61 protein-coding genes and 4 tRNA genes (1 of these 65 running past the window's edge) are annotated in these 55376 nt (G+C 56.9%); 54 read left to right on the forward strand and 11 right to left on the reverse strand.

From position 1 onward, the window contains the following. Window positions 1-223: 223 nt before the first annotated feature. The 49 genes from birA (at window position 224) to bfr (ending at window position 35645) form a co-directional block, all read left to right on the forward strand. The gene (gene birA, locus JFT63_RS23920; protein WP_198708155.1) at window positions 224-1183 is read left to right on the forward strand and encodes a bifunctional biotin--[acetyl-CoA-carboxylase] ligase/biotin operon repressor BirA; all 960 of its coding nucleotides are present in this window, start codon (window positions 224-226) and stop codon (window positions 1181-1183) included. Then, on the forward strand, window positions 1173-1922 hold the full coding sequence (locus JFT63_RS23925) for a pantothenate kinase (RefSeq protein ID WP_057704429.1): 750 nt from the start codon (window positions 1173-1175) through the stop codon (window positions 1920-1922). Before birA ends, JFT63_RS23925 begins: the two co-directional genes overlap by 11 nt. 7 nt (window positions 1923-1929) lie before the next feature. Next, complete coding sequence (locus JFT63_RS23930) at window positions 1930-2376, forward strand: hypothetical protein (RefSeq protein WP_057704430.1); 447 nt, start codon at window positions 1930-1932, stop codon at window positions 2374-2376. A 142-nt stretch (window positions 2377-2518) separates the two neighbouring features. Next, a tRNA-Tyr gene (locus JFT63_RS23935) sits at window positions 2519-2603 on the forward strand. Between the two features lie 24 nt (window positions 2604-2627). Continuing rightward, a tRNA-Gly gene (locus tag JFT63_RS23940) sits at window positions 2628-2701 on the forward strand. A gap of 26 nt (window positions 2702-2727) precedes the next feature. Then, a tRNA-Thr gene (locus JFT63_RS23945) sits at window positions 2728-2803 on the forward strand. 162 nt (window positions 2804-2965) lie between these two features. Further along, window positions 2966-3041, forward strand: a tRNA-Trp gene (locus tag JFT63_RS23950). A 45-nt stretch (window positions 3042-3086) separates the two neighbouring features. After that, a complete protein-coding gene (gene secE, locus JFT63_RS23955; protein WP_003194658.1) occupies window positions 3087-3455 on the forward strand; it encodes a preprotein translocase subunit SecE in 369 nt (122 codons plus the stop codon). A gap of 9 nt (window positions 3456-3464) precedes the next feature. Next, the gene (nusG, locus tag JFT63_RS23960; protein WP_003176436.1) at window positions 3465-3998 is read left to right on the forward strand and encodes a transcription termination/antitermination protein NusG; all 534 of its coding nucleotides are present in this window, start codon (window positions 3465-3467) and stop codon (window positions 3996-3998) included. 117 nt (window positions 3999-4115) lie between these two features. Continuing rightward, on the forward strand, window positions 4116-4547 hold the full coding sequence (gene rplK / locus JFT63_RS23965) for a 50S ribosomal protein L11 (RefSeq protein WP_003176435.1): 432 nt from the start codon (window positions 4116-4118) through the stop codon (window positions 4545-4547). Further along, window positions 4547-5242, forward strand: a complete 696-nt coding sequence (gene rplA, locus JFT63_RS23970) for a 50S ribosomal protein L1 (RefSeq protein WP_003176434.1) — start codon at window positions 4547-4549, stop codon at window positions 5240-5242. Before rplK ends, rplA begins: the two co-directional genes overlap by 1 nt. A 199-nt stretch (window positions 5243-5441) precedes the next feature. Then, the gene (gene rplJ / locus JFT63_RS23975) at window positions 5442-5942 is read left to right on the forward strand and encodes a 50S ribosomal protein L10 (protein ID WP_003232405.1); all 501 of its coding nucleotides are present in this window, start codon (window positions 5442-5444) and stop codon (window positions 5940-5942) included. A gap of 78 nt (window positions 5943-6020) precedes the next feature. Then, window positions 6021-6386, forward strand: coding sequence for a 50S ribosomal protein L7/L12 (rplL, locus tag JFT63_RS23980; protein WP_005791984.1), 366 nt, complete (start codon window positions 6021-6023; stop codon window positions 6384-6386). A gap of 219 nt (window positions 6387-6605) precedes the next feature. Further along, window positions 6606-10679, forward strand: coding sequence for a DNA-directed RNA polymerase subunit beta (gene rpoB / locus JFT63_RS23985; protein WP_019819139.1), 4074 nt, complete (start codon window positions 6606-6608; stop codon window positions 10677-10679). Between the two features lie 64 nt (window positions 10680-10743). Next, window positions 10744-14943 carry a DNA-directed RNA polymerase subunit beta' gene (gene rpoC, locus JFT63_RS23990; protein WP_005791982.1) on the forward strand — a complete coding sequence of 1400 codons (4200 nt, stop codon included), beginning with the start codon at window positions 10744-10746 and terminating at the stop codon, window positions 14941-14943. Between the two features lie 216 nt (window positions 14944-15159). Beyond that, the gene (gene rpsL, locus JFT63_RS23995) at window positions 15160-15531 is read left to right on the forward strand and encodes a 30S ribosomal protein S12 (protein ID WP_002555494.1); all 372 of its coding nucleotides are present in this window, start codon (window positions 15160-15162) and stop codon (window positions 15529-15531) included. A 116-nt stretch (window positions 15532-15647) separates the two neighbouring features. Continuing rightward, window positions 15648-16118, forward strand: a complete 471-nt coding sequence (gene rpsG / locus JFT63_RS24000) for a 30S ribosomal protein S7 (protein ID WP_002555493.1) — start codon at window positions 15648-15650, stop codon at window positions 16116-16118. Between the two features lie 30 nt (window positions 16119-16148). Continuing rightward, window positions 16149-18254, forward strand: a complete 2106-nt coding sequence (fusA, locus tag JFT63_RS24005) for an elongation factor G (RefSeq protein WP_003194651.1) — start codon at window positions 16149-16151, stop codon at window positions 18252-18254. 30 nt (window positions 18255-18284) lie between these two features. After that, the gene (gene tuf / locus JFT63_RS24010) at window positions 18285-19478 is read left to right on the forward strand and encodes an elongation factor Tu (protein ID WP_005791980.1); all 1194 of its coding nucleotides are present in this window, start codon (window positions 18285-18287) and stop codon (window positions 19476-19478) included. Window positions 19479-19636: 158 nt separating this feature from the next. Then, entirely contained in the window at window positions 19637-19948 is a 312-nt protein-coding gene (gene rpsJ / locus JFT63_RS24015; protein WP_003186070.1) for a 30S ribosomal protein S10, read from the forward strand. A gap of 81 nt (window positions 19949-20029) precedes the next feature. Continuing rightward, on the forward strand, window positions 20030-20665 hold the full coding sequence (rplC, locus tag JFT63_RS24020) for a 50S ribosomal protein L3 (protein WP_003194649.1): 636 nt from the start codon (window positions 20030-20032) through the stop codon (window positions 20663-20665). 12 nt (window positions 20666-20677) lie between these two features. Continuing rightward, window positions 20678-21280, forward strand: a complete 603-nt coding sequence (gene rplD, locus JFT63_RS24025) for a 50S ribosomal protein L4 (RefSeq protein ID WP_003176424.1) — start codon at window positions 20678-20680, stop codon at window positions 21278-21280. Next, entirely contained in the window at window positions 21277-21576 is a 300-nt protein-coding gene (gene rplW / locus JFT63_RS24030; RefSeq protein ID WP_002555488.1) for a 50S ribosomal protein L23, read from the forward strand. Before rplD ends, rplW begins: the two co-directional genes overlap by 4 nt. A 14-nt stretch (window positions 21577-21590) precedes the next feature. Beyond that, window positions 21591-22415, forward strand: a complete 825-nt coding sequence (rplB, locus tag JFT63_RS24035; RefSeq protein WP_003186055.1) for a 50S ribosomal protein L2 — start codon at window positions 21591-21593, stop codon at window positions 22413-22415. A 16-nt stretch (window positions 22416-22431) separates the two neighbouring features. Next, complete coding sequence (rpsS, locus tag JFT63_RS24040) at window positions 22432-22707, forward strand: 30S ribosomal protein S19 (RefSeq protein WP_002555486.1); 276 nt, start codon at window positions 22432-22434, stop codon at window positions 22705-22707. Window positions 22708-22718: 11 nt separating this feature from the next. Further along, window positions 22719-23051, forward strand: a complete 333-nt coding sequence (gene rplV / locus JFT63_RS24045) for a 50S ribosomal protein L22 (protein WP_003103908.1) — start codon at window positions 22719-22721, stop codon at window positions 23049-23051. Window positions 23052-23064: 13 nt separating this feature from the next. Continuing rightward, on the forward strand, window positions 23065-23751 hold the full coding sequence (rpsC, locus tag JFT63_RS24050) for a 30S ribosomal protein S3 (protein ID WP_003176422.1): 687 nt from the start codon (window positions 23065-23067) through the stop codon (window positions 23749-23751). Between the two features lie 12 nt (window positions 23752-23763). Then, window positions 23764-24177 (forward strand): 50S ribosomal protein L16, encoded by a 414-nt coding sequence (gene rplP, locus JFT63_RS24055; RefSeq protein WP_003176421.1) that lies wholly within the window; start codon window positions 23764-23766, stop codon window positions 24175-24177. Beyond that, on the forward strand, window positions 24177-24368 hold the full coding sequence (gene rpmC, locus JFT63_RS24060; RefSeq protein WP_002555481.1) for a 50S ribosomal protein L29: 192 nt from the start codon (window positions 24177-24179) through the stop codon (window positions 24366-24368). Before rplP ends, rpmC begins: the two co-directional genes overlap by 1 nt. A gap of 2 nt (window positions 24369-24370) precedes the next feature. Continuing rightward, window positions 24371-24637, forward strand: coding sequence for a 30S ribosomal protein S17 (rpsQ, locus tag JFT63_RS24065; RefSeq protein WP_003194644.1), 267 nt, complete (start codon window positions 24371-24373; stop codon window positions 24635-24637). A gap of 23 nt (window positions 24638-24660) precedes the next feature. Beyond that, the gene (gene rplN, locus JFT63_RS24070) at window positions 24661-25029 is read left to right on the forward strand and encodes a 50S ribosomal protein L14 (protein WP_002555479.1); all 369 of its coding nucleotides are present in this window, start codon (window positions 24661-24663) and stop codon (window positions 25027-25029) included. An 11-nt stretch (window positions 25030-25040) separates the two neighbouring features. Further along, window positions 25041-25355, forward strand: coding sequence for a 50S ribosomal protein L24 (gene rplX, locus JFT63_RS24075; RefSeq protein WP_003176416.1), 315 nt, complete (start codon window positions 25041-25043; stop codon window positions 25353-25355). A gap of 22 nt (window positions 25356-25377) precedes the next feature. Next, window positions 25378-25917 (forward strand): 50S ribosomal protein L5, encoded by a 540-nt coding sequence (gene rplE / locus JFT63_RS24080; protein WP_003194642.1) that lies wholly within the window; start codon window positions 25378-25380, stop codon window positions 25915-25917. Window positions 25918-25930: 13 nt separating this feature from the next. Next, window positions 25931-26236: a 30S ribosomal protein S14 gene (rpsN, locus tag JFT63_RS24085; RefSeq protein ID WP_003176414.1), complete on the forward strand. Its 306-nt coding sequence runs from the start codon at window positions 25931-25933 to the stop codon at window positions 26234-26236. Window positions 26237-26444: 208 nt separating this feature from the next. After that, window positions 26445-26837, forward strand: coding sequence for a 30S ribosomal protein S8 (rpsH, locus tag JFT63_RS24090; RefSeq protein ID WP_003176413.1), 393 nt, complete (start codon window positions 26445-26447; stop codon window positions 26835-26837). Window positions 26838-26849: 12 nt separating this feature from the next. Continuing rightward, the gene (gene rplF, locus JFT63_RS24095; protein WP_003194640.1) at window positions 26850-27383 is read left to right on the forward strand and encodes a 50S ribosomal protein L6; all 534 of its coding nucleotides are present in this window, start codon (window positions 26850-26852) and stop codon (window positions 27381-27383) included. Between the two features lie 10 nt (window positions 27384-27393). Next, window positions 27394-27744 (forward strand): 50S ribosomal protein L18, encoded by a 351-nt coding sequence (gene rplR / locus JFT63_RS24100; protein ID WP_003186037.1) that lies wholly within the window; start codon window positions 27394-27396, stop codon window positions 27742-27744. 3 nt (window positions 27745-27747) lie between these two features. Further along, on the forward strand, window positions 27748-28248 hold the full coding sequence (rpsE, locus tag JFT63_RS24105) for a 30S ribosomal protein S5 (protein WP_003176409.1): 501 nt from the start codon (window positions 27748-27750) through the stop codon (window positions 28246-28248). A 2-nt stretch (window positions 28249-28250) separates the two neighbouring features. Next, window positions 28251-28427 carry a 50S ribosomal protein L30 gene (gene rpmD, locus JFT63_RS24110; RefSeq protein WP_003176408.1) on the forward strand — a complete coding sequence of 59 codons (177 nt, stop codon included), beginning with the start codon at window positions 28251-28253 and terminating at the stop codon, window positions 28425-28427. A 3-nt stretch (window positions 28428-28430) separates the two neighbouring features. Further along, a complete protein-coding gene (rplO, locus tag JFT63_RS24115) occupies window positions 28431-28868 on the forward strand; it encodes a 50S ribosomal protein L15 (RefSeq protein ID WP_003176407.1) in 438 nt (145 codons plus the stop codon). Then, entirely contained in the window at window positions 28869-30197 is a 1329-nt protein-coding gene (gene secY / locus JFT63_RS24120) for a preprotein translocase subunit SecY (protein ID WP_198844917.1), read from the forward strand. Between the two features lie 28 nt (window positions 30198-30225). Next, window positions 30226-30342 carry a 50S ribosomal protein L36 gene (gene rpmJ / locus JFT63_RS24125; RefSeq protein ID WP_002555468.1) on the forward strand — a complete coding sequence of 39 codons (117 nt, stop codon included), beginning with the start codon at window positions 30226-30228 and terminating at the stop codon, window positions 30340-30342. 129 nt (window positions 30343-30471) lie between these two features. Beyond that, complete coding sequence (rpsM, locus tag JFT63_RS24130) at window positions 30472-30828, forward strand: 30S ribosomal protein S13 (protein ID WP_003194635.1); 357 nt, start codon at window positions 30472-30474, stop codon at window positions 30826-30828. Between the two features lie 30 nt (window positions 30829-30858). Beyond that, a complete protein-coding gene (rpsK, locus tag JFT63_RS24135) occupies window positions 30859-31248 on the forward strand; it encodes a 30S ribosomal protein S11 (RefSeq protein ID WP_002555466.1) in 390 nt (129 codons plus the stop codon). Between the two features lie 18 nt (window positions 31249-31266). Continuing rightward, window positions 31267-31887 carry a 30S ribosomal protein S4 gene (rpsD, locus tag JFT63_RS24140; protein ID WP_003176404.1) on the forward strand — a complete coding sequence of 207 codons (621 nt, stop codon included), beginning with the start codon at window positions 31267-31269 and terminating at the stop codon, window positions 31885-31887. 22 nt (window positions 31888-31909) lie between these two features. Continuing rightward, the gene (locus tag JFT63_RS24145; RefSeq protein ID WP_003176403.1) at window positions 31910-32911 is read left to right on the forward strand and encodes a DNA-directed RNA polymerase subunit alpha; all 1002 of its coding nucleotides are present in this window, start codon (window positions 31910-31912) and stop codon (window positions 32909-32911) included. Window positions 32912-32952: 41 nt separating this feature from the next. Beyond that, window positions 32953-33339: a 50S ribosomal protein L17 gene (gene rplQ / locus JFT63_RS24150; protein ID WP_003176402.1), complete on the forward strand. Its 387-nt coding sequence runs from the start codon at window positions 32953-32955 to the stop codon at window positions 33337-33339. 237 nt (window positions 33340-33576) lie between these two features. Further along, window positions 33577-35025, forward strand: coding sequence for a catalase (locus JFT63_RS24155; RefSeq protein ID WP_057704431.1), 1449 nt, complete (start codon window positions 33577-33579; stop codon window positions 35023-35025). A 155-nt stretch (window positions 35026-35180) separates the two neighbouring features. Next, complete coding sequence (gene bfr, locus JFT63_RS24160; RefSeq protein WP_003176400.1) at window positions 35181-35645, forward strand: bacterioferritin; 465 nt, start codon at window positions 35181-35183, stop codon at window positions 35643-35645. Window positions 35646-35711: 66 nt separating this feature from the next. Here bfr and uvrA read toward each other — a convergent pair whose 3' ends face one another. Beyond that, complete coding sequence (gene uvrA / locus JFT63_RS24165; protein ID WP_014720150.1) at window positions 35712-38546, reverse strand: excinuclease ABC subunit UvrA; 2835 nt, start codon at window positions 38544-38546, stop codon at window positions 35712-35714. Window positions 38547-38724: 178 nt separating this feature from the next. On the opposite strand from uvrA, the gene JFT63_RS24170 reads away from it, so the two are divergent. Both JFT63_RS24170 and JFT63_RS24175 read left to right on the forward strand, forming a co-directional pair. Beyond that, on the forward strand, window positions 38725-40119 hold the full coding sequence (locus tag JFT63_RS24170; RefSeq protein ID WP_198844918.1) for an MFS transporter: 1395 nt from the start codon (window positions 38725-38727) through the stop codon (window positions 40117-40119). A 9-nt stretch (window positions 40120-40128) separates the two neighbouring features. Continuing rightward, window positions 40129-40644 (forward strand): single-stranded DNA-binding protein, encoded by a 516-nt coding sequence (locus tag JFT63_RS24175; RefSeq protein WP_057704432.1) that lies wholly within the window; start codon window positions 40129-40131, stop codon window positions 40642-40644. A 108-nt stretch (window positions 40645-40752) separates the two neighbouring features. On the opposite strand, the gene JFT63_RS24180 is transcribed toward JFT63_RS24175, so the two are convergent. From JFT63_RS24180 to JFT63_RS24220, 9 genes are all read right to left on the reverse strand, one after another. Then, a complete protein-coding gene (locus tag JFT63_RS24180; protein WP_057704433.1) occupies window positions 40753-41364 on the reverse strand; it encodes a LysE family translocator in 612 nt (203 codons plus the stop codon). A gap of 87 nt (window positions 41365-41451) precedes the next feature. Continuing rightward, a complete protein-coding gene (locus JFT63_RS24185) occupies window positions 41452-42081 on the reverse strand; it encodes a LysE family translocator (RefSeq protein ID WP_005791901.1) in 630 nt (209 codons plus the stop codon). Window positions 42082-42158: 77 nt separating this feature from the next. Next, the gene (locus tag JFT63_RS24190) at window positions 42159-42767 is read right to left on the reverse strand and encodes a formyltransferase family protein (protein WP_198844919.1); all 609 of its coding nucleotides are present in this window, start codon (window positions 42765-42767) and stop codon (window positions 42159-42161) included. A 60-nt stretch (window positions 42768-42827) separates the two neighbouring features. Further along, on the reverse strand, window positions 42828-44147 hold the full coding sequence (locus JFT63_RS24195; RefSeq protein ID WP_186559381.1) for an aspartate aminotransferase family protein: 1320 nt from the start codon (window positions 44145-44147) through the stop codon (window positions 42828-42830). A gap of 201 nt (window positions 44148-44348) precedes the next feature. Then, the gene (locus JFT63_RS24200; RefSeq protein ID WP_057704435.1) at window positions 44349-46190 is read right to left on the reverse strand and encodes a carbamoyltransferase family protein; all 1842 of its coding nucleotides are present in this window, start codon (window positions 46188-46190) and stop codon (window positions 44349-44351) included. Window positions 46191-46278: 88 nt separating this feature from the next. Continuing rightward, window positions 46279-46902: a LysE family translocator gene (locus JFT63_RS24205; protein ID WP_032881200.1), complete on the reverse strand. Its 624-nt coding sequence runs from the start codon at window positions 46900-46902 to the stop codon at window positions 46279-46281. Between the two features lie 13 nt (window positions 46903-46915). Beyond that, window positions 46916-47959 carry an inosamine-phosphate amidinotransferase 1 gene (locus JFT63_RS24210; RefSeq protein ID WP_057704436.1) on the reverse strand — a complete coding sequence of 348 codons (1044 nt, stop codon included), beginning with the start codon at window positions 47957-47959 and terminating at the stop codon, window positions 46916-46918. A gap of 17 nt (window positions 47960-47976) precedes the next feature. Next, the gene (locus tag JFT63_RS24215; RefSeq protein ID WP_198844920.1) at window positions 47977-50181 is read right to left on the reverse strand and encodes an iron-containing redox enzyme family protein; all 2205 of its coding nucleotides are present in this window, start codon (window positions 50179-50181) and stop codon (window positions 47977-47979) included. Between the two features lie 119 nt (window positions 50182-50300). Beyond that, window positions 50301-51308 (reverse strand): SGNH/GDSL hydrolase family protein, encoded by a 1008-nt coding sequence (locus tag JFT63_RS24220; protein ID WP_186559387.1) that lies wholly within the window; start codon window positions 51306-51308, stop codon window positions 50301-50303. A 310-nt stretch (window positions 51309-51618) separates the two neighbouring features. On the opposite strand from JFT63_RS24220, the gene JFT63_RS24225 reads away from it, so the two are divergent. After that, window positions 51619-53088 (forward strand): aminotransferase-like domain-containing protein, encoded by a 1470-nt coding sequence (locus JFT63_RS24225; RefSeq protein ID WP_198844921.1) that lies wholly within the window; start codon window positions 51619-51621, stop codon window positions 53086-53088. A gap of 86 nt (window positions 53089-53174) precedes the next feature. Continuing rightward, a complete protein-coding gene (gene tam, locus JFT63_RS24230) occupies window positions 53175-53936 on the forward strand; it encodes a trans-aconitate 2-methyltransferase (RefSeq protein ID WP_198844922.1) in 762 nt (253 codons plus the stop codon). Window positions 53937-53957: 21 nt separating this feature from the next. Here tam and JFT63_RS24235 read toward each other — a convergent pair whose 3' ends face one another. After that, window positions 53958-54521, reverse strand: coding sequence for a cysteine hydrolase family protein (locus JFT63_RS24235; RefSeq protein WP_186559390.1), 564 nt, complete (start codon window positions 54519-54521; stop codon window positions 53958-53960). Window positions 54522-54617: 96 nt separating this feature from the next. Here JFT63_RS24235 and JFT63_RS24240 point away from each other — a divergent pair, with 96 nt between their 5' ends. Continuing rightward, window positions 54618-55376: the 5' portion of a GlxA family transcriptional regulator gene (locus tag JFT63_RS24240; RefSeq protein WP_186559391.1), read on the forward strand. 213 nt of this gene lie beyond the right edge of the window; only the first 759 of its 972 coding nucleotides appear in the window; the start codon lies at window positions 54618-54620; its stop codon lies off the right edge, out of view.

Consider the following 55376-nt stretch of genomic DNA (forward strand, 5'->3'; position numbering starts at 1 on the left):
AGTGAAACGATGCATCGCCGATGGTAGTGTGGGGTTTCCCCATGTGAGAGTAGGTCATCGTCAAGATTAAATTCCGAAACCCCTGTTTGCTAACGCAAACAGGGGTTTTGTTTTGGGCGGTCGAAAAACCATCGCTCATGTCCCAAGTGCAAACGCCCCGCGTTTCTATGCAATGACCTTACGCATGGCTATTATGCGTGCCTCATTGTGAGGCGATATTTGCATGCTGATGTTGTTGAAACTACTGAAAGACGGTCGATTCCATTCTGGAGAAGCGCTTGGCGCCGCCCTGGGCGTCAGTCGCAGCGCTGTGTGGAAGCAGCTTCAGCATCTTGAGGCAGAGTTGGGGTTGCCCATTCATAAGGTCCGAGGTCGTGGGTATCAATTGGCTGCGCCATTGGTTTTCTTGAGTTCAGAGCAAATCTCCACGAATGCGGCCTCTTTAACCTGGCCTGTTCATATTTTCGATTCCATCGACTCCACTAACGCAGAAGCTTTACGGCTTGTTGACTCAGGCTGCGAAGCGCCCTTTGTCGTGCTGGCGGAGCAGCAGACTGCTGGCAGGGGAAGACGTGGTCGAAAATGGGTCAGTCCGTTTGCGCAGAATGTCTACTACAGCCTCGTACTGCGCATTGAAGGTGGTCTGCGACAGTTGGAGGGGTTGAGTCTCGTAGTTGGCTTGGCAGTTATGCAGGCGTTGCGTGAGTCCGGTGTACAGGGTGCGGCTTTGAAATGGCCGAACGACGTCTTGGTCGGCCGCAAGAAAATTTCTGGCATTTTGCTTGAGCTGGTGGGAGATCCTGCAGATATCTGTCACGTTGTCCTGGGGATAGGCATCAATGTGAATATGCAGAAAGCCGATGATGTGGATCAGCAGTGGACTTCGATGCAGCTCGAGACTGGTTCTGCTATTGATCGCAACCAGCTGGTGGCGCGTCTGGGGGGGCAATTGCAAAGCTATCTGGACCGACACAAGGCTGAGGGTTTTGCCGGGCTGCAAGATGAGTGGGAGCAGCATCACTTGTGGCAGGGCAAGCCTGTGTCACTCGTTGCGGGTGTCACCCAGATTGATGGGGTGGTGTTGGGTGTGGATCATCAGGGTGCGTTGCGTTTGGATGTCGACGGCATCGAGAAAATATACAGCGGCGGTGAGTTAAGCCTGAGGTTGCGTGATGATTCTTGAGCTCGACTGTGGAAACAGCTTCATCAAGTGGCGTGTGCTTGAGGCGAGTAATGCACGTATTAGCGCAGAAGGCGTGGTGGGCTCGGATGACGCTTTGATTGAAAGTCTAATAGCGCTTCCTGGTCTTCTGCTCACGCGTTGTCGGTTAGTGAGTGTTCGAGCGCTTGAGGAGACCGATAAGCTAGTAGCGGCATTGGTGGAGGCCTTTGGCGTTACCGTATCTTGTGCGGGTTCTGCGAGGGAAATGGCGGGGGTGCGCAATGGCTACGAAGAGTTTGAGCGGCTTGGGCTTGATCGTTGGTTGGCCATGCTGGGTGCATACAAGTTGGCGTCCGGCGCGTGCGTAGTGCTCGATTTCGGTACAGCGGCGACCGCAGACTTTATCGATGTTGATGGTCAGCACTTGGGTGGGTTTATTTGCCCTGGCTTGCCGCTTATGCGCAACCAGTTGCGAACCCATACGCGCAAGATACGTTATGACGACGCAGCGGCTGAGAGAGCCCTGGAGCGTCTCTCTCCTGGGCGGACGACCGTAGAGGCTGTCGAACGTGGTTGTACGCTTATGTTGAGAGGGTTCGTGTTGACCCAGCTTGAATTGGCGCGAGGCTATTGGGGTGAAGAATTCACTGTCTTCTTGACGGGTGGGGATGCCGACCTGGTCAGGGATGCTGCGCCTCAGGCTCGTTTGATCCCGGACCTTGTGTTTGTTGGTTTGGCAATGGCGTGTCCTTTGTCCTGAGGTGATTATGCGCTGGCTGTTTTTGCTTTTACTTGTCCTCAATGCTTTCTACTACGTCTGGCATCAGCAAGAGGCTCCGTTGCGTGCCAAGGACGTTACGCCATTGAGTCTTTATCGTGGGACGCAGCAAGATATTCGGCTCCTGAGTGAGTCTGCAGACACTGTGACCCGGCGTGATCGAGCAAGGGGAGCTGAAGCACAAAGCACCTGTCTGTACATTGGCGGCTTCTCCGATCGTCACCAGGCGCTCACTGTCGAGCAGCGGCTGATGAGCCTGGATATAAGGGTAAAGCTTCAATTGTTGAGCGCGCCTGAGGCCTCGGGTTACTGGTTGCGTGTAGCGCCTGAGAGTCGGCGCTTGGCTGATGATCTGCCGTTCGAAAGCCTTGCTAATGAATTCAATGAGTTAAAACATAAAATAATGCTGTGCGAAGGCATTGCAACTCTCGAATAGTTTGCATAGAATGGCGCCCGCTTCGCAGTGAAGAGCTTTAAAGACTTCAGTGCGAAACGAAGGTCAACGCAGCTAACCTCATATTTTTAATGAGAAAATGCTTGACAGAAGGCCGGCGTGATGTAGAATGCCGGCTCGCTTAGGAGGGGTTCCCGAGCGGCCAAAGGGATCAGACTGTAAATCTGACGTCTACGACTTCGAAGGTTCGAATCCTTCCCCCTCCACCATTTTTAGCGTGAGCTGCAAGCTCCGCGGGTATAGTTTAGTGGTAGAACCTCAGCCTTCCAAGCTGATGATGCGGGTTCGATTCCCGCTACCCGCTCCAAGTTTGCAGGTTGTGCGAGGTGTTTTGCTCTTGTAGCTCAGTTGGTAGAGCACACCCTTGGTAAGGGTGAGGTCAGCGGTTCAAATCCGCTCAAGAGCTCCATATAACAAGGCAGATATGAAAATATCTGCCTTTGTTTTAACAGCTGCCTCGGCTTGTATCGTGTTGTGTCTGGCTGTGATTGTCAGGTGATTTCAAGTCTGTTGGGGTTGGTTGTTGTAAAGTCTTTTTCAGGCCTGCATAATGGTCGGCCTGATTTGTTTTAGGTCAGTAGCTCAATTGGCAGAGCGACGGTCTCCAAAACCGTAGGTTGGGGGTTCGATTCCCTCCTGACCTGCCAGATTCACGTGGTGTGTCTGGCTTTCTTTTCACAGGATCTTCATAGATGACTCCTAAGGCTGAAGCTCAAAGCTCTCGTTTCGATCTGGTCAAGTGGCTCGCTGTAGTCGCCTTGGTGGTCGTAGGCGTTGTTGGCAATCAGTACTATTCTGCTTCGCCGATCCTGTACCGTGTTCTCGCATTGCTGGCCCTTGCTGCTGTAGCTGCCTTTGTAGGCCTGCAGACAGCTAAAGGCAAGTCTTTCGCGGTCCTGGTAAAGGAAGCTCGCACCGAAATTCGTAAAGTCGTTTGGCCGACTCGCCAAGAAACCACGCAGACCACATTGATTGTCGTGGCTGTTGTTCTGGTTATGGCGTTGCTGTTGTGGGGGCTCGATTCCCTGCTCGGCTGGCTTGTTTCCTTGATTGTTGGCTAAGGGTGTCCCGTGGCTAAGCGTTGGTACGTTGTGCATGCTTACTCGGGTTACGAGAAGCATGTTATGCGCTCTTTGCTGGAGCGCGTAAAGCTGGCAGGCATGGAAGATGGCTTCGGCGAAATTCTGGTTCCCACTGAAGAAGTGGTTGAAATGCGGAATGGCCAGAAGCGCAAGAGTGAGCGTAAGTTCTTCCCTGGCTACGTGCTGGTACAGATGGACATGAATGAAGGTACTTGGCACTTGGTCAAGGACACTCCTCGTGTCATGGGTTTCATTGGCGGTACCGCTGATAAGCCTGCTCCGATCACTGACAAAGAGGCGGAAGCAATTCTGCGTCGTGTTGCTGACGGTAGTGACAAGCCCAAGCCGAAGACGTTGTTCGAGCCGGGTGAGGTTGTTCGTGTTACCGATGGTCCTTTCGCTGATTTCAATGGCACCGTCGAAGAAGTTAACTACGAAAAGAGCCGGATCCAAGTGGCAGTGCTCATTTTCGGTCGCTCTACTCCGGTAGAGTTGGAGTTCAGCCAGGTCGAGAAGGTCTAGCTGAAAAAGCATCCCAACCCCACAGCCTTAGGCTGTGGGGTTTTGTCGTCACTGGGATAAACGCGCAAGTAACCGGGGAGCCTTTTTAGGCGTTTGAACCCGTAATTGGAGTGCCTCATGGCCAAGAAGATTACCGCTTACATCAAGCTGCAAGTGAAGGCCGCTCAGGCCAACCCTAGCCCACCCGTCGGTCCAGCTCTGGGTCAGCACGGCGTGAATATCATGGAATTCTGCAAGGCCTTCAACGCCCGTACTCAGGGTCTTGAGCCAGGTCTGCCGACTCCAGTGATCATCACTGTATACAGCGACCGTAGCTTCACTTTCGAAACCAAGTCGACCCCGGCTTCGGTTTTGTTGAAGAAAGCTGCTGGTCTGACTAGCGGTTCCGCTCGTCCGAACACCGTTAAGGTTGGCACCGTAACTCGTGCTCAGCTGGAAGAAATCGCGAAAACCAAAAACGCGGATCTGACTGCAGCTGATATGGATGCAGCCGTGCGTACCATCGCCGGTTCTGCTCGTAGCATGGGCCTTAACGTGGAGGGTGTGTAATGGCTAAGCTGACCAAGCGCCAAAAGGCTATCGCCGGCAAAATTGAAGCAGGCAAGTCTTACAACTTCGTAGACGCTGCTGCCCTGCTGACCGAGCTGTCGACTGTCAAGTTCAGCGAGTCTGTTGACGTTGCTGTGAACCTGGGTGTTGACCCACGTAAATCCGACCAGGTCGTTCGTAGCGCTACTGTGCTGCCACACGGTACTGGCAAGACTGTACGTGTTGCTGTCTTCACCCAAGGCCCGGCAGCTGAAGCTGCTCTGGCTGCCGGCGCTGATCGCGTTGGTATGGATGACCTGGCTGCCGAAATGAAAGGCGGCGACCTGAACTATGACGTCGTTATTGCTTCCCCGGATGCAATGCGCGTTGTAGGTCAGTTGGGTCAGATCCTGGGTCCACGCGGCCTGATGCCTAACCCTAAAGTCGGCACCGTAACGCCAGACGTAGCTACCGCGGTTAAAAACGCAAAGGCTGGTCAGGTTCGTTATCGCACCGACAAAAACGGCATCATTCACACCTCCGTTGGCAAAGTCGGCTTCGACGCCGTCAAGCTGAAGGAAAACGTTGAAGCTCTGATCGCTGATTTGAAGCGTATCAAGCCAGCTTCCTCGAAAGGTATCTACGTCAAGCGCGTTACCCTGAGCACCACTATGGGCCCAGGTCTGGTCATCGACCAAGGCTCGCTGGACGTATAAGACACAAGTTGGCGCAAGCGATTGCGCCAGTTGAAAGATTGGGGTCCCTGCCTGGCGGGGGCTATCCAAGACCGTAGGCGACGCAAGTCTTAAACCAACAAGCCTACGCAGATGGTGCTCCCGGTTCCTTACCGAATCAGACACCAAAACGACATCCGGCCTCGGCCAGATGAAACGGTAACAAGCAGGAGTTAAACCCGTGGCAATTAATCTCGAAGACAAGAAGGCCATCGTCGCTGAAGTCAACGAGGCTGCCAAAGCTGCTCTGTCCGCTGTCGTGGCTGATGCCCGTGGTGTGACAGTAGGCGCTATGACCGGACTCCGTAAAGAGGCTCGTGAAGCTGGCGTATACGTACGTGTTGTACGTAACACCCTGCTCAAGCGCGCCGTTGCTGACACTGAATACAGTGTTCTCAACGACGTGTTCACTGGCCCGACTCTGATCGCATTCTCCAAGGATCATCCGGGCGCTGCTGCCCGTTTGTTCAAAGAGTTCGCCAAGAGTCAGGATAAGTTCGAGATCAAGGCAGCTGCGTTCGAGGGCAAGTTCCTCGCAGCTAACCAAATCGACGTACTGGCAACACTGCCGACCCGCGACGAAGCCATTTCGCAGCTGATGAGCGTGATTCAAGGCGCTACCAGCAAGCTGGCTCGTACTCTGGCTGCAGTTCGCGAGCAAAAAGAAGCTGCCGCAGCCTAAGGCTGAGCAAATTCTCTCGCGTATTTTTGTTTATTTCGATGGCCGCGTAGGCCGTCCCCCAATTCAGGAAATACAGCAATGTCTATCTCCCAAGACGATATCCTCAACGCCGTAGCTGAAATGTCGGTTCTGCAGGTTGTTGAGCTGATCAAAGCTTTCGAAGAAAAATTCGGCGTTTCCGCTGCCGCTGCTTCCGCTGGCCCAGCTGCTGCTGCTGCCGTTGTTGAAGAGCAAACCGAATTCAACGTCATGCTGACCGAAGCTGGCGAGAAGAAAGTAAACGTGATCAAGGCAGTACGTGAACTGACCGGTCTGGGCCTGAAAGAAGCCAAGGCTGTAGTTGACGGCGCTCCTGCCATGGTTCTGGAAGCTGTTGCCAAAGACGCAGCTGACAAAGCCAAAGCTACTCTGGAAGAAGCAGGCGCTAAAGTCGAGCTGAAGTAAGCATCGACCTTGCGTCTCCAGCCCAAGCGTTAAGCTGAAGGCTGATGGCTGGTGGCTCTTGCCACCGGCCTTTTTCCGTTCTTGGCTGTCGACTCGGTCGCCGCCATTAACGCGCTGTAGCCACCCGAAGCGGTGGTGCAAACCATGGGGTTTGCAAGATTTTCTGGCTGCTCCCGTCGGAGGGGCCAAACAAGCAGGTGACCAAGCTGGGGAACGCTGATGGCTTACTCATATACTGAGAAAAAACGTATCCGCAAGGACTTTAGCAAGTTGCCGGACGTCATGGATGTCCCGTACCTTCTGGCTATCCAGCTGGATTCGTATCGTGAATTCTTGCAGGCGGGAGCGACCAAAGATCAGTTCCGCGACGTGGGCCTGCATGCGGCCTTCAAATCCGTTTTCCCGATCATCAGCTACTCCGGCAATGCTGCGCTGGAGTACGTCGGTTATCGCCTGGGCGAACCGGCATTTGATGTCAAAGAATGCGTGTTGCGTGGCGTTACGTACGCCGTACCTTTGCGGGTAAAAGTCCGTCTGATCATTTTCGACAAAGAATCGTCGAACAAAGCGATCAAGGACATCAAAGAGCAAGAAGTCTACATGGGCGAAATCCCATTGATGACTGAGAACGGTACCTTCGTTATCAACGGTACCGAGCGTGTAATCGTTTCCCAGCTGCACCGTTCCCCGGGCGTGTTCTTCGACCACGACCGCGGCAAGACGCACAGCTCCGGCAAACTCCTGTACTCCGCGCGGATCATTCCGTACCGCGGTTCGTGGTTGGACTTTGAGTTCGACCCGAAAGACTGCGTGTTCGTGCGTATCGACCGTCGTCGCAAGCTGCCGGCCTCGGTACTGCTGCGCGCGCTCGGCTATACCACTGAGCAAGTGCTGGACGCTTTCTATACCACCAACGTATTCAGCCTGAAGGATGAAACCCTCAAGCTGGAACTGATCGCTTCGCGTCTGCGTGGTGAAATTGCCGTACTGGACATCCAGGATGAAAAAGGCAAGGTCATCGTTGAGGCTGGCCGTCGTATCACTGCGCGCCACATCAACCAGATCGAAAAAGCCGGTATCAAAGAGCTGGAAGTGCCTCTGGACTACGTTCTGGGTCGCACTACCGCCAAGGTCATCGTTCACCCGGCTACAGGCGAAATCCTGGCTGAGTGCAACACCGAGCTGAACACCGAGATCCTGGCCAAAATCGCCAAGGCCCAGGTTGTTCGCATCGAGACCCTGTACACCAACGATATCGACTGCGGTCCGTTCATCTCCGACACACTGAAGATCGACTCCACCAGCAACCAATTGGAAGCGCTGGTCGAGATCTATCGCATGATGCGTCCTGGTGAGCCACCAACCAAAGACGCTGCCGAAACCCTGTTCAACAACCTGTTCTTCAGCCCTGAGCGCTATGACCTGTCTGCGGTCGGCCGGATGAAGTTCAACCGTCGTATCGGTCGTACCGAGATCGAAGGTTCGGGCGTGCTGTGCAAGGAAGACATCGTTGCGGTACTGAAGACCCTGGTCGACATCCGTAACGGCAAAGGCATCGTCGATGACATCGACCACTTGGGTAACCGTCGTGTTCGCTGCGTAGGCGAAATGGCCGAGAACCAGTTCCGTGTTGGCCTGGTGCGTGTTGAGCGTGCGGTCAAAGAACGTTTGTCGATGGCTGAAAGCGAAGGCCTGATGCCGCAAGACCTGATCAACGCCAAGCCAGTGGCTGCGGCGGTGAAAGAGTTCTTCGGTTCCAGCCAGCTTTCGCAGTTCATGGACCAGAACAACCCGCTCTCCGAGATCACCCACAAGCGCCGTGTTTCTGCACTGGGCCCGGGCGGTCTGACCCGTGAGCGTGCAGGCTTTGAAGTTCGTGACGTACACCCGACGCACTACGGTCGTGTTTGCCCGATCGAAACGCCGGAAGGTCCGAACATCGGTCTGATCAACTCCCTGGCCGCTTATGCGCGCACCAACCAGTACGGCTTCCTCGAAAGCCCGTACCGTGTGGTGAAAGACGCTCTGGTCACCGACGAGATCGTGTTCCTGTCCGCCATCGAAGAAGCTGATCACGTGATCGCTCAGGCTTCGGCCACGATGAACGACAAGAAAGTCCTGATCGACGAGCTGGTAGCTGTTCGTCACTTGAACGAGTTCACCGTCAAGGCGCCGGAAGACGTCACCTTGATGGACGTTTCTCCGAAGCAGGTAGTGTCGGTTGCAGCGTCGCTGATCCCGTTCCTGGAACACGATGACGCCAACCGTGCGTTGATGGGTTCCAACATGCAGCGTCAAGCTGTACCGACCCTGCGTGCTGACAAGCCGCTGGTAGGTACCGGCATGGAGCGCAACGTAGCCCGTGACTCCGGCGTTTGCGTCGTGGCTCGTCGTGGCGGCGTGATCGACTCCGTTGATGCCAGCCGTATCGTGGTTCGTGTTGCCGATGACGAAGTAGAAACTGGCGAAGCCGGTGTCGACATCTACAACCTGACCAAATACACCCGCTCGAACCAGAACACCTGCATCAACCAGCGTCCGCTGGTGAGCAAGGGTGATCGCGTTCAGCGTAGCGACATCATGGCCGACGGCCCGTCCACCGACATGGGTGAGCTGGCTCTGGGTCAGAACATGCGCATCGCGTTCATGGCATGGAACGGCTTCAACTTCGAAGACTCCATCTGCCTCTCCGAGCGTGTGGTTCAAGAAGACCGCTTCACCACGATCCACATCCAGGAACTGACCTGTGTGGCACGTGATACCAAGCTTGGGCCAGAGGAAATCACTGCAGACATCCCGAACGTGGGTGAAGCTGCACTGAACAAGCTGGACGAAGCCGGTATCGTTTACGTAGGTGCTGAAGTTGGCGCTGGCGACATCCTGGTCGGTAAGGTCACTCCGAAAGGCGAGACCCAACTGACGCCGGAAGAGAAGCTGCTGCGTGCCATCTTCGGTGAAAAAGCCAGCGACGTTAAAGACACTTCCCTGCGTGTACCTACCGGTACCAAGGGTACTGTCATCGACGTACAGGTCTTCACCCGTGACGGCGTTGAGCGTGATGCTCGTGCACTGTCCATCGAGAAGACCCAGCTCGACGAGATCCGCAAGGACCTGAACGAAGAGTTCCGTATCGTTGAAGGCGCGACCTTCGAACGTCTGCGTTCCGCTCTGGTAGGCCACAAGGCTGAAGGCGGCGCAGGTCTGAAGAAAGGTCAGGACATCACCGACGAAATTCTCGACGGTCTTGAGCACGGCCAGTGGTTCAAACTGCGCATGGCTGAAGACGCTCTGAACGAGCAGCTTGAGAAGGCCCAGGCCTATATCGTTGATCGCCGCCGTCTGCTGGACGACAAGTTCGAAGACAAGAAGCGCAAACTGCAGCAGGGCGATGACCTGGCTCCAGGCGTGCTGAAAATCGTCAAGGTTTACCTGGCAATCCGTCGCCGCATCCAGCCGGGCGACAAGATGGCCGGTCGTCACGGTAACAAGGGTGTGGTCTCCGTGATCATGCCGGTTGAAGACATGCCGCACGATGCCAATGGCACCCCGGTCGACGTCGTCCTCAACCCGTTGGGCGTACCTTCGCGTATGAACGTTGGTCAGATCCTTGAAACCCACCTGGGCCTCGCGGCCAAAGGTCTGGGCGAGAAGATCAACCGTATGATCGAAGAGCAGCGCAAGGTCGCAGACCTGCGCAAGTTCCTGCACGAGATCTACAACGAGATCGGCGGTCGCAACGAAGAGCTGGACACCTTCTCCGACCAGGAAATCCTGGATCTGGCGAAGAACCTGCGCGGCGGCGTTCCAATGGCTACCCCGGTGTTCGACGGTGCCAAGGAAAGCGAAATCAAGGCCATGCTGAAACTGGCAGACCTGCCGGAAAGCGGCCAGATGCAGCTGTTCGACGGCCGTACCGGCAACAAGTTTGAGCGCCCGGTTACTGTTGGCTACATGTACATGCTGAAGCTGAACCACTTGGTAGACGACAAGATGCACGCTCGTTCTACCGGTTCGTACAGCCTGGTTACCCAGCAGCCGCTGGGTGGTAAGGCTCAGTTCGGTGGTCAGCGTTTCGGGGAGATGGAGGTCTGGGCACTGGAAGCATACGGTGCTGCATACACTCTGCAAGAAATGCTCACAGTGAAGTCGGACGATGTGAACGGTCGTACCAAGATGTACAAAAACATCGTGGACGGCGATCACCGTATGGAGCCGGGCATGCCCGAGTCCTTCAACGTGTTGATCAAAGAAATTCGTTCCCTCGGCATCGATATCGATCTGGAAACCGAATAACACGTGACGCGAATCGAGAGCGTGGCCGTTTGGCCCGCTCTCTGCTCCGCCAGGAGGAAAGGCCTTGAAAGACCTACTGAATTTGCTGAAAAACCAGGGTCAAGTCGAAGAGTTCGACGCCATCCGTATTGGATTGGCATCGCCTGAGATGATCCGTTCGTGGTCGTTCGGTGAAGTTAAAAAGCCGGAAACCATCAACTACCGTACGTTCAAACCTGAGCGTGACGGCCTGTTCTGCGCCAAGATCTTTGGCCCGGTAAAGGATTACGAGTGCCTGTGCGGTAAGTACAAGCGCTTGAAGCACCGTGGTGTGATCTGCGAGAAGTGCGGCGTTGAAGTTGCGCTGGCCAAGGTTCGTCGTGAGCGCATGGCGCACATCGAACTGGCTTCGCCGGTTGCCCACATCTGGTTCCTGAAATCGCTGCCGTCCCGTATCGGCTTGCTGATGGACATGACCCTGCGTGATATCGAACGTGTTCTCTACTTCGAGAGCTATGTCGTTATCGATCCAGGCATGACCACCCTTGAAAAGGGTCAGCTGCTGAACGACGAGCAGTACTTCGAAGCGCTGGAAGAGTTCGGTGACGATTTCGATGCCCGCATGGGTGCCGAAGCTGTCCGCGAGCTGCTGCACGCTATCGACCTGGAACACGAGATTGGTCGTCTGCGCGAAGAAATTCCGCAAACCAACTCCGAAACCAAGATCAAGAAACTGTCCAAGCGTCTGAAGTTGATGGAAGCCTTCCAGGGTTCCGGCAACTTGCCAGAGTGGATGGTGCTGACCGTTCTGCCGGTTCTGCCGCCAGACCTGCGTCCGCTGGTGCCGTTGGACGGTGGTCGTTTCGCGACGTCCGACCTCAACGACCTGTACCGCCGCGTGATCAACCGTAACAACCGCTTGAAGCGCCTGCTTGATCTGTCCGCTCCGGACATCATCGTGCGCAACGAAAAGCGTATGTTGCAGGAAGCTGTGGATGCCTTGCTCGACAACGGTCGTCGTGGTCGCGCTATCACCGGTTCCAACAAGCGCCCTCTGAAATCCCTGGCTGACATGATCAAGGGTAAGCAAGGTCGTTTCCGTCAGAACTTGCTCGGTAAGCGTGTTGACTACTCCGGTCGTTCGGTAATTACCGTAGGCCCGACCCTGCGTCTGCACCAGTGCGGTCTGCCCAAGAAGATGGCACTTGAGCTGTTCAAGCCATTCATCTTCGGCAAGCTGGAAATGCGTGGTCTGGCGACCACCATCAAAGCAGCCAAGAAAATGGTCGAGCGCGAACTGCCCGAAGTTTGGGACGTTCTCGCCGAAGTGATTCGCGAACACCCGGTTCTCCTCAACCGTGCACCGACCCTTCACCGTCTGGGTATCCAGGCGTTTGAACCAGTACTGATCGAAGGTAAGGCTATCCAGCTGCATCCTCTGGTCTGTGCCGCGTACAACGCCGACTTCGACGGCGACCAAATGGCCGTGCACGTACCGCTGACACTGGAAGCCCAGTTGGAAGCGCGTGCGTTGATGATGTCGACCAACAACATTCTGTCGCCAGCCAACGGTGAGCCAATCATCGTTCCGTCGCAGGACGTTGTATTGGGTCTGTACTACATGACTCGTGAAGCGATCAACGCCAAAGGCGAAGGTCGTGTGTTCGCTGACCTGCAAGAAGTTGACCGTGTGTTCCGTGCCGGCGAAGCCGCACTGCACGCCAAGGTCAAAGTGCGGATCAACGAAACCGTCAACGACCGTGACGGCGGCAGCGTGAGCAACACCCGTATCGTCGACACCACTGTCGGCCGTGCGCTGTTGTACCAGGTTGTGCCAAAAGGTCTGTCGTACGACGTCGTCAACCTGCCGATGAAGAAAAAGGCGATCTCCAAGCTGATCAACCAGTGCTACCGCGTGGTTGGTTTGAAAGAGACCGTTATCTTCGCTGACCAGTTGATGTACACAGGTTTCGCTTACTCGACTATCTCCGGCGTCTCCATCGGCGTTAACGACTTCGTTATCCCGGATGAAAAAGCTCGCATCATCAGTGCTGCTACTGACGAAGTGAAAGAGATCGAGAGCCAGTACGCCTCCGGCCTGGTAACTCAGGGCGAGAAGTACAACAAGGTGATCGACCTTTGGTCCAAGGCGAACGACGAAGTTTCCAAGGCGATGATGGCCAACCTCTCGAAAGAGAAAGTCATCGACCGTCACGGCGACGAAGTTGACCAGGAGTCCTTCAACTCGATGTACATGATGGCCGACTCGGGCGCACGGGGTTCTGCTGCGCAGATCCGTCAGCTCGCCGGTATGCGTGGCCTGATGGCCAAGCCGGATGGTTCCATCATCGAAACGCCGATCACTGCGAACTTCCGTGAAGGTTTGAGCGTACTTCAGTACTTCATCTCTACTCACGGTGCTCGTAAGGGTCTTGCGGATACCGCGTTGAAAACCGCTAACTCCGGTTACCTGACTCGTCGTCTGGTAGACGTTGCACAAGATCTGGTTGTAACCGAGATCGATTGCGGCACCGAGCACGGCCTGCTGATGACTCCGCACATTGAAGGCGGTGACGTTGTAGAGCCGCTGGGTGAGCGCGTATTGGGTCGTGTTATTGCCCGTGACGTATTCAAGCCAGGTACCGAGGAAGTTATCGTTCCTGCCGGTACCCTGGTGGATGAGAAGTGGGTCGAGTTCATCGAACTCAACAGCATCGACGAAGTGATCGTTCGCTCGCCGATCAGCTGCGAAACCCGCTACGGCATCTGCGCCAAGTGCTACGGCCGTGACTTGGCTCGTGGTCACCAGGTGAACATCGGTGAAGCGGTCGGCGTTATCGCTGCCCAGTCCATCGGTGAGCCGGGTACCCAGCTGACCATGCGTACGTTCCACATCGGTGGTGCGGCAAGCCGGACCTCCGCAGCCGACAGTGTTCAGGTTAAGAATGGCGGTACCGTCCGTCTGCATAACCTCAAGCACGTTGAGCGAGTGGATGGCCACCTGGTTGCTGTGTCCCGTTCCGGTGAGCTGGCAATCGCTGATGACTACGGTCGTGAGCGCGAGCGTTACAAGCTGCCGTACGGTGCTGTGATTTCGGTTAAAGAAGGTGACAAGGTCGACGCTGGCGCAATCGTGGCCAAGTGGGATCCGCACACTCACCCAATTGTTACCGAAATGAAAGGTACCGTGACCTACGTGGGCATGGAAGAAGGCATCACGATCAAGCGTCAGACTGACGAATTGACCGGTATGACCAACATTGAAGTACTCGACGCCAAAGATCGTCCAGCTGCCGGCAAAGACATCCGTCCTGCCGTGAAGATGGTCGACGACAACGGCAAGGACCTGTTGCTGCCAGGCACTGACGTAATCGCTCAGTACTTCCTGCCAGCCAACGCCCTGGTCGGTGTAGCGGATGGTGCGAAGATCGCGATCGGTGATGTTATCGCGCGTATCCCGCAAGAAACTTCGAAGACCCGTGACATCACCGGTGGTCTGCCGCGTGTTGCCGACTTGTTCGAAGCTCGTCGTCCGAAAGAAGCGTCGATTCTGGCTGAAGTCAGCGGCACCATCGCGTTCGGTAAAGAGACCAAGGGCAAGCGCCGTCTGGTCATTACCCCGAACGACGGTAGCGATCCGTATGAAGAGCTGATTCCGAAGTGGCGTCACCTGAACGTGTTCGAAGGCGAACAGGTAAACCGCGGCGAAGTTATCTCCGACGGCCCGAGCGATCCACACGACATCCTGCGTCTGCTGGGTGTGAGTGCGCTGGCCAAGTACATCGTTAACGAGATCCAGGACGTTTACCGTCTGCAGGGCGTGAAGATCAACGACAAGCACATCGAGACCATCCTGCGTCAGATGCTGCGTAAAGTTGAAATCGCTGAATCCGGCGATTCCAGTTTCATCAAGGGCGACCAGATGGAACTGACTCACGTACTGGTAGAAAACGAGCGCCTGGCGAACGAAGAGAAATTTGTCTCCAAGTTCACTCGCGTGTTGCTCGGTATCACCAAGGCGTCGTTGTCCACTGAGTCGTTCATCTCGGCGGCCTCCTTCCAGGAGACCACTCGCGTGCTGACCGAAGCAGCGGTAACCGGCAAGCGCGATTACCTGCGCGGCCTGAAAGAAAACGTAGTCGTGGGTCGTCTGATCCCGGCGGGTACCGGTTTGGCTTATCACAGCGAGCGTAAGCGTCGCCGTGATGCTGACAAGCCGCTGCGCGTAAGCGCCAGTGAAGTGGAAGCTGCACTGACCGAAGCGCTGAACTCAAGCGGTAACTGAGTTCTGCGATAGATGAGTCTGGGCCCTGACACTCCCGTTCGTCGGATCGAGGCATTTTTGCCCCGCTTCGACGCGAGGGGAGGTCGGGGCCTTGCCTTGACTGGGGACAAGATCCTCTTTAGACTCTTGTACCCCTAAATTTGGCGGGAATTCGTTCCTGCCATTTTGCTTTTCTTGCAAGACAATAGCGTCGCAAGACAACAGTGGAGCTAGTAGATGGCAACTATCAACCAGCTGGTACGTCAGCCGCGTAAGCGTATCGTCGAGAAATCCGACGTACCTGCGCTGCAGAACTGCCCGCAACGTCGTGGCGTATGCACCCGTGTGTATACCACCACGCCGAAAAAACCTAACTCGGCACTGCGTAAAGTATGCCGTGTGCGTCTGACCAACGGTTTCGAGGTTTCCTCGTACATCGGCGGTGAAGGCCACAACCTGCAAGAGCACAGCGTGGTACTGATCCGTGGCGGTCGTGTAAAAGACTTGCCAGGCGTTCGTTATCACACCGTACGTGGCTCCTTGGATACTTCCGGCGTTAAAGGTCGTAACCAGGGTCGTTCGAAGTACGGTACCAAGAAGCCTAAGTAGTAGGCTTTTTGTAAACCTGAATCATCTTATTTTCTGAGTCGATAAGAGTAAGGTCGGAGGCGTCCCGAAAGGGCACCGATTCCGAGCGAACCTGAAGACCGTTTGAGGGCTTATCCATGCCAAGAAGACGCGTAGCAGCCAAGCGCGAAGTGCTTGACGATCCAAAATACGGAAGCCAAATTCTGGCCAAGTTCATGAACCACGTGATGGAAAGCGGCAAGAAAGCCGTTGCCGAGCGTATCGTTTATGGCGCGCTGGAAAAGGTTAAAGAACGCAAGAACAGCGACCCCCTGGAAATCTTCGAGAAAGCTCTCGACGCCATCGCTCCGCTGGTCGAAGTGAAGTCGCGCCGTGTAGGCGGTGCTACTTACCAGGTTCCGGTTGAAGTTCGCCCGTCCCGTCGTAACGCTCTGGCAATGCGCTGGTTGGTAGACTTCGCCCGTAAGCGCGGCGAGAAGTCTATGGCTCTGCGTTTGGCCGGCGAACTGTTGGACGCTGCTGAAGGTAAAGGTGCTGCTGTTAAGAAGCGTGAAGACGTGCACCGTATGGCTGAAGCCAACAAAGCTTTCTCGCACTACCGCTTCTAATTTTAGCTTCACTAATTTTGCGAGGGCTTTATGGCTCGTACTACTCCGATTAGCCGCTACCGTAACATCGGTATCGTCGCTCACGTGGATGCTGGTAAAACCACCACCACCGAGCGCGTACTGTTTTACACCGGCAAAAGTCACAAAATGGGCGAGGTGCATGACGGCGCCGCGACCACAGACTGGATGGTTCAGGAGCAGGAGCGTGGTATTACCATTACTTCTGCTGCTATTACCGCCTTCTGGAAAGGTTCCGAGAAGCAGTACAAAGACGAGCATCGCTTCAACGTAATCGATACCCCGGGCCACGTAGACTTCACCATTGAAGTTGAGCGTTCCCTGCGCGTACTCGACGGCGCTGTCGTTGTGTTCTGCGGCACCTCGGGTGTTGAGCCTCAGTCGGAAACCGTATGGCGTCAAGCCAACAAGTACGGCGTTCCACGTCTTGTTTATGTAAACAAGATGGACCGTGCTGGTGCCAACTTCCTGCGCGTGATCGGTCAGATCAAGCAGCGTCTGGGTCACACTCCGGTGCCTATCCAGTTGGCTATCGGTTCCGAAGACAATTTCCAGGGTCAGATCGATCTGATCAACATGGAAGCTGTTTACTGGAATGATTCCGACAAAGGTATGGTTCCTGTTCGCAAGCCTATCCCTGAAGAGCTTCAGGAGCTGGCTGACGAGTGGCGCAACAACATGGTTGAGGCTGCAGCCGAAGCCAGCGAAGAGCTGATGAACAAATACCTCGAAGGTGAAGAACTCACCAACGTGGAAATCAAGGCCGCTCTGCGTCAGCGTACTATCGCTGGTGAGATCGTCTTGGCTGTTTGCGGTTCCTCGTTCAAGAACAAGGGTGTTCCCCTGGTTCTCGACGCCGTTATCGACTACCTGCCTGCTCCAACCGACATTCCTGCTATCAAGGGTTCCAACCCTGATAACGAGGAAGAAGAGATGGAGCGTCATGCTGACGACAACGAGCCGTTCTCGGCTCTGGCGTTCAAGATCGCTACCGACCCATTCGTGGGTACTTTGACCTTCGTCCGCGTTTACTCGGGCGTGTTGGCCTCCGGCGACGGCGTGATCAACTCGGTTAAAGGCAAGAAAGAGCGCGTGGGTCGTATGGTGCAAATGCACGCAAACGCCCGTGAAGAGATCAAGGAAGTACGCGCTGGTGACATCGCGGCCCTGATCGGCATGAAGGACGTCACCACTGGTGAAACTTTGTGCGACGCTGCCAAGCCAATCATCCTGGTTCGCATGGACTTCCCGGAGCCGGTTATCTCGGTTGCCGTAGAGCCTAAAACCAAGGATGACCAGGAAAAAATGGGTATCGCTCTGGGCAAGCTTGCTCAGGAAGATCCATCTTTCCGCGTCAAAACTGATGAAGAGACTGGTCAAACGATCATCTCTGGCATGGGCGAGCTGCACCTGGACATCCTGGTTGACCGGATGCGCCGTGAGTTCAACGTCGAAGCCAACATCGGTAAGCCTCAGGTTTCCTATCGTGAGCGCATCACGAAGAACTGCGAAATCGAAGGCAAGTTCGTTCGTCAATCCGGCGGTCGTGGTCAGTTCGGTCACTGCTGGATCCGTTTTGCTCCTGCTGACGAAGGTCAGGAAGGTCTGCAATTCGTGAACGAAGTAGTAGGTGGTGTTGTTCCTAAGGAATACATCCCTGCTATCCAGAAGGGTATCGAAGAGCAGATGAAGAACGGTGTTGTTGCCGGCTATCCGCTGATCGGCCTGAAAGCAACCGTTTTTGACGGTTCTTACCACGACGTCGACTCCAACGAGATGGCGTTTAAGGTGGCTGCTTCCATGGCAACCAAGCAACTGGCCCAGAAGGGCGGTGGTGAGTTGCTTGAGCCAATCATGGCGGTAGAAGTTGTTACACCTGAAGACTATATGGGTGATGTCATGGGCGACCTTAACCGTCGTCGCGGCATGATCTTGGGTATGGAAGACACGGTTTCCGGCAAAGTGATTCGCGCCGAGGTTCCGTTGGGTGAGATGTTCGGTTATGCGACCGACGTTCGCTCCATGTCCCAGGGTCGCGCAAGCTACTCTATGGAATTCAAAAAATACAACACAGCTCCGGCGCACATCGCTGAAACTGTATCCAAAAAACAAGGCTGATTCAGTCCTTTAGGCAAGGAGTTAATTGTCGTGGCTAAAGAAAAATTTGATCGTTCCCTACCGCACGTAAACGTTGGCACCATCGGCCACGTTGACCACGGTAAAACCACTCTGACCGCTGCTCTGACTCGCGTCTGCTCCGAAGTTTTCGGTTCGGCTCGTGTTGACTTCGACAAGATCGACAGCGCACCAGAAGAAAAAGCTCGTGGTATCACCATCAACACCGCGCACGTTGAGTACAACTCGACTATTCGTCACTACGCTCACGTTGACTGCCCAGGTCACGCTGACTATGTGAAGAACATGATCACTGGTGCTGCCCAGATGGACGGCGCGATCCTGGTTTGCTCGGCCGCTGATGGTCCGATGCCACAAACCCGTGAGCACATCCTGCTGTCCCGCCAGGTTGGCGTTCCGTACATCGTGGTTTTCCTGAACAAGGCTGACCTGGTAGACGACGCTGAGCTGCTGGAACTGGTTGAGATGGAAGTGCGCGATCTGCTGAGCACTTACGACTTCCCAGGTGACGACACTCCGATCATCATCGGTTCTGCTCGTATGGCTCTGGAAGGCAATGACGAAAACGAAATGGGCACCACTGCCGTTCGTAAACTGGTTGAAACTCTGGACAGCTACATCCCAGAACCAGTTCGTCTGACCGACAAGCCGTTCCTGATGCCAATCGAAGACGTATTCTCGATCTCTGGTCGCGGTACTGTTGTGACTGGTCGTATCGAGCGCGGTATCGTTCGCGTTCAGGATCCACTGGAAATCGTTGGTCTGCGTGACACTACTGTCACCACCTGCACCGGTGTTGAAATGTTCCGCAAACTGCTCGACGAAGGTCGTGCTGGCGAGAACTGCGGCGTTCTGCTGCGTGGTACCAAGCGTGACGACGTTGAGCGTGGCCAGGTTCTGGTTAAGCCAGGTTCGGTCAAGCCGCACACCAAGTTCACCGCAGAAGTTTACGTTCTGAGCAAAGAAGAAGGCGGCCGTCATACTCCGTTCTTCAAGGGCTACCGTCCACAGTTCTACTTCCGTACTACTGACGTGACCGGTAACTGCGAATTGCCAGAAGGCGTTGAAATGGTAATGCCAGGTGACAACATTCAAATGACTGTTACCCTGATCAAAACCATCGCAATGGAAGACGGTCTGCGCTTCGCAATCCGTGAAGGCGGCCGTACCGTTGGTGCTGGCGTTGTAGCTAAAATCATCGAGTAATCTCTCTTTCGAGTGAGCTTTGATGTTTTGAGAAGGCCCCCGCTTAGCGGGGGCCTTTTTTATTGGGTTGACACCTATCTAGGGCGTCTATAGAATTGCGCCTCCTTTTAACGGGCGTATTGCGCCCGGTGGGAATAGCAGCCGGAGTCTGAAATCCAATGCAAAATCAGCAAATCCGTATCAGGTTGAAGGCTTTTGACCATCGCCTGATCGACCAATCCACCCAGGAAATCGTGGAAACCGCGAAACGTACTGGTGCTCAAGTGCGTGGTCCAATTCCACTGCCTACCCGTAAAGAGCGGTTCACCGTTCTGGTCTCCCCGCACGTCAACAAAGACGCGCGTGACCAGTACGAGATCCGTACTCATAAGCGCGTACTGGACATCGTCCAGCCAACGGATAAAACCGTTGATGCACTTATGAAGCTCGATCTGGCGGCCGGTGTGGAAGTACAGATCAGCCTCGGCTAAGACTTGGGTCTTAGTCGTGTAACGCTCTGAAATGGGCGGCCATAGCGGGTGAAAGCCCCGTACACTCATGAGGTTTACAACATGACTATTGGTGTAGTCGGTCGTAAATGCGGTATGACCCGTATTTTCACCGAAGAAGGTGTCTCCATTCCGGTCACGGTCATTGAGATCGAACCGAATCGCGTCACCCAGTTCAAAACTGAAGAAACCGATGGCTATCGTGCAGTGCAAGTCACTGTCGGCGAGCGTCGTGCTTCGCGCGTGACTGCTGCTCAAGCAGGTCACTTCGCTAAAGCAAACGTTGCAGCTGGTCGTACTGTTATGGAGTTCCGTCTTGAAGACGGCGACTACCAGGCTGGCGATCTGATCAACGCTGAAATCTTCGCCGCTGGTCAACTGGTTGATGTAACCGGTCAGTCCAAGGGTAAAGGCTTCCAGGGTACGATCAAGCGTTGGAATTTCCGTGGTCAAGACAACACTCACGGTAACTCCGTTTCCCACCGCGTCCCGGGCTCTATTGGCCAGTGCCAGACTCCTGGTCGTGTATTCAAGGGCAAAAAAATGTCCGGTCATATGGGCGCTGAGCGCGTGACCGTGCAGTCCCTCGAAGTAGTGCGCGTCGACGCTGAACGCAATCTGTTGTTGGTCAAGGGTGCTGTTCCTGGCGCTACTGGCGGCAACCTGGTTGTACGTCCAGCGGCCAAGGCTCGCGGTTAAGGGGAAGCTGACATGCAATTAAATGTAAATGACGCTCAAGCGATCGAAGTTTCCGAACTGACATTTGGCGGCGAATTCAACGAGACGCTCGTTCACCAAGCAGTCGTGGCCTACATGGCCGGCGGCCGTCAAGGTAGCAAGCAGCAAAAGACCCGTTCCGACGTACGTGGTGGCGGTAAGCGCCCTTGGCGTCAGAAAGGCACTGGCCGTGCTCGTGCCGGTACTATCCGTAGCCCAATCTGGCGTGGCGGCGGTACCACTTTCGCAGCTCGTCCACAGGATCACTCTCAGAAGCTCAACAAGAAGATGTACCGCGCAGCTCTGCGCTCCATCCTTGCTGAACTCGTGCGTACTGATCGTCTGGTCGTGGTTCAGGACTTCGCTGTTGAAAGTCCAAAAACCAAAGATCTGCTGGGCAAACTGAACAACATGAGCCTGACCGATGTTTTGATCGTGTCTGAAGCTGTTGATCAGAACCTGTACCTGGCTGCTCGCAACCTGCCACACGTTGATGTCCGTGACGTGCAAGGTTCCGATCCAGTTAGTCTGATCGCATACGACAAGGTGTTGATCACCGTGTCGGCCGTGAAGAAATTCGAGGAGCTGCTGGGATGAACCAGGAACGCGTATTTAAAGTTCTGCTTGGCCCGCACGTTTCCGAAAAGGCTACGGTTCTGGCTGACAAGAAAGGCCAGTTCGTTTTCAAGGTTGCAACTGACGCAACCAAGCTGGAAATCAAGAAGGCCGTCGAAAGCCTGTTCAGCGTGAAAGTAGAGCGTGTTACTACCCTGAATGTTCTGGGTAAGAGCAAGCGCACTGCTCGCGGTCTGGGCAAGCGTAATGACTGGAAGAAGGCAGTTATCTCCCTTCAGCCAGGCCAAGATCTCGATTTCAGCAGCAGTGCTGAGTAAGGAAGGGGTGCATCATGGCAATCGTTAAATGCAAACCGACTTCCCCTGGCCGCCGTTTTGTGGTCAAGGTGGTCAACCAGGAGCTGCATAAAGGCGCTCCTCACGCACCGCTGCTCGAGAAAAAATCGAAGTCTGGTGGTCGTAACAACAATGGTCGCATTACCACTCGTCACATCGGTGGTGGCCATAAGCAGCATTATCGTCTGGTCGATTTCCGTCGCAACGACAAAGATGGCATCGCTGCCACTGTCGAGCGTATTGAATACGATCCAAACCGTACTGCTCACATCGCTCTGCTGCTGTACGCAGATGGCGAGCGTCGCTACATCATCGCCCCTAAAGGCGTAAGTGCTGGCGACCAGCTGATCGCAGGTGCTTTGGCACCGATCAAGCCGGGCAATGCTCTGCAACTGCGTAACATTCCAGTTGGTAGCACCGTACACGGCATCGAATTGAAGCCAGGTAAAGGCGCGCAAATCGCTCGTTCCGCTGGTGCTTCGGCTCAGCTGATCGCTCGTGAAGGTGTCTACGTGACCCTGCGTCTGCGTTCTGGTGAGATGCGTAAAGTACTGGCTGAATGCCGTGCGACCCTGGGCGAAGTCTCGAACTCCGAGCACAGCCTGCGTTCGTTGGGTAAAGCTGGTGCCAAACGCTGGCGTGGCGTTCGCCCAACCGTTCGTGGTGTTGCCATGAACCCGGTTGACCACCCACACGGTGGTGGTGAAGGTCGTACCTCTGGTGGTCGTCATCCGGTATCGCCATGGGGCTTCCCGACTAAGGGCGCGAAGACTCGTGGTAATAAGCGTACCGACAAAATGATCGTCCGTCGTCGCAAGTAAATAGAGGGATACGACAGTGCCACGTTCTCTGAAAAAAGGTCCTTTTATTGATCTTCACCTACTGAAGAAGATCGAAGTGGCGGCGGAAAAGAACGATCGCAAACCAGTTAAAACCTGGTCGCGTCGTTCGATGATCCTGCCACAAATGGTCGGTCTGACCATCGCAGTACACAACGGTCGTCAACACGTCCCAGTTCTCGTTAACGAAGACATGGTCGGCCACAAACTGGGCGAGTTCGCCGGTACCCGCACTTATCGTGGGCACGTGGCAGACAAGAAAGCCAAGCGTTAAGGGGTTAGGAAATGGAAGTAGCCGCTAAGTTGTCGGGCGCTCGAATCTCCGCCCAGAAAGCCCGCTTGGTCGCCGACCAGATCCGCGGGAAGAAGGTGGGCGAAGCGCTCAACCTGTTGGCTTTCAGCAGTAAGAAAGCCGCCGAGATCATGAAGAAAGTGCTGGAGTCGGCCGTAGCCAACGCCGAGCATAACGAAGGCGCAGACGTTGATGACCTGAAGGTCAGCACCGTTTTCGTCAACGAAGGGCGTTCGCTGAAGCGCATCATGCCGCGTGCCAAAGGCCGTGCTGATCGCATCGTCAAGCGGTCTTGCCATATCACTGTCAAGGTTGCTGACAAGTAACGGAGTCGAAGAGATGGGTCAGAAAGTACATCCCATTGGCATTCGCCTGGGAATCGTCAAGGAGCACACCTCCGTCTGGTACGCAGACGGTCGGACTTATGCGGACTATTTGTTCGCTGATCTGAAGGTGCGTGAGTATCTCCAAGACAAACTAAAAAGCGCGTCCGTAAGCCGTATCGATATCCATCGTCCGGCCCAAACTGCACGTATCACCATCCACACCGCTCGTCCAGGTATCGTTATCGGGAAGAAAGGTGAAGATGTTGAGAAACTGCGTCAGGACCTGACCAAGCAAATGGGTGTGCCTGTGCACATCAATATCGAAGAGATCCGCAAGCCGGAGCTCGACGGTATGCTGGTTGCGCAGAGCGTAGCTCAGCAGCTGGAGCGTCGCGTAATGTTCCGTCGCGCTATGAAGCGCGCCGTACAGAACGCCATGCGCATTGGTGCCAAAGGCATCAAAATCCAAGTGAGCGGTCGTCTCGGCGGTGCTGAAATCGCACGTACTGAATGGTATCGCGAAGGTCGTGTGCCACTGCACACCCTGCGTGCCGACATCGACTATGCCAACTACGAAGCTCACACCACTTACGGTGTGATCGGTGTAAAGGTTTGGATCTTCAAAGGCGAAGTAATTGGTGGTCGCCAAGAAGAACTGAAACCACAAGCACCAGCGCCTCGTAAAAAAGCTGCTAAGTAAGGGGTACGCCAAATGTTGCAACCTAAGCGTACGAAGTTCCGCAAGCAGATGACAGGCCACAACCGTGGTCTGGCTCAGCGCGGTAGCAAAGTCAGCTTCGGCGAGTTCGCGCTGAAGTCTGTAGCTCGTGGTCGTCTCACCGCTCGTCAGATCGAGTCAGCGCGTCGTGCTCTGACCCGTCACGTAAAACGTGGCGGCAAGATCTGGATCCGTGTATTCCCGGACAAGCCGATCTCCAAAAAACCTCTCGAGGTTCGGATGGGTAAAGGTAAGGGTAACGTGGAATACTGGGTAGCCCAGATTCAGCCAGGCAAAGTCCTGTATGAAATCGAGGGTGTTTCTGAAGAGCTGGCGCGTGAGGCTTTCGCCCTGGCTGCTGCAAAGCTGCCGCTCGCCACCTCCTTTGTTAAACGGACGGTGATGTGATGAAAGCGAATGAACTTCGTGAAAAATCCGCACAGCAGCTGAACGAGCAACTGCTCGGCCTGCTGCGCGACCAGTTCAATCTGCGTATGCAGAAAGCAACTGGCCAGTTGGGGCAGTCTCATCTGCTCTCGCAAGTTAAGCGTGACATCGCTCGCGTGAAGACTGTGCTCAACCAGCAGGCAGGTAAGTGATCATGGCTGAAGCCGAAAAGACTGTCCGTACGCTGACTGGCCGTGTTGTCAGCGACAAGATGGACAAAACCATCACCGTTTTGATCGAGCGTCGCGTTAAGCACCCGATCTACGGTAAATATGTTAAGCGTTCGACTAAGCTGCACGCGCACGACGAAACCAATCAGTGCCACATCGGCGACAAAGTCACTATTCGTGAAACTCGTCCGATGGCCAAGACCAAGTCTTGGGCACTGGTTGATGTTCTCGAACGCGCTGTGGAAGTCTAAGGACTAGGGGTCGGAGAAATTATATGATTCAGACTCAATCCATGCTCGATGTGGCCGATAACAGCGGCGCTCGCCGTGTTATGTGCATCAAGGTGCTGGGTGGCTCCCATCGTCGTTACGCTGGTATCGGTGACATCATCAAAGTTACCGTGAAGGAAGCAATTCCTCGCGGTAAAGTGAAAAAAGGCCAAGTGATGACTGCTGTTGTAGTCCGCACTCGTCACGGCGTACGTCGTGCTGATGGCTCCATTATCCGCTTTGATGGCAACGCTGCTGTTCTTCTGAACAACAAGCAAGAGCCGATCGGCACCCGTATCTTTGGGCCAGTGACCCGTGAACTTCGTACTGAGAAGTTCATGAAGATCGTCTCGCTCGCCCCAGAAGTGCTGTAAGGAGATCCGACATGCAAAAGATTCGTCGTGACGACGAGATCATCGTGATCGCCGGCAAAGACAAAGGTAAGCGCGGTAAGGTGCTTAAGGTTCTCGCTAATAACCGTCTGGTTATCGGTGGTCTGAACCTGGTCAAGCGTCATACCAAGCCTAACCCGATGTCGGGCGTGCAGGGCGGTATCGTCGAGAAAGAGGCTCCGCTGGATGCTTCTAACGTCGCCATCTTCAACGGCGAAACCAACAAGGCTGACCGCGTTGGTTTCAAAGTAGAAGACGGTAAGAAAATTCGTGTCTTCAAGTCGACCCAAAAAGCGGTTGATGCTTGAACACTGCTAGGTAGATTAGACCATGGCACGACTACAAGAGATTTACCGGAAGGAAATCGCCCCTAAGCTTAAGGAAGAACTTAAGCTCGGGAACGTGATGGAAGTTCCGCGCGTCACCAAAATCACCCTGAACATGGGTCTGGGCGAAGCGATCGGCGACAAAAAAGTCATCGAGCACGCTGTTGCCGACCTGGAAAAGATCACCGGTCAAAAAGTCGTTGTGACTTACGCTCGGAAATCCATCGCTGGCTTTAAAGTCCGTGAAGGTTGGCCGATCGGCGTCAAAGTGACTCTGCGCCGTGAGCGTATGTACGAATTCCTGGATCGTCTGCTGTCGATCTCCCTGCCTCGGGTCCGCGACTTCCGCGGCCTGAATGCCAAGTCCTTCGATGGTCGTGGTAACTACAGCATGGGCGTTAAAGAGCAGATCATCTTCCCGGAAATCGACTACGACAAGATCGATGCTCTCCGCGGTCTGGACATCACCCTGACCACCACTGCCAAGAACGATGATGAAGGCCGCGCTCTGCTGCGTGCGTTCAAATTCCCGTTCCGCAACTGATTGGAGTAGGACCATGGCCAAGATGAGCATGAAAAACCGCGAGCTGAAGCGTCAGCTCACGGTTGCCAAGTACGCCAAGAAGCGTGCAGCACTGAAAGCAATCATCGTTGATCTGAACGCAAGTCCAGAAGCGCGTTGGGAAGCTACAGTTGCTCTGCAGAAGCAGCCACGTGACGCAAGCGCTTCGCGCATGCGTAACCGCTGCCGCCTGACCGGTCGTCCACACGGCGTTTACCGCAAGTTCGGCCTTGGCCGTAACAAACTGCGTGAAGCGGCAATGCGTGGTGACGTACCAGGTCTGGTTAAAGCCAGCTGGTAAGTACTTTCAACGTCCAGGTGGTCGGAATCGCAAGATACTGACCGCCGGTGACCTTGAATCTGGATCAAGCCCCTTTTGGGGCTTGTTTCATTTCTGGAGTATGTCTAAAATACGCGGCTCGCCTGAGCCCGTGTTTTTTGTGCTCGGAGATTCTCGGCGACATATGTAGCCGCAAGGCTAATTTTTTTGTATTAGGAGCGTCTAGCCCATGAGTATGCAGGACCCGTTAGCGGACATGCTAACTCGTATCCGTAATGCCCAGATGGCTGAAAAGTCCGTCGTAAGCATGCCATCTTCCAAGTTGAAGGTAGCTGTTGCCAAAGTCCTGAAAGACGAAGGCTACATTGCGGGTTATCAGATCAGCAGCGAAATCAAACCACTGCTGTCCATCGAGCTGAAGTACTTCGAAGGCCGTTCGGTCATCGAGGAAGTGAAGCGCGTTAGCCGTCCAGGCCTGCGTCAGTACAAGTCCGCTGAAGATCTGCCGAAAGTTCGTGGCGGTCTGGGCGTGTCTATCGTCTCCACCAACAAAGGTGTGATGACGGATCGTGCTGCGCGCGCTGCCGGTGTCGGCGGCGAAGTTCTTTGCACTGTGTTCTAAGGGGGGATAAGCATGTCTCGCGTCGCTAAGAACCCCGTTAAGCTGCCAGCCGGTGTCGAAGTCAAATTCGCAGGCCAACAGCTTTCGGTGAAGGGTGCCAAGGGTACTCTTGAACTGAACATCCATTCGTCCGTTGAGATCGTTGAAGAAGCTGGTGAGCTGCGTTTCGCTGCTCGCAATGGCGATCAACAAACTCGCGCAATGGCCGGTACCACGCGTGCGTTGGTAAACAACATGGTCCAAGGCGTAAGCCAAGGCTTCGAGCGTAAGCTCCAGCTGGTCGGTGTTGGTTACAAAGCGCAAGCAAAAGGCACGGTTTTGAACCTTGCCCTTGGCTTCTCGCACCCAGTGGATTACGAACTGCCAGCGGGCATCACTGCTGAGACTCCTAGCCAGACCGATATCCTGATCAAGGGCATCGACAAGCAGCTGGTAGGTCAAGTGGCCGCTGAGATCCGCGACTTCCGTCCACCAGAGCCGTACAAAGGCAAAGGTGTGCGCTACGCGGACGAAGTCGTCCGTCGTAAAGAAGCCAAGAAGAAGTAGGGCATAGCAAATGACCGACAAAAAAGTTACTCGACTGCGTCGCGCTCGCAAAGCACGCCTGAAAATGCACGAACTCGAAGTCGTGCGTCTCTGCGTGTTCCGCTCGTCGCAGCACATCTACGCCCAGGTCATCTCGGCCGACGGCAACAAAGTCCTGGCAAGCGCCTCGACTTTGGATAAAGAACTGCGTGATGGTGCCACTGGCAACATCGACGCGGCCACAAAGGTTGGCCAGCTGGTCGCTACGCGTGCTAAGGCCGCTGGCGTCTCGCAAGTGGCTTTCGACCGCTCTGGCTTCAAGTACCACGGCCGCGTGAAAGCGCTGGCTGATGCTGCTCGTGAAGCTGGGCTGGAGTTCTAAGTTATGTCAAATAACGACCAAAAGCGCGACGAAGGCTACATTGAGAAGCTGGTTCAAGTTAACCGCGTAGCCAAAACCGTTAAAGGCGGCCGTATCTTCACTTTCACCGCGTTGACCGTGGTGGGTGATGGTAAAGGGCGTGTTGGCTTCGGCCGTGGCAAGTCACGTGAAGTGCCTGCTGCGATCCAGAAGGCAATGGAAGCTGCTCGCCGCAACATGATCCAGGTTGATCTGAACGGCACCACTCTGCAGTACGCAATGAAGTCCGCTCACGGCGCTTCGAAGGTGTACATGCAGCCTGCTTCTGAAGGTACCGGTATCATCGCTGGCGGCGCTATGCGTGCTGTCCTCGAAGTTGCTGGCGTTCAGAACGTTCTGGCCAAGTGCTACGGCTCGACTAACCCGGTAAACGTGGTTCACGCCACTTTCAAGGGTCTGAAGGCTATGCAATCTCCTGAGTCCATCGCTGCCAAGCGTGGTCTGACTGTCAAGGAGATCTTCTGATCATGGCTACCGTTAAAGTAACGCTGATCAAAAGCATGACCGGCCGCATCCCTAACCACAAATTGTGCGTTAAAGGTTTGGGTCTGCGTCGCATCGGTCACACTGTAGAAGTCCAGGATACTCCCGAGAATCGCGGGATGATCAACAAGGCTTACTACATGCTGCGTGTAGAGGGTTAATCGATGAAACTCAATGATCTGAGTCCAGCGCCGGGTTCCCGTCGCGAAAAGCATCGTCCGGGCCGTGGTATCGGTAGCGGTTTGGGTAAGACTGGTGGCCGTGGCCACAAGGGTCAAACCTCCCGTTCCGGTGGCACTATCGCTCCAGGCTTTGAAGGCGGTCAACAGCCGCTGCATCGTCGCCTGCCTAAGTTCGGTTTTGTATCCCTGAAAGCCATGGACCGCGCAGAAGTGCGTCTGTCCGAGCTGGCTAAAGTGGAAGGCGACATCGTTACTGTGCAGACCCTGAAAGATGCCAACGTGATCAACGTCAACGTACAGCGTGTGAAAATCATGCTGTCCGGTGAAGTGACTCGCGCTGTCACTATCGGCAAGGGAATCGGCGCCACCAAAGGTGCGCGTTCGGCTATCGAAGCAGCTGGCGGCAAGTTCGAGGAATAAATGGCTAAGCAAGGTGCTCTCTCAGCGCTCGGCAAAGGCGGTATGTCTGAACTTTGGGCTCGTCTGCGTTTTCTGTTCCTGGCGATTATCGTCTACCGAATAGGCGCACACATCCCGGTTCCAGGTATCAACCCGGACCGACTCGCAGACCTGTTTCGACAGAATGAGGGGACCATTCTTAGCTTGTTCAACATGTTTTCCGGCGGTGCGCTGGAGCGGATGAGCATCTTTGCACTGGGGATCATGCCGTACATTTCGGCATCGATCATCATGCAGCTGATGACAGCCGTCAGCCCGCAGCTGGAGCAGTTGAAGAAGGAAGGTGAAGCTGGCCGTCGCAAGATTAGCCAGTACACCCGCTACGGCACTGTCGTCCTCGCCCTGGTTCAAGCTATCGGCATGTCCGTTGGCTTGGCAGGGCAGGGCGTTGCGTTCACTGGTGACTTTGGCTTCCATTTCGTCGCGATATCCACGTTTGTGGCTGGTGCGATGTTCATGATGTGGCTGGGTGAGCAGATTACTGAGCGTGGTGTTGGCAACGGTATCTCGATGTTGATTTTCGCAGGTATCGTCGCCGGTCTTCCGAGAGCAATCGGGCAGTCTTTCGAGTCTGCGCGTCAGGGTGATATCAATATCTTCGCCCTGGTTGCCATCGGTTTGCTGGCAGTAGCGATTATCGGTTTTGTGGTGTTCATTGAGCGTGGCCAGCGTCGTATTGCTGTTCACTACGCCAAGCGTCAGCAGGGCCGTAAGGTTTTTGCTGCGCAGACCAGCCACTTGCCGCTGAAAGTGAATATGGCCGGTGTTATTCCGGCAATTTTCGCGAGCAGCATCTTGCTGTTTCCGGCTTCGTTGGGTACCTGGTTTGGTCAGTCTGAAAATATGGGCTGGCTGCAGGACCTCTCTCAGTCGATCGCTCCTGGTCAGCCGTTGAATATTCTGCTGTTTAGTGCAGGGATTATTTTCTTCTGCTTCTTCTATACGGCGTTGATGTTCAATCCGAAAGACGTAGCGGAAAACCTGAAGAAGTCCGGTGCCTTTATTCCGGGCATCCGTCCAGGTGAGCAGTCTGCACGCTACATTGATGGCGTTTTGACTCGTTTGACCCTGTTCGGTGCTCTATATATGACGGCCGTATGTCTGTTGCCCCAGTTCCTGGTGGTTGCGGCAAACGTTCCGTTCTACCTTGGCGGGACCTCGTTGCTGATCGTGGTCGTGGTTGTGATGGACTTCATGTCCCAAGTACAATCGCACCTCGTTTCGCACCAGTACGAATCCCTGATGAAGAAAGCCAACCTGAAGGGCTACGGCAGCGGCATGTTGCGCTGAGTACCCCATAAGGTTCGAGGAGTTGGTGATGAAAGTTCGTGCATCGGTGAAAAAGCTGTGCCGTAACTGCAAGATTATTCGCCGCGAAGGTGTTGTTCGAGTAATTTGCAGCGCGGAACCGCGTCACAAACAGCGCCAAGGCTGAGTGTGATCCGCTTGAAGCCCGGCAGCTAGTGCGCTGCCGGGTTGATTATTTGTTATTACAGCGATATTATCTCGCGCCCTATTTCTTGGCTTCCGGGGCGTAGGTAGCTGTCAATTGGAGTCCCACTGAATGGCCCGTATTGCAGGCGTTAACATTCCAGATAACAAGCACACTGTTATCTCGCTGACCTACATCTATGGTGTTGGTCGCACTACTGCGCAGAAAATTTGCGCAGTTGCTGGGGTAAACCCAGCCGCTAAGATCAAGGATCTGAGCGACGAGCAGATTGAACAGCTGCGTGGCGAAGTGGCGAAGTTCACCACTGAAGGTGACCTGCGTCGCGAAATCAACATGAAAATCAAGCGTTTGATGGACCTCGGTTGCTATCGCGGTCTGCGTCATCGTCGTGGTCTTCCAGTACGCGGTCAGCGTACCAAGACTAACGCGCGTACCCGTAAAGGTCCGCGTAAGCCGATCCGCAAGTAATCGCCCCAGCGAATCGACAGGAAAATTATCATGGCAAAACCTGCTGCTCGTCCTCGTAAAAAAGTTAAAAAGACAGTGGTTGATGGCATCGCCCACATCCATGCATCTTTTAACAACACAATCGTGACCATCACCGACCGTCAAGGTAACGCGCTTTCTTGGGCTACCTCCGGTGGTTCGGGTTTCCGCGGTTCCCGCAAGTCCACCCCGTTTGCTGCTCAAGTAGCTGCTGAACGTGCTGGTCAAGCTGCGCTGGAATACGGCCTGAAAAACCTCGACGTTAACGTCAAAGGTCCAGGTCCAGGTCGTGAGTCTGCTGTCCGTGCTTTGAACGGCTGTGGCTATAAGATCGCCAGCATCACCGACGTGACGCCAATCCCGCACAACGGGTGCCGTCCGCCGAAGAAGCGCCGCGTGTAATCCAGGAGATTGTAAAGAATGGCTCGTTACATTGGTCCAAAATGCAAACTCGCTCGTCGCGAAGGCACCGATCTCTTCCTGAAGAGCGGCGTGCGCGCGATCGAATCGAAGTGCAACATTGAAGCAGCACCTGGTATCCACGGCCAACGCCGCGGTCGCCAGTCCGATTACGGCACCCAACTGCGTGAAAAGCAGAAGGTCCGTCGTATCTACGGCGTTCTCGAGCGTCAGTTCAGCGGCTACTACAAAGAAGCTGCTGGCAAGAAAGGTGCAACCGGTGAAAACCTGCTGCAACTGCTCGAATGCCGTCTGGACAACGTTGTATACCGTATGGGCTTTGGTTCGACTCGTGCCGAATCCCGTCAGCTGGTATCGCACAAGTCGATCAGCGTTAACGGTCAGACCGTAAACGTTCCGTCCTACCAGGTTCGTGCTGGTGACGTGGTCGCAGTTCGCGAGAAAGCTAAAAACCAACTTCGCATTGTCCAAGCTCTCGATCTGTGTGCCCAACGTGGCCGCGTAGAATGGGTAGAAGTAGACACTGAGAAGAAGTCGGGCGTTTTCAAGAACGTTCCTGCTCGCAGTGATCTGTCCGCCGACATCAACGAAAGCCTGATTGTCGAGCTCTACTCCAAGTAAGGGCTAGAAAATAGGTGCATCCATGCAGATTTCGGTAAATGAGTTCCTGACACCCCGCCACATTGATGTGCAGGTTGTCAGTCCAACCCGCGCCAAAATTACTCTCGAGCCTCTCGAGCGTGGTTTTGGCCACACCCTGGGCAACGCGCTGCGCCGCATCCTGTTGTCCTCAATGCCCGGCTGTGCAGTAGTCGAGGCCGAGATTGACGGTGTGCTCCACGAGTACAGCGCCATCGAAGGTGTACAGGAAGACGTAATTGAAATCCTGTTGAACCTTAAAGGTCTGGCTATCAAGCTGCACGGCCGTGACGAAGTTACGCTGACCTTGTCGAAGAAGGGTTCGGGGGTGGTTACCGCTGCCGATATTCAGCTGGATCATGATGTCGAGATCGTTAACCCCGATCACGTAATCGCTAACCTGGCGTCTAACGGCGCCCTGAACATGAAGCTCACCGTAGCTCGTGGTCGTGGTTATGAACCGGCCGACTCGCGTCAGAGCGATGAAGACGAAAGCCGCAGCATTGGTCGCTTGCAGCTTGACTCTTCGTTCAGCCCGGTTCGCCGTATCGCATACGTGGTGGAAAACGCCCGTGTCGAGCAGCGTACTAACCTGGACAAGCTGGTTATTGATCTGGAAACCAACGGTACCCTGGATCCTGAAGAGGCTATCCGCCGCGCTGCAACCATTCTGCAACAGCAGTTGGCTGCGTTCGTCGACCTCAAAGGTGACAGCGAACCAGTGGTAATCGAGCAGGAAGACGAGATCGATCCGATCCTGCTTCGCCCGGTTGACGATCTGGAACTGACTGTACGTTCGGCTAACTGCCTTAAGGCGGAAAACATTTACTACATCGGCGACCTGATTCAGCGTACCGAAGTAGAACTGTTGAAGACTCCGAACCTGGGCAAGAAATCCTTGACTGAAATCAAGGACGTTCTGGCCTCCCGCGGTCTGTCCCTCGGCATGCGCCTCGACAACTGGCCGCCTGCAAGTCTTAAGAAGGACGACAAGGCGACTGCCTGATCGTCGTAATCACCGAACGTGAGTTTGGTAAGGAATGAACCATGCGTCATCGTAAAAGTGGTCGTCACCTGAGCCGTACCAGCTCGCACCGCAAGGCCATGTTCCAAAACATGGCGGTGTCGCTGTTCGAGCACGAGCTGATCAAAACTACACTGCCGAAAGCTAAAGAACTGCGTCGCGTTGCTGAGCCGCTGATCACTTTGGCCAAGACAGACAGCCTGGCTAACCGCCGTCTGGCTTTCGACCGTACTCGTTCGAAAGCTATCGTTGGTAAGCTCTTCAACGACCTGGGCAAGCGTTACGCTACCCGTGAGGGTGGCTACCTGCGCATCCTCAAGTGCGGTTTCCGCGCTGGCGACAACGCGCCTATGGCGTACGTCGAGTTGGTTGATCGTGCTACTGCCGGCGAAGCTGTAAGCGCCGAGTAAGACGACAAGCTGCAACGAAAAACCGGGCCTAGCGCCCGGTTTTTTGTGCGCGTAACAAAAGCGCAACTTATACAAGCTTCCATAGGCCGAGCGCTGCACTATAGCGAACGGAGTGTTGTTAGTTATTCTCTATCGATGCCTACAATTTAATGAATTTGTAGGCATGGTGTTGATGATCAATACTCCCTCCAAGCCGATTAGCCGGCAGTTCCAAGTCCGACCTGAGGAAGATTGAGCATGAGCCAGAATAAAGTCCTTACCACCGCCAGCGGTGCTCCCGTTGCGGATAACCAGAACTCCCGTTCCGCGGGCCCTCGTGGTCCGTTGTTACTCGACGATTTCCACCTGATCGAGAAGCTCGCTCACTTCAACCGTGAAAACATCCCTGAGCGTCGCGTGCACGCCAAAGGATCGGGCGCCTACGGTACGTTCACAGTCACCCGGGACATCACCCAGTACACCAGCGCCAAGCTGTTCGAATCTGTAGGCAAGCAAACGCCGACATTCCTGCGATTCTCCACTGTGGGCGGTGAGCGCGGTTCTGCTGACACCGAACGTGATCCACGTGGCTTTGCTCTGAAGTTCTATACCGAAGAGGGCAACTGGGACATCGTGGGTAACAACACCCCTGTGTTCTTTATTCGTGATCCGCTGAAATTCCCGGATTTTATCCACACCCAGAAACGCCTGCCGCAGAGCAACCTGAAAAGCGCGCAGATGATGTGGGACTTCTGGTCGCACTCACCAGAGGCGCTGCATCAGGTCACCATTCTGTTTTCGGACCGTGGCATCCCGGACGGCTATCGTCACATGCACGGCTTCGGCAGCCACACGTACAGCCTGATCAACGCCAAGGGCGAACGCCACTGGGTGAAGTGGCACTACAAGACCAAGCAAGGCATCAAGAACCTGGCACCGGCCGAGGCTGCGCGCCTGGCAGGTACCGATCCTGACTACGCCCAGCGTGATCTGTTTGGTGCGATCGAGCGCGGTGATTTTCCGAAATGGCGCGTCTGCATCCAGATCATGACTGAGGCTCAAGCAAACGCTCATTACGAGAACCCGTTTGACGTGACCAAGACCTGGTCGCAGAAAGAGTTCCCGTTGATCGAGGTGGGCGAGCTGGAGCTCAACCGTAATCCGCAGAACTACTTCGCTGAAGTGGAGCAGGCTGCATTTGGTCCAAGCAACATGGTTCCAGGCGTTGGCCTGTCACCCGACCGTATGTTGCAAGGTCGAGTGTTCGCCTACGCAGATGCCCATCGCTACCGTGTCGGCACCAACCACCAGCAATTGCCTGTAAACGCGCCGCGTAGCCCGGTTAACAGCTACCAGCGTGACGGTTCGATGGCCTTCGGCAGTAATGGCGGTGCGGCGCCCAACTACGAGCCAAACAGCTATGCCGATGCGCCCAAGCAAGCCCCGCAGTACGCAGAGCCGGCATTGGCCCTGAGCGGCGCCGCTGATCGTTACGATCACCGGGAAGATACTGATTACTACAGCCACGCAGGCGCGCTGTTTCGCTTGATGAACGATGAGCAGAAAGCCCTGCTGACCAATAACATTGCCGGCGCAATGGCAGGCGTTTCCAGCGATGTGGTCCAGCGTCAATTGCAGCACTTCTACAAGGCCGACGCGGCTTATGGAGAAGCAATCGCAAAGGCACTGGGTGTATCGCTTAACTGACTCTAAACGATAAGCAGAACCGCCCTCATTTGGGCGGTTTTTGCGTTATTTCAGCTACTTTTCTGCGGAAATCTTCACTTTTCTGCCGTTGATCCCGTGACCTTCAAGTCATCATGGTTCAAACTACAGTCTTTCAAGCAGGGAGATGTAGGGCGATGCAAGGTCACCCCGACGTAATCGATTACCTCAACACGTTGCTGACGGGCGAACTGGCAGCTCGTGACCAATATTTCATCCATTCGCGCATGTACGAAGACTGGGGCTTTACCGAGCTCTACGAACGTATCAACCATGAGATGGAAGAAGAGGCACAGCACGCCGACGCACTGATGCGCCGTATCCTGATGCTCGAAGGCACGCCGCGTATGCGTCCTGACGATCTGGATGTGGGGACCACGGTTCCGGACATGCTCGCTGCCGATCTTCGTCTTGAGTACAAAGTTCGCGCAGCGCTCTGCAAGGGTATCGAGCTTTGCGAGCAACACAACGACTACGTTACCCGGGAAATACTGCGGGTACAGTTGAACGACACCGAAGAAGATCACACCTACTGGCTGGAAAAGCAGTTGGGCCTGATCAAGTTGATTGGCCTGGAGAATTACCTGCAATCGCAGTTCTGATTCCCGGCTGTAAAAAAGCCCCTGTCACCGCAAAGTGACAGGGGCTTTTTATTGGGCCTGGAAAAGTCAGGCCCGGTCGCGCTCCAGCAACGGTTTCAAGTAGTAACCGGTGTGCGACTGTGGCATTTCGGAGACCTGCTCCGGGGTGCCCACTGCAATGATCTGTCCACCCTTGGAACCGCCTTCCGGCCCCAGGTCCACCAGCCAGTCAGCAGTTTTGATCACATCAAGGTTGTGCTCAATCACCACCACGGTATTGCCGTGGTCTCGCAGGCGGTGCAACACGTCGAGCAACTGTTGGATATCCGCGAAGTGCAGACCGGTGGTCGGTTCATCGAGGATGTACAAGGTTTTGCCGGTATCGCGCTTGGACAGTTCGCGAGACAGCTTGACCCGCTGCGCTTCACCACCCGACAGCGTGGTCGCCGATTGCCCCAGCTTGATGTACGACAGCCCCACATCCATCAACGTTTGCAGCTTGCGCGCCAGCGCCGGCACCGCGTCGAAGAACTCCCGAGCTTCCTCGATGGTCATCTCCAGGGTTTCATGGATGCTCTTGCCCTTGTACTTGATCTCAAGGGTTTCACGGTTGTAGCGCTTGCTCTTGCACACATCGCAAGGCACGTAGATGTCCGGCAGAAAGTGCATCTCCACCTTGATCAAGCCATCGCCCTGGCAGGCTTCACAGCGCCCGCCCTTGACGTTGAACGAGAACCGGCCCGGCCCATAACCCCGTGAGCGCGACTCGGGTACGCCAGCGAACAGCTCGCGGATAGGCGTAAACAGGCCGGTGTAGGTGGCTGGGTTGGAGCGCGGTGTGCGTCCAATCGGGCTCTGGTCGATGTCGACGACCTTGTCCAGATGCTCCAGGCCCTTGATGCTGTCGTGGGCCGCAGCTTCCAGAGTGGTCGCGCCGTTCAGGGCGGTGGCACTCAGTGGGAACAAGGTGTTGTTGATCAGCGTCGACTTGCCCGAACCGGACACACCGGTCACGCAGGTCAGCAGGCCCAGCGGAATCTCCAGGTCAACATTGCGCAGGTTGTTCCCTCGCGCGCCCTTGAGGTGCAGCGCCATCTTTTTATTGCGCGGCGTACGCTTGGCGGGCACTTCGATCTTCACTCGACCAGACAGGTACTTACCGGTCAACGAATCAGGATGCGCCATCACTTCGGCAGGCGTGCCTTCTGCAACAATGTGACCACCATGCACGCCCGCACCCGGGCCGATATCGACCACGTAGTCCGCCAGGCGGATAGCGTCTTCATCATGCTCGACCACGATCACGGTATTGCCGATATCGCGCAGGTGTTTCAGCGTGCCCAGCAGGCGATCGTTATCCCGTTGGTGCAAGCCAATCGACGGCTCATCGAGGATATACAACACGCCAACAAGGCCGGCGCCAATCTGGCTGGCCAGGCGGATTCGCTGTGCTTCGCCGCCCGACAAGGTATCGGCGCTACGGTCCAGCGACAGGTAGTCCAGGCCAACGTTGACCAGAAACTGCAGGCGCTCGCGAATTTCCTTGAGGATCTTGTCGGCAATTTCCCCACGACGCCCGGTGAGCTTGAGCACGCCAAAGTATTCACATGCATCGCCGATTGGCAGGTTGGTCACGGCCGGCAAGGTTTTTTCGCCCACCCACACATGCCGTGCCTCACGGCGCAGGCGCGTGCCACGGCAATCCGGGCAAGGCTGGGTGCTGAGGAATTTTGCCAGCTCTTCACGCACGCTGGCCGATTCGGTCTCGCGGTAGCGACGCTCCAGATTCGGCACGATGCCTTCGAACGGGTGTGAGCGCTTGACGATGTCGCCCCGGTCGTTCAGGTACTTGAAGTCGACATTCTGCGAACCGCTGCCATGCAGAATGACTTTTTGCTGGTCTGCCGGCAGTTGGTTGAACGGCACTTCCAGGCTGAACTTGTAGTGCGAGGCCAATGACCCGAGCATCTGGAAATAGTAGACGTTACGCCTGTCCCAGCCGCGTATTGCCCCCTCGGCCAGGGTCAGGTCGCCATTGACCAGGCGCTTGATATCGAAGAATTGCTTCACGCCCAGGCCATCGCACGTCGGGCAGGCACCGGCCGGGTTGTTGAAGGAAAACAGCTTGGGCTCCAGCTCGCTGATGGCATGGCCACAGATCGGGCAGGCGAAACGCGCAGAGAAGATGATTTCTTCGCCCGGCTCGTCATCCATCGGCGCCACCAGGGCAATGCCGTCAGCCAGCTTCAGCGCGGTCTCGAACGACTCCGCCAAACGCTGCTGCAGGTCGGCGCGTACCTTGAAGCGGTCGACTACCACATCAATGGAATGCTTTTTCTGCTTGTCGAGTTTGGGCGCTTCATCCAGCTCGTAGAGCTTGCCGTTAATGCGCGCACGTACAAAACCCTGGGCGCGCAGCTCTTCGAAGACCGACAGGTGTTCGCCCTTGCGCTCGCGAATGACCGGGGCCAATAGCATCAGCTTGGCGCCTTCCGGCTGGGCCAGTACCAGGTCGACCATCTGGCTGACGGTCTGGGCTTCCAGGGGAATATCGTGGTCCGGGCAGCGCGGAATACCCACGCGTGCATAAAGCAGGCGCAGGTAGTCGTAGATTTCGGTAATGGTGCCCACAGTGGAGCGCGGGTTGTGGGAGGTGGACTTCTGCTCGATGGAAATGGCCGGCGACAAGCCTTCGATGGTGTCGACGTCGGGCTTTTCCATCATCGACAGGAACTGCCGGGCGTAGGCCGACAGGGATTCCACATAGCGACGCTGACCTTCGGCATACAGCGTGTCGAACGCCAGGGACGACTTGCCGGAGCCGGACAAACCGGTGATGACGATCAGTTTGTCCCGGGGCAGGGTCAGGTCGATGTTCTTCAGGTTGTGGGTTCTAGCCCCACGAATCAGGATCTTGTCCAAGATGGCCTCGCACGGCGGGCGTAAATAATGCCGGAGTATACGGCTAAAGACTGGATGAATATACACTGTCAAAAGGCCGCTTGCAGCCTTAGATGAAAGCTGCGCGGCAAAGCGCCGCATATACCCTCTCAATCGATGGGACTGGTAGAATCGCCGCCGGTTCACATGAGGTTTTTCCATGCACGATCCCCACAGCGAACGCATGAGTAGCGGCGAGACCCGAGCGGCAAGCGGTCTGGCCCTGGTGTTCGCCTTCCGTATGCTGGGCATGTTTATGGTGTTGCCGGTGCTGGCGACCTATGGAATGGATCTCGCAGGCGCGACCCCCGCGTTGATCGGCCTGGCGATTGGTGCCTATGGCCTGACTCAGGCGATTTTTCAGATCCCGTTCGGGATTATTTCCGACCGCATTGGCCGTCGCCCGGTGATTTATTTTGGCTTGATCGTGTTCGCCCTTGGCAGTGTGCTTGCGGCCCAGTCCGATTCGATCTGGGGCGTGATCGCTGGACGCATCCTGCAAGGCGCCGGGGCGATTTCCGCCGCGGTGATGGCGTTGTTGTCGGACCTGACCCGCGAACAGCACCGCACCAAGGCCATGGCCATGATTGGCATGACCATCGGTCTGTCGTTCGCCGTGGCCATGGTCGTCGGCCCGTTGCTGACCAGTGCTTTTGGCCTGCACGGTTTGTTTCTGGCCACCGGCGGCCTGGCGCTGGTCGGGATCGTGATCGTAGCCTTTATGGTGCCGCGCTCTACCGGCACGCTGCAGCACCGTGAGTCCGGCGTCGCACGCCAGGCGCTGCTGCCGACACTCAAGCATCCGGACCTGCTGCGTCTGGATTTGGGTATCTTCGTATTACACGCCATGCTGATGTGCAGCTTCGTCGCCTTGCCTCTGGCCCTGGTGGAAAAAGCCGGCCTGCCCAAGGAACAGCATTGGTGGGTCTACCTCACCGCGCTGCTGATTTCGTTCTTCGCCATGATCCCGTTCATCATCTATGGCGAGAAAAAACGCAAAATGAAACGAGTTTTACTCGGCGCCGTCGCGACATTGATGCTCACTGAACTATTCTTCTGGCAGTTCGGCGATAGCCTGCGAGCACTGGTCATCGGCACGGTGGTGTTTTTCACCGCGTTCAACCTGCTGGAGGCGTCGCTGCCGTCGCTGATCAGTAAAGTTTCACCGGCCGGCGGCAAGGGCACGGCCATGGGGGTATATTCCACCAGCCAGTTCCTCGGCTCGGCGTTAGGCGGCATCATGGGTGGCTGGATGTTCCAGCATGGCGGTTTGTCGGTTGTCTTCCTCGGATGCGCCGGGCTGGCTGCACTTTGGCTGGTCTTTGCTGTTACCATGCGCGAACCTCCCTACGTCACAAGTCTGCGTTTGCCGCTATCGCCCGAGGCGATCCGCGAGGCCGGTCTGGTAGAGCGCCTGAAGGCCGTCGTAGGGGTAACGGATGCAGTCGTGGTCGCTGAAGAGGCGGCCATTTACATCAAATTGGACACCGAATTATTGGATCGCGCGACGCTTGAGCAACTGGTCAACCCAGTGCCGACAGCGCGCCCAGCCTAGGAGAACGTTATGGCCCGTGGGGTTAACAAAGTCATATTGGTCGGTACTTGCGGCCAGGATCCCGAAGTTCGCTACTTGCCTAACGGTAATGCCGTGACCAACCTGAGTCTGGCGACCAGCGAACAGTGGACCGACAAGCAGACCGGCCAGAAGGTCGAGAAAACCGAATGGCACCGCGTGTCGATGTTCGGCAAGGTCGCAGAGATCGCCGGTGAATACCTGCGTAAAGGTTCGCAGGTTTACATCGAAGGCAAGCTGCAAACCCGCGAGTGGGAAAAAGACGGCATCAAGCGTTACACCACCGAAATCGTGGTCGACATGCAAGGCACCATGCAACTGCTGGGCGGCCGTCCTCAGGGCGACCAACAGGGCCAGGGCGGCATGTCCAACTCGGCACCGCGTGCACCGCAGTCGCGTCCGCAGCCAACCCAGCAGCCACAGCGTGAGTCGCGTCCAGCGCCACAACAGGCTGCGCCGCAACCGGCTCAGGATTTCGACAGCTTTGATGACGATATTCCGTTCTGAGGAGCCGCAGTTTTCAGAACGTAATGCATAAAAAAGCGAAGCCATATTTGGCTTCGCTTTTTTTATGCGCGCAGACTCCTGTGACGCAAAAAAATACAGCGCCGGAACTCAGCCCGTCTGCTGCAGCAACGGATACAGCGAGATCACCAGCAACGCCGCCATGCCGAAGTTGAACACGCGTAACCAGCGCGGGTTGCGTAGCACGTTGCGTAATACACTGCCAAACCCAGCCCAAACCCCCACGCTCGGCGCGTTGATCAGCGCGAAGACCGTCGCGATGATCACCACGTTCATGGTGTAGCCCTGCAATGGTGTGTAGGTGCTGATTGCACCGATTGCCATCACCCATGCCTTGGGATTGACCCATTGAAACGCCGCCGCGCCCCAGAACCCAAGAGGCTTGCCCTTGCCTTGGGTGTCTTCGGACGCCGGGCCTGAGCAGGCGATGTTCCACGCCAGGTACAGCAAGTAAGCCGCGCCGGCATAGCGCAGGATCGTATAGAGCACCGGATAGGCTGTAAACGCCGCGCCCAGTCCAAGCCCCACCGCCAATACCAGCACCAGAAACCCGGAGCTGATGCCGAGGATATGCGGGATGGTGCGCTGGAAGCCGAAATTAACCCCAGAGGCCAAGAGCATGGCGTTATTGGGGCCCGGGGTGACGGACGTGACAAACGCAAATAAAGCAAACGCCAGCATCAAATCGAACGACAAGGACATGGGGTTTTCCTGGCAACGGGCTTTAGCGCCTCACCTGCCACCCGGGTAGCGCGGGTACAGGAGCACTGTGGCCACTTAAAGTTGAAGTCAGAGCAACGAACTGAGAAAGCCGATGGCAACCATCGAGTAGAACGCTGCGCAAATCAGCCCGAACGACTTGCGGGTTCGGGCAAAAAACGGTTCTGCCGAGTGGGCGGAAAACGCCAGGGCGTAGGTGCAGAAAATCAGGAAGCCCAACAACGCACAGGCCGCCACTAGCACAAAACTCGCCCAGGCCGGTGCGTTGACGCTCAGGCCCACGGTGGTCACGGTGAACCAGGTCAAGGCCGCCTTGGGGTTGGTCAGGTGGATGCCCAGCCCCTGTAGATAAAAGCCCAGGTTACGCGTCTGTTTTGCTCGCGCTTTGGCCACCGTCGTGGCGTTATGCGCCAGCGCACTGCGCACCGACTTCCAGGCCAGGAAGAACAGGTAGCAGGCGCCGAACACCTTCAGCCACAGGATGATCTGGGTGTTGGACATCAGCAGCGCCGACACGCCGGCAGCGGTCATCGCGCCCCAGCACAACGACCCGGAGATAACCCCCGCCGCCAGCGCCAGGCCCGGCGTACGCCCGTAGTTCAAGGAGGTGTTGGCGATGGCCAGGTTGCCTGGGCCCGGGCTGGCGGTGCCGATCACGTAGACCCCCAGTGCCGCTGCAAAACTTGAAAACTCAAACATAGGTGCACTCATACCCGTGGCGCCAGCGCGCAGTGAGCACTTCAAGCCAGCGCAGCTTGAAGTGATGGTCAAAAAAGCTACTTGAAGCAACGATGATCCGGCTCCTGGGCGCGAATCTTCTCCATCCAGGGCTTGAGTTCCGATTGCTTGTACAGGCGCTCGCCCCAATTCTCCGGTGAGACCGGCAATGGCCGCCCCGGCAGGATGTAGTCGGTGAGCAGGTGAATGAACTGCTGCAGGCAATAGGCACCCACATGCAGGCGCAGCGAGGAAGCCGTTTCGGCGGGCGCGACGTTGAAGCGCGCCACATCGATGATCTGCCCGCTGTCCACCGAAGGGGCCAGGTGATGACAGGTCGAGCCGTAGGTTTCATCGTTGTAGTAGATCGCGTAATGCTGACTGCCCAGGCCCCGATATTTAGGGGGCGCCGGGTGCAGGTTGATCGCGCCTTTGCGGGCATTCTTGTAGATGCTCTGCGGGAAGATGAAGTCGCCACGGTAGGAGATGATCCAGTCGCCTTCCCAATCATCCAGGTGATAAGGGTAGGGATCGCCCGGGTCCCAGCAAAACACCTCAAGGTTGGAGAACACGGTCTTGGCGAATTCCACACCGTGATCACACCAGTCCATGGTGCACACCGACAGCAGGACTTTGTCCTTGGATGGTTCGATCGTCTGCATCTTCATTTCTCCCTTTCCAGCGAATGTGGGTGACCACGACCGTCCCCCGGTAAGCCCGCTCGATCGCTAGTACGCGACAGCCCTGACCACTGCACTGAAGCGCTCGACCATTTGCCCCAGCTCACCTTCGCTGGTGATAAACGGCGGTGCGAACAGCACATGATTGCCTTGTGTGCCTTGCACTGTGCCGCTGCCGGGATAAATCAGCAGGCCGCGTTGCAGCGCCTCTTGCTTGAGGGCCGCGGCATACGCGCCGCCGCCCCTGAACGGGGCCTTGGTGGCTCGGCTCTCGACAAACTCGACGCCCACGAACAATCCGCGCCCGCGCACATCGCCGACAATATCCAGGTCAGCCAGGCTTTCCCTGAGCCAGGCGCGTAGTTGCTCACCGCGTTGGCGCACTTGTTTCAGCAGATCTTCTTCGACGATGACTTGCTGCACTTCCAGGGCAATGGCACAGGCCAGCGGGTGGTTGACATGGGTTTGGCCGTTGCCCAGCACACCCGAGCCACGGGCCATCACTGAATGTATCCGGTCACTGATCAACAACGCCGAGATCGGCATATAGCCCGCCGCCAGGCCTTTGCCGACCGCAACCATGTCCGGCACGATGCCGTCGTCGGCATAGGCGAACAGCTGCCCGGTACGCCCCATGCCGGCCATCACCTCATCGAGGATCAGCAGCACGTCGTGACGCTCGCACACCGCTTTGATCTTGCGAAAATAACCGGGCACCGCAGGCACCGCGCCGTTGGTGGAGCCCACCACGGTCTCGGCAAAAAACGCGGCTACATTTTCACTGCCCAGGCTGCGAATCCTGGCGTCCAGCTCATCGGCCAGGCGCGTGGCGTACTGCTCCTGGCTCTCGTCGGGCTGTTGATCACGATAGGCGTAGCAGGGTGAAACGAACTCGGCTGGCGCAAACAATCGGCCAAACACCGACTGGCGCTGCGGGTTGCCGGAGATGCTCAAAGTACCCAGCGTGCTGCCGTGATAGCTCTGTTGGCGGGAGATGAACACCGACTTGTCGGGCAAGCCGCGCTCGCACTGGTACTGGTAAGCGATTTTCATCGCCAGCTCCATCACCTCCGAGCCGCCGGACAGGAACTGCGCACGCGCCAGGCCGCCACTGGCTGCCACCAGGCGCTCGGCGAGCTCCTCGGCGGCGGCGGTGGTGAAGCTGCCCGCATGGGCCCAGGCCAGTTTCTTCGCTTCGCGCTCCAATGCTGCGGCGATGCGCGGATGCCCGTGGCCCAGGCTCGACACTGCGACACCGCCGCAGGTGTCCAGGTAGCGTTTGCCCGTTGCATCCTCAAGCCAAACCCCGCTCCCGCCGACCGCCAGGATCGGTGAGCTGTTGAGGTTTTTATAGATCACTTTTGACATGGACGCAGTTCCTCAGGCGATGGGCGTTAGCGTTTACTCACAGCGTGATCCCAAGCCGTCGGAGCCTGGTGAAAACGGCGCCCGAAACGTGAGGAATGGAACACCGAACGCGTCAGCCCGATGGGCATCAACACGACGATAAACATCAGAAACGCAAGAAATCTCAGCACGGTAAAAGCTCCATTGAGTTAAAGGTAAGGATCAATCCAGCGGGATCTCGCTGCGCCAATCCACAGCCTCGACGAAGGCCGGTTGGCCGGGGCGCTCCAGCACGTAACGGCCCAAAACCAGTACGTCCATTTCGGTGCGCATGAAGCAGGCGTACGCTTCCTCGGGCTTGCACACGATCGGCTCACCGCGCACGTTGAACGAGGTGTTGACCAGCACTGAGCAGCCCGTGCGCTCCTTGAAACTGCGCAGCAGGTAGGTGAACGGTGCGTTGTTTTCCTCGGTCACCGTTTGCACCCGTGCCGACAGGTCGACGTGGGTCACCGCCGGCAATTGCGAGCGAATGTTGTTGATGCTGCCCAGGCCGCGCTCCGGGCCGCCTTCTTGCCGCGACTGCTGGGATTTGATCGAGTCGGTGACCGGCGCGACCATCAGCATGTAAGGGCTTTTTTCGCAGATGTCGAAATAGTTACCGGCGTCCTCGGCCAGCACGGCCGGGGCAAACGGGCGGAACGACTCGCGGTATTTGATCTTCAGGTTCATGGTGCGCTGCATCTCTGGGTTGCGCGCATCACCCAGAATGGAACGCGCGCCCAGGGCCCGTGGGCCAAACTCCATGCGGCCCTGGAACCAACCCACCACCGCGCCCTCGGCCAGGCGACTGGCAACCTGGTCATACAAACCGGCGTCGTCATAGCGGGTGAAGGGGTAGTGGTTTTCCAGCAGAAACCGGGCGATTTCTTCGTCGCCAAAGCCCGGGCCCAGCAGGCTGCCGCTCATGGCATCAGACTTGCCACCTTCCAGGTGCGGGCGCCCGCTGTGCTTGACAGCAAAGTCCAGCGCCGCCCCCAGGGCGCAACCGGCATCACCGGCCGCCGGCTGAATCCAGATCGAATCAAAACGCCCCGAGCGGCTGAGCACGCCGTTGGCCACGCAGTTCAAGGCCACGCCACCGGCCAGGCACAGATTGCGCTCGCCGGTCTGCTTGACCGCGGCAGTGGCCAGGCCCAGCACCACTTCCTCGGTGACTTTTTGAATCGACGCGGCCAGGTCGCACTCGCGCTGTGAGATCGGGCTTTCGGGTTGTCGGATCGGCCCGCCGAACAGTTCTTCAAACGCTTCGCCGACCATGCGCTCACCGCGCAGGTACTCGAAGTACTTCATGTTCAGGGTGAACGAACCGTCCTCGCGGATATTGATCAGCTCGTCGCGAATCTTGTCGGCATAGATCGGTCGGCCATAGGGCGCCAGGCCCATCAGCTTGTATTCCCCGGAGTCGACCTTGAACCCGCAGTAATAGGTCATGGCCGAATACAGCAAACCCACGGAATGAGGGTAGGAAATCGAGTTTTTCAGCTCAAGGCTGGAGCCCTGGCCGTGCCAGATGGTGGTCGAATGCCATTCGCCGATGCCGTCGATGCACAACACCGCCGCGTTCTTGAACGGTGACGGGTAAAACGCCGCCGCCGCGTGGGAGCGGTGATGCTGGGAGGCCTGGGTGCGTGGCGCCTTGCCCCGGCCCAGAATGTCCAATTGCTCGTCGACGAACTTGAGCACGTTCCACTTCCAGCGAATCCATTCCGGCATCGCATTGATGAACGTACGTGCGCCGCCTATACCACCGCTGGCAAACGACGAAATCACCCGAGAGAATTTTTCCTGGGGGTCTTCGTAGTAAACCACCGCCTGCAGGTCATCCAGGCTGATGCCCTCGGCGTCCAGGCAATAGGCAATCGCCTGGGCCGGGAACGCCGGGTCGTGGCGCACGCGGGTGAAGCGCTCTTCCTGGGCGGCAGCGACGGGCACGCCGTCCTTGACCAGGGCGGCAGCACTGTCGTGGTAGAAGGCAGAAATCCCTAAAACATAATTAGCCATTTAACTGTGCATCCTCGTCACATTTCGCCAATCCATGGAGTCGCCCGCCAATCGAACTGCTGGCGTGTGGGCAACCTTTCTCTGCGTATCAAGACCACCATTGCGCGAATGGCAGGCTTCGTAGAACCGGGATCAAAGACACCACGAGCACCAGGCTCATGGTGATATTGAACGCCTTCAAACGTTGCGGCTGGGTCAGGAAGCGCCGCAGGTACTGCCCGAAAAACACCCAAACCATCGAACACGGTGAACCGAATACAAAAAACAGCAGCGCAATCAGAAACACCTGCACCGTGTATGAGCCCAGGGGCGAGGTGTAGGCCAGCACTGCGCCCACCGCCATCACCCAGGCTTTGGGGTTGACCCACTGAAACAGTGCCGCGGCGGTGAATCCCAAAGGCTTGCCTGATTGGTCACCCAGGTCGGTGGTGGGGGCACTGGCAATCTGATACGCCAGGAATAACAAGTACAAAGCGCCGACCACCTGCAAGCCATCATGCAACCACGGGTACTGGCGGAACACCGCCCCGGCCCCCAACCCGACTGCCACCAGCATCAGCGGAAAACCGATGTTGATACCCGCCACATGGCGCAGGGTACGGCCAATGCCGAAATTGGCGCCGGACGACATCAACATCACGTTGTTCGGGCCTGGCGTGACGCAGGTAGCGATCACGAACAGCACGATCGAGTAGTAATCCAGTGCCTGCATGGTCATGCCCTGCTCAACGGTAATCTTCCAGCGTGCCCTGTCGACGAATGTCCACGGACACACAATGGAAACCGCCGCTCAAACTGCGCGCGTGGCGCATCTTCAGCGGTGCCACATCGATGCCGTGTTTTTCCAGTGCGCGAATCAGCGGGACTTGCTGGTCATTGATCACCGCCAGCGACGGGTTGACCATGATGAAGTTCATGCCCTGCCAAATAGAGGCACGCGGGTACGACCAGCAGTAACCGGTGTCCACCATGTCGGGGGCCCAGATGATGTCCCAGTGCTTGAACACTTCGGGTACCTGATCCTTGCCGATGCGCTCGGGGTTCAACACCACCAGCCCCGGGCGCACCAGGGTGATGGTGGTGTCCAGGTGCGTACCGTCGTAGAACCCGCTGAGGGCGTGCACGCGATATTGGTCGCCCAGCACGCGCTTGAGCCACTCGTAGCCCATGCGATTGCCGCTGCGTGATACCAGGTAAAGAATGTCGCGGCCCATGCGCAGCACGTTGGCGGCATCGAAAATCGGCTCATCGTTGGCGATGATCGAGCCTTCACGGGGGTTGACCCGGTAGGTGCTGTCGGGCAGTTCCGGCTTGGGCGCAGAAATCCAGTTGGCGCCGCTGGCGAAGTACGCCTGCAGGTGTTCGCGGTAGGCAAAAGGTTCGAAATAACGGCTGCGCAAGGCCATCGGCGCTTCAATGATGGTTTTGCCGATCGGCAGCAGCACATCCCTTGGGCAGTAGTTGTATTCGCCGTCGGTTTTCCAGTCGCTGGTGCCGAACAGTGCCGCGTGATAAGTCTCTTTGGGCCGGCGCACGGTCACGCCATGGCCGACCAGGAACGCGGCAAAGGCGTCCAGGTCTTCCTGTGCTTCTTCAACCAGTTGTTCGGGGTAAGGTCCTGACGGAATCTCATTGGGCGAGTCGTGGTGCTCGCTGTAGTCGAGGGCGAACAGGCCCTTGTCCGGCCGCGGCACGCGTGCGCCATGGGCGATACCCACGATCATTTCCTCGAGGGGGTCCCATTCGTTATGCACTTCTACCAAAGACATAATTGCTCCTCGTGGCGTTATTGTTCGTGGGTTTGCAGCAACACCTGCCGCGTGATCGGCAAGTGATGCAGATAGCCTTTTGAAGCCGCTGTGCGGGTCGGGCGCGGGAGTACATTGCCGGCCGATGAGAGGCGCAAGCGCCGCAACATCGAACTCCACTTGCCCGGCATCGGCGCCAGGGACTCATAGCCCACGCGCACGCGCTGCCATTGCGCAGCGGCCTGCTCGGCACTGGTCAACGCGCGCATGTACGCATCAATGGCGTCGGCAGCCCAGGCCGAATGCCCGGTCGAGACGTTATCGATGGTGTTGTGCAGGTCGACGAACGCCGTGCTGAACCCGTAGTGCCGTAAAAAGCGCCGCGCCGACCGATAGCTGCCGCCCACGCCGGAGAGCTCCATCGCCAGGTTCATGCCGAGTACTTCAGGCATGAACGTCACCGGCAGTTTGCCCAGGCACAGCCAATACACCGGCAGGCGGAAGGAGTCCTCATCCAGGCGCGGGTCGTCGGCAAATTCACGGCTACCGGTGGGCGCCAGTTCGAAATCCATGTCGCGCAGGCCGTCGCGATAAATTTTAGGGTGATTGAGCGCCTCGATGCCGTTGCCCAATTCATCCCAGTAGGTTTGGAACAGGGTGTAGCCCACATGGGAAGACGCCAGCCCCAGGTCGGTAAAGCCTTGCAGCCAGGCACCGTCGATCAGCGTCAGCGGCGCCAGTTGCAGGGTCGACTCGATAATTTCTTCGCGGCTGGGCATTTGCGCCGGGTCACTGTCATCGAACTGCTGGCCGTTCTGGTCATGCTTGTCCAGCAACCAGGCGCGCAGCACATTGGGACTCCACTGCTCCGGCAACTGGCGCTCGGACGTCTTCAGCGATTGGCGCGAACGCTCAAGCCAACGGCTCACATAGGCCTGGGCAAACTGGCGGGTGGCCGGCTGCAGTGCGCGCCCCTGCAAGACAAAATAGGCCTCGCGCAGGTTCTTGGGCCAGTGGCCGGTGTCGGCGGGGCTGGCTGTGTGCGGGCGGGGCTCAGTGGTGGCACTGTCGATTGGCTGGCGTGGCAGTTGCGGTGTGGCGCCGGCCTGGGGCAACCAGTCGATCCACTGGCGAATCACGCCCAGGTCTGCCTCGCTGAAGATACGGAACATGCGCCCGGTCGGTGCCACCAGGCTGGTGACCAGCAGGCTTTTTTTCGAGTTGCCAGGCACGATCAGGCGGCTGCGTGACAGCACATCCAGCAGGGGCAACGGGTCGTGCTGCGCTTCTTCGATCCACAGCGCCAGGCTGCGCCCTTCAATTAAATAATTCTGGTGATACACCGCGCCCACCCGGGCCAGGCGTTGCATCAAATGCGCCATGGCTTGCCGGGGCGAGGTGGCGGTCAGCGAGGCGTTATACAGCTGCGCATTCCAGCGTTGCAGCGCACCGAACAACCAGTTGGCGCCGCGCAGCAGACGGGCCTGGCGCTCTTCGCCCTGCTCGATGATGCGGTGCGCGACCCATTGGCTGATATGGCGCAACGAAGCCGGCTCCAGGCCGGGGAATGACGCACTCAGGTCCAGCCGACCCGGTTCCAGCGCCAGCTCCTCAAGCTGGCCCATGGCGGCCCAGCCCGGGCATAAACCGACGGTGCGCAGGGCCCAATCGACACCGCAGAGTTCATCACCATAGGCATCGCTGCGTCGGCTCAGGGCCAGCAGCACCGCGGGCAGTTCGAACGCGTCGTCATGCAGGTCCGGCAGGGTCGCCAGTTGCGCCGGGGCCAAGGCGTAGGCGGTCAGTTGTAGCTGGCCCAGCAGTGCGTTGAAGTGATGGCCGCGCGACGCGTTCGGGTAGCCGACGCCGATGTCATGGGCAAACAGTTGCATCAGGCGCAATTGCGCGGGGTCTTCAAATACACCAGGCGCGCTCAGGCCCTGCAGCCAGCAGCCCAGCACCGAGGCCATCGGTGCCGAATACACCGCCAACGCCTGGGCAAAAGCGCGGGCGTTGTGCTGTTCGACGGCAGCGGTGGCGGCACCGGCGTACGCTGACGCTTGCTGCGACTGCCACGCGTCGATCCGCTGGGACAGCAGCGGCAACTGCACCGGCTCGACATCGTCACCCAGCAGGTTGTCGAGATACTCCGCATCCAGAAAACATTCAGGGTCCAGCGCCAAACGATAGAGTTCGCGCCACCTGTCATGCGCGGCGATGCGTGTTGGAATCGAGCCATCCATAGCCATTACCTTCCAGTGCTGCGTCAGAACATCGGATAAATGGAGGAGTCAGGTTTCTTCTTCTTTTTTCCAAACAGGCGCTGGAAAAACTTCTTGATGGATTTCATGTGCAAGTCCTTTTAGCGGGTGACATCGAGAATAAGTTTTGAAACCAGGTCATTGCCGGCATCGGTGAAGTGGATGCGATCAACGAACTGCCAGTCCTGCGGCTTCAGTGCCTCTGCCAACAACGGTGTGATATCGACAAACCCCACGCCCATGGCCCGGGCCCCGTCGCGCAGGCGCTGGGCGTAGGCTTCGCGAACCGAGGTTTGCAGGATGTCGCCATACACCTCGGTGAAATTGCCGAGCTGGTCGAGTTCGGCAAACAGTTGCTCTTCCTCATGGCTGCCGGTCTCGCGCACCCAGCCGGCGAGCGGTTGCAGGATGAACGTCAGCTTCGCACCCATGTCGGCGGCCAGGGCGCGCCAGATATCCAGGTGCTGCAAGGTCAGGTTGGCGGCGTAGTCGATCTGTTCCTGCATCGACGGCGGTGCGGGCTGCTCGGGCTCTTGAGGCTTGCCGAACAGATTCGACAGGCTCCAGTTGCTGGCGGCCGGCTGCTGGGGCGTCAAGGCATCGAAAAATTGATGGCAGTTGAAAAACGCGCCGTGCTCGCCCCGATAGTGGTGAGGCTGACGTGCCAGGCCAAGGTTGTTGAAACCGGAAAACAACACGATTTCATCGACCTTGGGCAGGTGATGCCGGTTCAGGGTAAACAGCACCAGTTCCTGGGTAGAGTTGAAACTGCGGCCGCCGAAATTGATCCAGCGCTGGCCGCGGGTATCGTTGTGCGTGAGGCGTGAAGCCAGGGTCCAGTTGTCGGCGCTTGCGCCAATGCCGAAGACGGTGGAACTGCCCGCCAACAGGCGTACCGGGCCATTGCCCTTGACGCCATCGACCACCGAGTAGCGGGTGCCCAATGACTCGGAGTAGCGAAAGCCGGATGAATCGGTATTGACCACGGGGGAAGCATGATCAGTAGGATGGAAGTACATCAGGTAGGGTAGCCATCGAACCTCACCGGCATCGGTGAATTTCTGTTCGTACTCGGCCATCTGCGGTGTGAGCGTCATCCTTGTCGTCATAGCGCTTGATCCATTATTCGCTGGGCAGATTCAAACACCTGTGGGTTTGTCAGGCGTTTGTTTTGTAGGGCATTTCTGAAAATTTGGTACGTACAGTGCTGCTTTTCTATTTTGTGACTACTTTGTACCAACCTTGTCCAAGGTCTCGTGCACTGTTATGGGACCTATCATCCCAAGGCATCGATGTGTATTGCAGATACAGCAGAACTCAATATTTTGAATACAGATTGGGTTTTCACGCTGAAAATTTTTCAAAAAAAGGCCAATCTGTACCTTCTTAAGCGACAGATCAGAAGCTACAGTCGGGCCTATGACTTTTTATCTGAACCTCGCCGAATTCATCAGCAGCCGCATCGAACAAGGCCTGTATGGGCCCGGTGAGCGTTTGCCATCTGTACGCACCCTCAGCCATGAGCACGGCGTCAGCCTGACCACCGTGCAACAGGCTTACCGTGTATTGGAATGTTCGGGGTTGGCGGTGTCGCGCCCCAAGTCGGGCTATTTCGTGCCGTCGGACCGGCGTGTGGCGCCTTTGCCGCAGATGGGACGACCCGTCCTGCGTCCGGTGGATATTTCCCAGTGGGACATGGTTCAGGAGCTGATACGCCTGGATCAAAGCGCCGATATCGTACAACTGGGCTGCGGAATGCCGGACATCAGCGTGCCGACCCTCAAGCCACTACTGACCACCATGGCCCGTATCAGTCGGCGCAGTGATAATGCCAGCCTGCAATACAGCCACATTCAGGGTGTATTGGCGTTGCGCGAACAGATCGCCCGGCTGTCCATCGATGCGGGTGTCCGCCTGACCCCGGCCGACCTGGTTGTCACCAGCGGCTGTCAGGAAGCACTTTCCACCGCAATTCGTGCGATTTGCGCACCCGGCGATATCGTCGCGATCGCCTCGCCGAGCTACTACGGGATGATGCAGATCCTCAAGGCGGCCGGTCTCAAAGCGCTGGAGATCCCCAGCGACCCGGTGACCGGCATCAACCTGGAAGCCCTGGAGATGGCCCTGGAGCAGTGGCCAATCAAGGTGATCCAGTTGACCGCCAACTGTAACAACCCGATGGGCTACATCATGCCCGACGAGCGCAAGCTCAAGCTGATCCGCATGGCCCAGCGCTTCGACATCCCGATCATCGAAGACGATATCTACGGTGACCTGTCGCATCGCTATCCGCGGCCACGCTCACTCAAATCCTTCGATGAAGACAACCGCGTGGTGTTGTGCAGTTCGTTTTCCAAGACCGTGGCCCCTGGCCTGCGTGTCGGCTGGATCGCTCCGGGGCGCTATCTGCCCCAGGTGCTGCATATGAAATTCATCGGTTCGGGTGCCACCGTCACCCAACCGCAACTGGCTGTCGCCGAATTTATCGCCAAGGGTAACTACCAACTGCACCTGCGGCGTATGCGCAAGCAGTACAAGCGCAACGGCGATTTGATGAGTGAGTGGGTCAACCGCTACTTCCCGGCGGGGACCCGGGTCAGCCAGCCTCAGGGCGGCTTTACGCTGTGGGTCGAGTTGCCCGGAGAGTTCGATACCTACGCCCTTAATCGGCTGTTGGAAGCACAGGATGTTCAGGTGGCCAACGGTAATATTTTCTCGGCAGCTGGAAAGTACCGTAATTGCATCCGGCTGAACTTCGCCAACCCTCCCACACGCAAGGTTGAGATAGCCGTGCAAAAGGTCGGGCAAACCGTTGGCCAGTTGATACAGATGGAGTTGGACAACCCCCTCACCACGCAACAATGGCAGCCTCAGCCCTCTGGGTTTTAAGTGGCTGTGTGCTCACTCGGCGGCATTTGTTCTCACGGATCACACGATTTAGGCTGTAGCCCTCTTTAAGAAGAAGGAACGCCGCGATGACCTGGTCCGCCAAGCAGTACACCCTGTTCGAACAACAGCGCACTCGCCCGGTCCGCGACCTGGTGGCGGCCATTCCCACCACCGATGTTCGCACAGCCGTCGACCTGGGCTGCGGGCCGGGCAACTCCACGGCGGTGTTGGCCGAGCGTTTCCCCCAGGCGCGCGTCACCGGGCTAGACAGCTCCGATGATATGTTGGCCGATGCCCGCAAACGCCTGCCGGCGCTGAGCTTTGAGCTGGCAGATATCGGCGCCTGGAACCCCGCGCAAACATTCGACGTAATCCTGGCCAACGCGTCCCTGCAATGGCTGCCCGACCACGCCGCGCTCTATCCGCACCTGGTCAAACAATTGAACCCCGGCGGTACGCTGGCGGTGCAAACGCCGGACAATCTCGACGAACCCGCCCACCGGTTGGCCCGCGAAGTGGCGACCGATGGCCCATGGTCGGCGAAGATCGGCGCGGTCAAACACAATGAGCGGCACACCGCCAGTTACTACTATGAGTTGCTGAGCAAGCATTGCAGCACGGTGGATGTGTGGCGCACCACCTACCAGCACCCGTTGGCGGATCATGCTGCGGTGGTGGAGTGGTTCAAGGCGTCGGCATTGCGACCGTTTCTTGCGCCGTTGACCGACGACGAAAAGGCCGCCTTTCTGCAGCAATACCAGGCACGAATTGCCCAGGCTTATCCAGCCCTGGCCGATGGCACGGTGTTGCTGCCCTTTCCGCGCCTGTTCATCATCGCCACACGCTAACGCAATCGGCTTAAGTGGCGGTCACGCGGCCGCCGCTTGCGCCTGCAAATATTCCTGCGCCGACACTACACCGGCATAGCCAAATGCCAACGACGCCATGTACGCCCCATGCACCTGCGCCGCCGGGATCACCTGGCCGTTGAATTCCTGATCGCGGGTAGCGCAAGCGTCATGGATCACCGTGACCTTATAGCCCAGGTCCGCCGCCGCCCGCACCACAGCATCCACACACATATGACTCATGCTGCCGACCACCACCAGATCGGTGATGCTGCGCTGCTCCAGCAACTCGCGCAGGTTGGTTTGGCGAAACGCATTCACAAAATGCTTGAGCACTACCGGTTCGTCACCCTGGTTCAACACCTTGTCATGCAGGCGAGCACCTTCGGAGCCGGGTGTGAAGAACGGCGCATCGTCGCCTTCAAACTCATGGCGTACATGAATCACCGCATCGCCAGCCTGTCGAAAGGCCTGTAGCACCTGCGCCGCCTTGTCCGCTGCGGCTTCCACACCGTCAAGCGGCCACTTGCCCTGGGGGAAGTAGTCGTTCTGGATATCGATTAGGATGAGCGCTTGCTTGGCCATGTGTATTGCCTCGTGATGGGTTGATGGGCCCAGTATCTTAGCTGGCGCCAAGGTTGAGAATTGGCCGCACCGACAATAACAGGGGGAAAACTGACAATGGCCGTGGAACGCGCGACGCTCGAACTGGGTGTATTGATCTATCAGGGCGCGCAACTGGCTGCAGTGCATGGGCTGACCGACCTGTTCGGGGTCGCCAATCGCATCGCCGCCGAGCATCAAGCTGCGCAACTGCCGCTGCTGCGGGTCAGTCACTGGCAGGTGGACGCCCACGGCACGCCTGCGCGTGTGTTCGACAGCCACCCAGGGCCGGACCAACCGATGATGGCTCTGCTGGTACCGCCGTCGATTGGCGAGTTCACCGAAGACCAGGCGCCGCCCGCGCTGCTGGAGTGGATCCGCCGGCAGCATGGCGCCGGTACGGTGCTTGGCGGTGTGTGCATCGGCTCAATCATGCTGGCGCGCAGCGGCTTGTTGGATGGGCGCAGCGCCACGGCTCACTGGTCTTCCTCGGAATCCTTCGCCGCCAGTTACCCGGCAGTGCGCCTGGAAGCAGATAAACCCATCGTCGATGACGGCGACCTGATCACCACCGCCGGGCTGATGGCCTGGTCCGAACTGGGCCTGCGCCTGGTCGACCGGCTGATGGGCCCCAGTGTCGCAGCCGATACTGCGCGGTTTCTGGTAATCGAACACAGTGACAGCGCCAGCCAGTGCGGCAGCAACTTTGCGCCGATTTTAAGGCACGGCGACAGTGCGATCCTCAAGGTCCAGCATTGGTTGCAAGCCAGTGGCGCCGTGGATGTTTCGGTGGCGGCGATGGCGCAGGAGGCGAACCTGGAAGAGCGCACGTTTTTA

The sequence above is a fragment of the Pseudomonas sp. MF7453 genome, assembly GCF_016405455.1.
Taxonomy (GTDB): Bacteria; Pseudomonadota; Gammaproteobacteria; order Pseudomonadales; family Pseudomonadaceae; genus Aquipseudomonas; species Aquipseudomonas paralactis.

Excerpts from the sequence above, each read along its gene's own strand:
- JFT63_RS24170 (WP_198844918.1), top strand. The coding sequence starts at position 38,725 with ATGCACGATCCCCACAGCGAACGCATGAGTAGCGGCGAGACCCGAGCG.
- rpsC (WP_003176422.1), top strand. The coding sequence starts at position 23,065 with ATGGGTCAGAAAGTACATCCCATTGGCATTCGCCTGGGAATCGTCAAG.
- JFT63_RS24210 (WP_057704436.1), bottom strand. The coding sequence starts at position 47,959 with ATGTCTTTGGTAGAAGTGCATAACGAATGGGACCCCCTCGAGGAAATG.
- JFT63_RS24180 (WP_057704433.1), bottom strand. The coding sequence starts at position 41,364 with ATGTCCTTGTCGTTCGATTTGATGCTGGCGTTTGCTTTATTTGCGTTT.
- JFT63_RS24190 (WP_198844919.1), bottom strand. The coding sequence starts at position 42,767 with ATGAAGATGCAGACGATCGAACCATCCAAGGACAAAGTCCTGCTGTCG.
- secE (WP_003194658.1), top strand. The coding sequence starts at position 3,087 with ATGACTCCTAAGGCTGAAGCTCAAAGCTCTCGTTTCGATCTGGTCAAG.
- rpsK (WP_002555466.1), top strand. The coding sequence starts at position 30,859 with ATGGCAAAACCTGCTGCTCGTCCTCGTAAAAAAGTTAAAAAGACAGTG.
- rplN (WP_002555479.1), top strand. The coding sequence starts at position 24,661 with ATGATTCAGACTCAATCCATGCTCGATGTGGCCGATAACAGCGGCGCT.
- rplL (WP_005791984.1), top strand. The coding sequence starts at position 6,021 with ATGTCTATCTCCCAAGACGATATCCTCAACGCCGTAGCTGAAATGTCG.
- rplO (WP_003176407.1), top strand. The coding sequence starts at position 28,431 with ATGAAACTCAATGATCTGAGTCCAGCGCCGGGTTCCCGTCGCGAAAAG.
- rplR (WP_003186037.1), top strand. The coding sequence starts at position 27,394 with ATGACCGACAAAAAAGTTACTCGACTGCGTCGCGCTCGCAAAGCACGC.
- JFT63_RS24215 (WP_198844920.1), bottom strand. The coding sequence starts at position 50,181 with ATGGATGGCTCGATTCCAACACGCATCGCCGCGCATGACAGGTGGCGC.
- rpmD (WP_003176408.1), top strand. The coding sequence starts at position 28,251 with ATGGCTACCGTTAAAGTAACGCTGATCAAAAGCATGACCGGCCGCATC.
- JFT63_RS23925 (WP_057704429.1), top strand. The coding sequence starts at position 1,173 with ATGATTCTTGAGCTCGACTGTGGAAACAGCTTCATCAAGTGGCGTGTG.
- rplD (WP_003176424.1), top strand. The coding sequence starts at position 20,678 with ATGCAATTAAATGTAAATGACGCTCAAGCGATCGAAGTTTCCGAACTG.
- rpsD (WP_003176404.1), top strand. The coding sequence starts at position 31,267 with ATGGCTCGTTACATTGGTCCAAAATGCAAACTCGCTCGTCGCGAAGGC.
- JFT63_RS24205 (WP_032881200.1), bottom strand. The coding sequence starts at position 46,902 with ATGCAGGCACTGGATTACTACTCGATCGTGCTGTTCGTGATCGCTACC.
- rpsE (WP_003176409.1), top strand. The coding sequence starts at position 27,748 with ATGTCAAATAACGACCAAAAGCGCGACGAAGGCTACATTGAGAAGCTG.
- rplV (WP_003103908.1), top strand. The coding sequence starts at position 22,719 with ATGGAAGTAGCCGCTAAGTTGTCGGGCGCTCGAATCTCCGCCCAGAAA.
- rpsJ (WP_003186070.1), top strand. The coding sequence starts at position 19,637 with ATGCAAAATCAGCAAATCCGTATCAGGTTGAAGGCTTTTGACCATCGC.
- JFT63_RS23930 (WP_057704430.1), top strand. The coding sequence starts at position 1,930 with ATGCGCTGGCTGTTTTTGCTTTTACTTGTCCTCAATGCTTTCTACTAC.
- rplC (WP_003194649.1), top strand. The coding sequence starts at position 20,030 with ATGACTATTGGTGTAGTCGGTCGTAAATGCGGTATGACCCGTATTTTC.
- JFT63_RS24200 (WP_057704435.1), bottom strand. The coding sequence starts at position 46,190 with ATGGCTAATTATGTTTTAGGGATTTCTGCCTTCTACCACGACAGTGCT.
- JFT63_RS24185 (WP_005791901.1), bottom strand. The coding sequence starts at position 42,081 with ATGTTTGAGTTTTCAAGTTTTGCAGCGGCACTGGGGGTCTACGTGATC.
- fusA (WP_003194651.1), top strand. The coding sequence starts at position 16,149 with ATGGCTCGTACTACTCCGATTAGCCGCTACCGTAACATCGGTATCGTC.
- rpmJ (WP_002555468.1), top strand. The coding sequence starts at position 30,226 with ATGAAAGTTCGTGCATCGGTGAAAAAGCTGTGCCGTAACTGCAAGATT.
- rplF (WP_003194640.1), top strand. The coding sequence starts at position 26,850 with ATGTCTCGCGTCGCTAAGAACCCCGTTAAGCTGCCAGCCGGTGTCGAA.
- JFT63_RS24235 (WP_186559390.1), bottom strand. The coding sequence starts at position 54,521 with ATGGCCAAGCAAGCGCTCATCCTAATCGATATCCAGAACGACTACTTC.
- rplP (WP_003176421.1), top strand. The coding sequence starts at position 23,764 with ATGTTGCAACCTAAGCGTACGAAGTTCCGCAAGCAGATGACAGGCCAC.
- tam (WP_198844922.1), top strand. The coding sequence starts at position 53,175 with ATGACCTGGTCCGCCAAGCAGTACACCCTGTTCGAACAACAGCGCACT.
- rplB (WP_003186055.1), top strand. The coding sequence starts at position 21,591 with ATGGCAATCGTTAAATGCAAACCGACTTCCCCTGGCCGCCGTTTTGTG.
- rplW (WP_002555488.1), top strand. The coding sequence starts at position 21,277 with ATGAACCAGGAACGCGTATTTAAAGTTCTGCTTGGCCCGCACGTTTCC.
- rpmC (WP_002555481.1), top strand. The coding sequence starts at position 24,177 with ATGAAAGCGAATGAACTTCGTGAAAAATCCGCACAGCAGCTGAACGAG.
- birA (WP_198708155.1), top strand. The coding sequence starts at position 224 with ATGCTGATGTTGTTGAAACTACTGAAAGACGGTCGATTCCATTCTGGA.
- rpsH (WP_003176413.1), top strand. The coding sequence starts at position 26,445 with ATGAGTATGCAGGACCCGTTAGCGGACATGCTAACTCGTATCCGTAAT.
- rpsG (WP_002555493.1), top strand. The coding sequence starts at position 15,648 with ATGCCAAGAAGACGCGTAGCAGCCAAGCGCGAAGTGCTTGACGATCCA.
- rpsL (WP_002555494.1), top strand. The coding sequence starts at position 15,160 with ATGGCAACTATCAACCAGCTGGTACGTCAGCCGCGTAAGCGTATCGTC.
- rpoB (WP_019819139.1), top strand. The coding sequence starts at position 6,606 with ATGGCTTACTCATATACTGAGAAAAAACGTATCCGCAAGGACTTTAGC.
- bfr (WP_003176400.1), top strand. The coding sequence starts at position 35,181 with ATGCAAGGTCACCCCGACGTAATCGATTACCTCAACACGTTGCTGACG.
- rplQ (WP_003176402.1), top strand. The coding sequence starts at position 32,953 with ATGCGTCATCGTAAAAGTGGTCGTCACCTGAGCCGTACCAGCTCGCAC.
- rplA (WP_003176434.1), top strand. The coding sequence starts at position 4,547 with ATGGCTAAGCTGACCAAGCGCCAAAAGGCTATCGCCGGCAAAATTGAA.
- JFT63_RS24155 (WP_057704431.1), top strand. The coding sequence starts at position 33,577 with ATGAGCCAGAATAAAGTCCTTACCACCGCCAGCGGTGCTCCCGTTGCG.
- JFT63_RS24220 (WP_186559387.1), bottom strand. The coding sequence starts at position 51,308 with ATGACGACAAGGATGACGCTCACACCGCAGATGGCCGAGTACGAACAG.
- JFT63_RS24145 (WP_003176403.1), top strand. The coding sequence starts at position 31,910 with ATGCAGATTTCGGTAAATGAGTTCCTGACACCCCGCCACATTGATGTG.
- rpsN (WP_003176414.1), top strand. The coding sequence starts at position 25,931 with ATGGCCAAGATGAGCATGAAAAACCGCGAGCTGAAGCGTCAGCTCACG.
- rpsM (WP_003194635.1), top strand. The coding sequence starts at position 30,472 with ATGGCCCGTATTGCAGGCGTTAACATTCCAGATAACAAGCACACTGTT.
- rplX (WP_003176416.1), top strand. The coding sequence starts at position 25,041 with ATGCAAAAGATTCGTCGTGACGACGAGATCATCGTGATCGCCGGCAAA.
- JFT63_RS24195 (WP_186559381.1), bottom strand. The coding sequence starts at position 44,147 with ATGTCAAAAGTGATCTATAAAAACCTCAACAGCTCACCGATCCTGGCG.
- JFT63_RS24175 (WP_057704432.1), top strand. The coding sequence starts at position 40,129 with ATGGCCCGTGGGGTTAACAAAGTCATATTGGTCGGTACTTGCGGCCAG.
- JFT63_RS24225 (WP_198844921.1), top strand. The coding sequence starts at position 51,619 with ATGACTTTTTATCTGAACCTCGCCGAATTCATCAGCAGCCGCATCGAA.
- rpsQ (WP_003194644.1), top strand. The coding sequence starts at position 24,371 with ATGGCTGAAGCCGAAAAGACTGTCCGTACGCTGACTGGCCGTGTTGTC.
- secY (WP_198844917.1), top strand. The coding sequence starts at position 28,869 with ATGGCTAAGCAAGGTGCTCTCTCAGCGCTCGGCAAAGGCGGTATGTCT.
- rplK (WP_003176435.1), top strand. The coding sequence starts at position 4,116 with ATGGCCAAGAAGATTACCGCTTACATCAAGCTGCAAGTGAAGGCCGCT.
- rplE (WP_003194642.1), top strand. The coding sequence starts at position 25,378 with ATGGCACGACTACAAGAGATTTACCGGAAGGAAATCGCCCCTAAGCTT.